The organism is Pseudomonas hunanensis, assembly GCF_013393325.1.
Lineage (GTDB): Bacteria > Pseudomonadota > Gammaproteobacteria > Pseudomonadales > Pseudomonadaceae > Aquipseudomonas > Aquipseudomonas putida_P.
Map to the genome: position 1 here is coordinate 1 of NZ_QJRC01000099.1, position 53,863 is coordinate 53,863.

Annotated in this window: 63 protein-coding genes and 2 pseudogenes (1 of these 65 cut by a window edge); 23 read left to right on the top strand and 42 right to left on the bottom strand. The window is 59.6% G+C overall.

Going from position 1 to position 53,863, the window contains the following annotated elements; all coding sequences use genetic code 11:
* The coding region (locus DM807_RS23965) for a malic enzyme-like NAD(P)-binding protein (RefSeq protein WP_179028006.1) at positions 1–906 on the top strand (906 nt) is incomplete at its 5' end.
* A gap of 266 nt (positions 907–1,172) precedes the next feature.
* On the opposite strand, the pseudogene DM807_RS27825 reads toward DM807_RS23965, so the two are convergent.
* Positions 1,173–1,319 (bottom strand): annotated as a pseudogene (locus DM807_RS27825) (site-specific integrase); the annotation flags it as partial.
* A gap of 442 nt (positions 1,320–1,761) precedes the next feature.
* On the opposite strand from DM807_RS27825, the gene DM807_RS23970 reads away from it, so the two are divergent.
* Positions 1,762–3,690: an acyltransferase family protein gene (locus DM807_RS23970; protein ID WP_179028007.1), complete on the top strand. Its 1,929-nt coding sequence runs from the start codon at positions 1,762–1,764 to the stop codon at positions 3,688–3,690.
* Between the two features lie 2,234 nt (positions 3,691–5,924).
* On the opposite strand, the pseudogene DM807_RS23975 reads toward DM807_RS23970, so the two are convergent.
* A pseudogene (locus DM807_RS23975) lies at positions 5,925–6,368 on the bottom strand (site-specific integrase); the annotation flags it as partial.
* 403 nt (positions 6,369–6,771) lie between these two features.
* Between DM807_RS23975 and DM807_RS23980 the strand changes: the two are divergent.
* The 6 genes from DM807_RS23980 to DM807_RS24005 all read left to right on the top strand — a co-directional run bounded on the left by DM807_RS23980 (position 6,772) and on the right by DM807_RS24005 (position 11,785).
* A complete protein-coding gene (locus tag DM807_RS23980; RefSeq protein WP_179028008.1) occupies positions 6,772–8,055 on the top strand; it encodes an AAA family ATPase in 1,284 nt (427 codons plus the stop codon).
* Between the two features lie 8 nt (positions 8,056–8,063).
* Complete coding sequence (locus DM807_RS23985) at positions 8,064–8,567, top strand: hypothetical protein (RefSeq protein WP_218648039.1); 504 nt, start codon at positions 8,064–8,066, stop codon at positions 8,565–8,567.
* A 70-nt stretch (positions 8,568–8,637) separates the two neighbouring features.
* On the top strand, positions 8,638–9,156 hold the full coding sequence (locus DM807_RS23990; protein WP_179028010.1) for a hypothetical protein: 519 nt from the start codon (positions 8,638–8,640) through the stop codon (positions 9,154–9,156).
* A 394-nt stretch (positions 9,157–9,550) separates the two neighbouring features.
* Complete coding sequence (locus DM807_RS23995) at positions 9,551–10,468, top strand: pPIWI-associating nuclease domain-containing protein (RefSeq protein WP_179028011.1); 918 nt, start codon at positions 9,551–9,553, stop codon at positions 10,466–10,468.
* Entirely contained in the window at positions 10,437–11,360 is a 924-nt protein-coding gene (locus tag DM807_RS24000; RefSeq protein WP_179028012.1) for an endonuclease/exonuclease/phosphatase family protein, read from the top strand. The genes DM807_RS23995 and DM807_RS24000 overlap by 32 nt, the downstream gene beginning before the upstream one ends.
* Positions 11,361–11,362: 2 nt before the next feature.
* Entirely contained in the window at positions 11,363–11,785 is a 423-nt protein-coding gene (locus DM807_RS24005; protein WP_179028013.1) for a hypothetical protein, read from the top strand.
* A 144-nt stretch (positions 11,786–11,929) separates the two neighbouring features.
* Here the strand turns inward: DM807_RS24005 and umuC are convergent, their stop codons facing one another.
* Together umuC and DM807_RS24015 are read right to left on the bottom strand one after the other, a co-directional pair.
* Entirely contained in the window at positions 11,930–13,207 is a 1,278-nt protein-coding gene (gene umuC, locus DM807_RS24010) for a translesion error-prone DNA polymerase V subunit UmuC (protein WP_179028014.1), read from the bottom strand.
* Complete coding sequence (locus DM807_RS24015) at positions 13,197–13,625, bottom strand: LexA family protein (RefSeq protein WP_161750976.1); 429 nt, start codon at positions 13,623–13,625, stop codon at positions 13,197–13,199. Before DM807_RS24015 ends, umuC begins: the two co-directional genes overlap by 11 nt.
* A gap of 102 nt (positions 13,626–13,727) precedes the next feature.
* Between DM807_RS24015 and DM807_RS24020 the strand changes: the two genes are divergently transcribed.
* A complete protein-coding gene (locus tag DM807_RS24020) occupies positions 13,728–14,435 on the top strand; it encodes an SOS response-associated peptidase family protein (RefSeq protein WP_179028015.1) in 708 nt (235 codons plus the stop codon).
* Here DM807_RS24020 and DM807_RS24025 read toward each other — a convergent pair.
* From DM807_RS24025 to DM807_RS24195, 35 genes are all read right to left on the bottom strand, one after another.
* Entirely contained in the window at positions 14,418–15,212 is a 795-nt protein-coding gene (locus tag DM807_RS24025) for a DNA adenine methylase (RefSeq protein ID WP_179028016.1), read from the bottom strand. The two genes, DM807_RS24020 and DM807_RS24025, sit on opposite strands and share 18 nt — an antisense overlap.
* A gap of 151 nt (positions 15,213–15,363) precedes the next feature.
* Entirely contained in the window at positions 15,364–15,924 is a 561-nt protein-coding gene (locus DM807_RS24030) for a lysis system spanin subunit (protein WP_179028017.1), read from the bottom strand.
* A complete protein-coding gene (locus tag DM807_RS24035; protein ID WP_122048359.1) occupies positions 15,921–16,472 on the bottom strand; it encodes a glycoside hydrolase family 19 protein in 552 nt (183 codons plus the stop codon). The genes DM807_RS24030 and DM807_RS24035 overlap by 4 nt, the downstream gene beginning before the upstream one ends.
* A 36-nt stretch (positions 16,473–16,508) precedes the next feature.
* Positions 16,509–17,555, bottom strand: coding sequence for a phage late control D family protein (locus DM807_RS24040; RefSeq protein ID WP_179028018.1), 1,047 nt, complete (start codon positions 17,553–17,555; stop codon positions 16,509–16,511).
* Positions 17,556–17,614: 59 nt separating this feature from the next.
* A complete protein-coding gene (locus DM807_RS24045; protein ID WP_179028019.1) occupies positions 17,615–17,824 on the bottom strand; it encodes a tail protein X in 210 nt (69 codons plus the stop codon).
* Positions 17,799–18,644: a phage tail protein gene (locus DM807_RS24050; protein WP_179028020.1), complete on the bottom strand. Its 846-nt coding sequence runs from the start codon at positions 18,642–18,644 to the stop codon at positions 17,799–17,801. The genes DM807_RS24045 and DM807_RS24050 overlap by 26 nt, the downstream gene beginning before the upstream one ends.
* A 9-nt stretch (positions 18,645–18,653) precedes the next feature.
* Positions 18,654–22,238, bottom strand: coding sequence for a phage tail tape measure protein (locus tag DM807_RS24055; protein WP_179028021.1), 3,585 nt, complete (start codon positions 22,236–22,238; stop codon positions 18,654–18,656).
* A 132-nt stretch (positions 22,239–22,370) separates the two neighbouring features.
* Positions 22,371–22,667 (bottom strand): phage tail assembly protein, encoded by a 297-nt coding sequence (locus DM807_RS24060; protein ID WP_179028022.1) that lies wholly within the window; start codon positions 22,665–22,667, stop codon positions 22,371–22,373.
* A gap of 48 nt (positions 22,668–22,715) precedes the next feature.
* The gene (locus DM807_RS24065; RefSeq protein ID WP_179028023.1) at positions 22,716–23,225 is read right to left on the bottom strand and encodes a phage major tail tube protein; all 510 of its coding nucleotides are present in this window, start codon (positions 23,223–23,225) and stop codon (positions 22,716–22,718) included.
* 12 nt (positions 23,226–23,237) lie between these two features.
* Positions 23,238–24,404, bottom strand: a complete 1,167-nt coding sequence (locus tag DM807_RS24070) for a phage tail sheath subtilisin-like domain-containing protein (RefSeq protein WP_179028024.1) — start codon at positions 24,402–24,404, stop codon at positions 23,238–23,240.
* Between the two features lie 92 nt (positions 24,405–24,496).
* On the bottom strand, positions 24,497–24,952 hold the full coding sequence (locus tag DM807_RS24075) for a hypothetical protein (RefSeq protein ID WP_179028025.1): 456 nt from the start codon (positions 24,950–24,952) through the stop codon (positions 24,497–24,499).
* A gap of 7 nt (positions 24,953–24,959) precedes the next feature.
* Complete coding sequence (locus DM807_RS24080) at positions 24,960–25,691, bottom strand: hypothetical protein (protein ID WP_179028026.1); 732 nt, start codon at positions 25,689–25,691, stop codon at positions 24,960–24,962.
* A 2-nt stretch (positions 25,692–25,693) separates the two neighbouring features.
* Positions 25,694–26,380 (bottom strand): phage tail-collar fiber domain-containing protein, encoded by a 687-nt coding sequence (locus DM807_RS24085; RefSeq protein ID WP_179028027.1) that lies wholly within the window; start codon positions 26,378–26,380, stop codon positions 25,694–25,696.
* Positions 26,377–27,099 carry a phage tail protein I gene (locus DM807_RS24090; RefSeq protein WP_179028028.1) on the bottom strand — a complete coding sequence of 241 codons (723 nt, stop codon included), beginning with the start codon at positions 27,097–27,099 and terminating at the stop codon, positions 26,377–26,379. The genes DM807_RS24085 and DM807_RS24090 overlap by 4 nt, the downstream gene beginning before the upstream one ends.
* Positions 27,096–28,076: a baseplate assembly protein gene (locus DM807_RS24095; RefSeq protein WP_179028029.1), complete on the bottom strand. Its 981-nt coding sequence runs from the start codon at positions 28,074–28,076 to the stop codon at positions 27,096–27,098. Before DM807_RS24095 ends, DM807_RS24090 begins: the two co-directional genes overlap by 4 nt.
* Positions 28,073–28,399, bottom strand: a complete 327-nt coding sequence (locus DM807_RS24100) for a GPW/gp25 family protein (protein ID WP_179028030.1) — start codon at positions 28,397–28,399, stop codon at positions 28,073–28,075. Before DM807_RS24100 ends, DM807_RS24095 begins: the two co-directional genes overlap by 4 nt.
* A gap of 2 nt (positions 28,400–28,401) precedes the next feature.
* Positions 28,402–28,662: a hypothetical protein gene (locus DM807_RS24105; RefSeq protein ID WP_179028031.1), complete on the bottom strand. Its 261-nt coding sequence runs from the start codon at positions 28,660–28,662 to the stop codon at positions 28,402–28,404.
* Positions 28,663–28,704: 42 nt separating this feature from the next.
* Positions 28,705–29,286, bottom strand: coding sequence for a phage baseplate assembly protein V (locus DM807_RS24110; RefSeq protein WP_179028032.1), 582 nt, complete (start codon positions 29,284–29,286; stop codon positions 28,705–28,707).
* Positions 29,283–29,813 carry a hypothetical protein gene (locus DM807_RS24115; protein ID WP_179028033.1) on the bottom strand — a complete coding sequence of 177 codons (531 nt, stop codon included), beginning with the start codon at positions 29,811–29,813 and terminating at the stop codon, positions 29,283–29,285. Before DM807_RS24115 ends, DM807_RS24110 begins: the two co-directional genes overlap by 4 nt.
* Positions 29,806–30,468, bottom strand: coding sequence for a hypothetical protein (locus DM807_RS24120; RefSeq protein WP_179028034.1), 663 nt, complete (start codon positions 30,466–30,468; stop codon positions 29,806–29,808). Before DM807_RS24120 ends, DM807_RS24115 begins: the two co-directional genes overlap by 8 nt.
* Positions 30,465–30,779: a head-tail joining protein gene (locus DM807_RS24125; protein WP_108481763.1), complete on the bottom strand. Its 315-nt coding sequence runs from the start codon at positions 30,777–30,779 to the stop codon at positions 30,465–30,467. Before DM807_RS24125 ends, DM807_RS24120 begins: the two co-directional genes overlap by 4 nt.
* A 2-nt stretch (positions 30,780–30,781) precedes the next feature.
* On the bottom strand, positions 30,782–31,777 hold the full coding sequence (locus tag DM807_RS24130) for a major capsid protein (protein ID WP_179028035.1): 996 nt from the start codon (positions 31,775–31,777) through the stop codon (positions 30,782–30,784).
* A 62-nt stretch (positions 31,778–31,839) separates the two neighbouring features.
* On the bottom strand, positions 31,840–32,187 hold the full coding sequence (locus DM807_RS24135) for a head decoration protein (protein WP_019096806.1): 348 nt from the start codon (positions 32,185–32,187) through the stop codon (positions 31,840–31,842).
* 2 nt (positions 32,188–32,189) lie between these two features.
* Positions 32,190–33,347, bottom strand: a complete 1,158-nt coding sequence (locus tag DM807_RS24140) for a head maturation protease, ClpP-related (protein WP_179028036.1) — start codon at positions 33,345–33,347, stop codon at positions 32,190–32,192.
* Complete coding sequence (locus tag DM807_RS24145) at positions 33,344–34,837, bottom strand: phage portal protein (protein ID WP_179028037.1); 1,494 nt, start codon at positions 34,835–34,837, stop codon at positions 33,344–33,346. The genes DM807_RS24140 and DM807_RS24145 overlap by 4 nt, the downstream gene beginning before the upstream one ends.
* Entirely contained in the window at positions 34,834–35,040 is a 207-nt protein-coding gene (locus DM807_RS24150; protein WP_179028038.1) for a phage head-tail joining protein, read from the bottom strand. The genes DM807_RS24145 and DM807_RS24150 overlap by 4 nt, the downstream gene beginning before the upstream one ends.
* 1 nt (position 35,041) lies before the next feature.
* On the bottom strand, positions 35,042–37,075 hold the full coding sequence (locus DM807_RS24155) for a phage terminase large subunit family protein (protein WP_179028039.1): 2,034 nt from the start codon (positions 37,073–37,075) through the stop codon (positions 35,042–35,044).
* 4 nt (positions 37,076–37,079) lie between these two features.
* The gene (locus tag DM807_RS24160; protein ID WP_179028040.1) at positions 37,080–37,661 is read right to left on the bottom strand and encodes a terminase small subunit; all 582 of its coding nucleotides are present in this window, start codon (positions 37,659–37,661) and stop codon (positions 37,080–37,082) included.
* 160 nt (positions 37,662–37,821) lie between these two features.
* The gene (locus DM807_RS24165; protein ID WP_125854740.1) at positions 37,822–38,169 is read right to left on the bottom strand and encodes a phage holin family protein; all 348 of its coding nucleotides are present in this window, start codon (positions 38,167–38,169) and stop codon (positions 37,822–37,824) included.
* A 206-nt stretch (positions 38,170–38,375) separates the two neighbouring features.
* The gene (locus DM807_RS24170; protein WP_179028041.1) at positions 38,376–38,924 is read right to left on the bottom strand and encodes a hypothetical protein; all 549 of its coding nucleotides are present in this window, start codon (positions 38,922–38,924) and stop codon (positions 38,376–38,378) included.
* Positions 38,921–39,253, bottom strand: coding sequence for a hypothetical protein (locus DM807_RS24175; protein WP_179028042.1), 333 nt, complete (start codon positions 39,251–39,253; stop codon positions 38,921–38,923). Before DM807_RS24175 ends, DM807_RS24170 begins: the two co-directional genes overlap by 4 nt.
* A complete protein-coding gene (locus DM807_RS24180) occupies positions 39,250–42,018 on the bottom strand; it encodes a bifunctional DNA primase/polymerase (protein ID WP_179028043.1) in 2,769 nt (922 codons plus the stop codon). Before DM807_RS24180 ends, DM807_RS24175 begins: the two co-directional genes overlap by 4 nt.
* On the bottom strand, positions 42,015–42,218 hold the full coding sequence (locus tag DM807_RS24185) for a TraR/DksA C4-type zinc finger protein (RefSeq protein WP_019096614.1): 204 nt from the start codon (positions 42,216–42,218) through the stop codon (positions 42,015–42,017). Before DM807_RS24185 ends, DM807_RS24180 begins: the two co-directional genes overlap by 4 nt.
* Complete coding sequence (locus DM807_RS24190; RefSeq protein WP_161751002.1) at positions 42,211–42,699, bottom strand: phage regulatory CII family protein; 489 nt, start codon at positions 42,697–42,699, stop codon at positions 42,211–42,213. The genes DM807_RS24185 and DM807_RS24190 overlap by 8 nt, the downstream gene beginning before the upstream one ends.
* A gap of 206 nt (positions 42,700–42,905) precedes the next feature.
* Positions 42,906–43,139: a transcriptional regulator gene (locus tag DM807_RS24195; RefSeq protein ID WP_082477177.1), complete on the bottom strand. Its 234-nt coding sequence runs from the start codon at positions 43,137–43,139 to the stop codon at positions 42,906–42,908.
* A 97-nt stretch (positions 43,140–43,236) separates the two neighbouring features.
* Here DM807_RS24195 and DM807_RS24200 point away from each other — a divergent pair, with 97 nt between their 5' ends.
* The 11 genes from DM807_RS24200 to DM807_RS24250 all read left to right on the top strand — a co-directional run bounded on the left by DM807_RS24200 (position 43,237) and on the right by DM807_RS24250 (position 47,659).
* Positions 43,237–43,941, top strand: coding sequence for a LexA family transcriptional regulator (locus DM807_RS24200; protein ID WP_056806586.1), 705 nt, complete (start codon positions 43,237–43,239; stop codon positions 43,939–43,941).
* A gap of 139 nt (positions 43,942–44,080) precedes the next feature.
* A complete protein-coding gene (locus tag DM807_RS24205; RefSeq protein ID WP_156676014.1) occupies positions 44,081–44,245 on the top strand; it encodes a hypothetical protein in 165 nt (54 codons plus the stop codon).
* Entirely contained in the window at positions 44,242–44,751 is a 510-nt protein-coding gene (locus tag DM807_RS24210; RefSeq protein WP_070087206.1) for a hypothetical protein, read from the top strand. Before DM807_RS24205 ends, DM807_RS24210 begins: the two co-directional genes overlap by 4 nt.
* Positions 44,748–44,993 (top strand): pyocin activator PrtN family protein, encoded by a 246-nt coding sequence (locus tag DM807_RS24215; RefSeq protein ID WP_019096608.1) that lies wholly within the window; start codon positions 44,748–44,750, stop codon positions 44,991–44,993. Before DM807_RS24210 ends, DM807_RS24215 begins: the two co-directional genes overlap by 4 nt.
* Before the next feature lie 83 nt (positions 44,994–45,076).
* Positions 45,077–45,574, top strand: a complete 498-nt coding sequence (locus DM807_RS24220) for a hypothetical protein (protein ID WP_179028044.1) — start codon at positions 45,077–45,079, stop codon at positions 45,572–45,574.
* Complete coding sequence (locus DM807_RS24225) at positions 45,571–45,825, top strand: AAA family ATPase (protein WP_179028045.1); 255 nt, start codon at positions 45,571–45,573, stop codon at positions 45,823–45,825. The genes DM807_RS24220 and DM807_RS24225 overlap by 4 nt, the downstream gene beginning before the upstream one ends.
* Entirely contained in the window at positions 45,822–46,172 is a 351-nt protein-coding gene (locus DM807_RS24230; RefSeq protein ID WP_179028046.1) for a Lar family restriction alleviation protein, read from the top strand. The genes DM807_RS24225 and DM807_RS24230 overlap by 4 nt, the downstream gene beginning before the upstream one ends.
* The gene (locus DM807_RS24235) at positions 46,165–46,368 is read left to right on the top strand and encodes a hypothetical protein (protein WP_179028047.1); all 204 of its coding nucleotides are present in this window, start codon (positions 46,165–46,167) and stop codon (positions 46,366–46,368) included. Before DM807_RS24230 ends, DM807_RS24235 begins: the two co-directional genes overlap by 8 nt.
* On the top strand, positions 46,365–46,547 hold the full coding sequence (locus DM807_RS24240) for a hypothetical protein (RefSeq protein ID WP_179028005.1): 183 nt from the start codon (positions 46,365–46,367) through the stop codon (positions 46,545–46,547). Before DM807_RS24235 ends, DM807_RS24240 begins: the two co-directional genes overlap by 4 nt.
* Positions 46,547–47,188 carry a hypothetical protein gene (locus DM807_RS27830; RefSeq protein ID WP_179028048.1) on the top strand — a complete coding sequence of 214 codons (642 nt, stop codon included), beginning with the start codon at positions 46,547–46,549 and terminating at the stop codon, positions 47,186–47,188. The genes DM807_RS24240 and DM807_RS27830 overlap by 1 nt, the downstream gene beginning before the upstream one ends.
* A gap of 195 nt (positions 47,189–47,383) precedes the next feature.
* Positions 47,384–47,659: a pyocin activator PrtN family protein gene (locus DM807_RS24250; RefSeq protein ID WP_179028049.1), complete on the top strand. Its 276-nt coding sequence runs from the start codon at positions 47,384–47,386 to the stop codon at positions 47,657–47,659.
* Here DM807_RS24250 and DM807_RS24255 read toward each other — a convergent pair.
* On the bottom strand, positions 47,656–48,780 hold the full coding sequence (locus DM807_RS24255; protein WP_179028069.1) for a tyrosine-type recombinase/integrase: 1,125 nt from the start codon (positions 48,778–48,780) through the stop codon (positions 47,656–47,658). The two genes, DM807_RS24250 and DM807_RS24255, sit on opposite strands and share 4 nt — an antisense overlap.
* A gap of 102 nt (positions 48,781–48,882) precedes the next feature.
* Between DM807_RS24255 and dusA the strand changes: the two genes are divergently transcribed.
* From dusA to DM807_RS24270, 3 genes are all read left to right on the top strand, one after another.
* Positions 48,883–49,893: a tRNA dihydrouridine(20/20a) synthase DusA gene (gene dusA, locus DM807_RS24260; protein WP_179028050.1), complete on the top strand. Its 1,011-nt coding sequence runs from the start codon at positions 48,883–48,885 to the stop codon at positions 49,891–49,893.
* A 169-nt stretch (positions 49,894–50,062) separates the two neighbouring features.
* Positions 50,063–50,989: a transaldolase gene (gene tal, locus DM807_RS24265; RefSeq protein ID WP_012271373.1), complete on the top strand. Its 927-nt coding sequence runs from the start codon at positions 50,063–50,065 to the stop codon at positions 50,987–50,989.
* Positions 50,990–51,086: 97 nt separating this feature from the next.
* Positions 51,087–52,937 carry an alkaline phosphatase D family protein gene (locus tag DM807_RS24270; RefSeq protein WP_179028051.1) on the top strand — a complete coding sequence of 617 codons (1,851 nt, stop codon included), beginning with the start codon at positions 51,087–51,089 and terminating at the stop codon, positions 52,935–52,937.
* A gap of 74 nt (positions 52,938–53,011) precedes the next feature.
* On the opposite strand, the gene rssC is transcribed toward DM807_RS24270, so the two are convergent.
* Together rssC and rssB are read right to left on the bottom strand one after the other, a co-directional pair.
* Complete coding sequence (gene rssC / locus DM807_RS24275) at positions 53,012–53,494, bottom strand: anti-sigma factor antagonist RssC (RefSeq protein WP_009686305.1); 483 nt, start codon at positions 53,492–53,494, stop codon at positions 53,012–53,014.
* A protein-coding gene (rssB, locus tag DM807_RS24280) for a two-component system response regulator RssB (RefSeq protein WP_012271371.1) crosses the window boundary here: on the bottom strand, positions 53,491–53,863 show its end. 809 nt of this gene lie beyond the right edge of the window; 373 of the gene's 1,182 nt are visible here — the last part of the coding sequence; the start codon falls outside the window, past its right edge; the stop codon is at positions 53,491–53,493. The genes rssC and rssB overlap by 4 nt, the downstream gene beginning before the upstream one ends.

A 53,863-nucleotide genomic window follows, 5' to 3' on the forward strand; every position in this document is an offset into this window, starting at 1 on the left:
CGCCGCATTTCGATCACCTTCGGTGGCATCAACCTTGAAGACATCAAGGCCCCTGAGTGCTTCGAAATCGAGCGCACCTTGATCGAGCAGTGCGACATCCCGGTGTTCCACGATGACCAGCACGGTACCGCCATCGTTACCGCGGCCGGCATGATCAACGCCCTGGAAATCGCCGGCAAGAAGCTGGAGGACGCCAAGATCGTCTGCCTGGGGGCTGGCGCTGCAGCCATCTCTTGCATGAAGCTGCTTATAAGCATGGGCGCGGGCGCTAGCAATATCCTCATGGTCGACCGCAGCGGCGTGATCCACGCTGGCCGTGACGACCTGAACCAGTACAAGGCGCAGTTCGCCCACGCTACCGACAAGCGCACCCTGGCTGACGCCCTTGACGGTGCCGACGTGTTCGTAGGCCTGTCCGGCCCGAACCTGCTGAGCCCGGAAGGCCTGAAGTCGATGGCGGCCAACCCGATCGTGTTCGCCTGCTCGAACCCGGACCCGGAAATCTCGCCAGAGCTGGCGCACGCCACTCGCAGCGACGTGATCATGGCTACCGGTCGTTCCGACTACCCGAACCAGGTCAACAACGTACTGGGCTTCCCGTTCATCTTCCGTGGTGCCCTGGACGTTCGCGCCAAGCGCATCAACGAAGAAATGAAGATCGCCGCTGCTATCGCCCTGAAAGACCTGGCCAAGCTGCCAGTGCCTAAGGAAGTGTGCGAAGCCTACGATGTCGAAGGCCTGGAGTTCGGTCGTGAGTACATCATTCCGAAGCCGCTGGACGCTCGTCTGATCAGCGCCGTATCCGATGCGGTGGCACGTGCTGCGATCGAGTCGGGTGTCGCAACGCTCCCGTACCCAACGCACTATCCGCTCTCGTCTGTCTCTGAGGTGTTCGGCGGCAATTAAGCCCCGCCATTCGAGTTGATCCAATGAAAGCGCCTGCGCTATCGCAGACGCTTTATGCCATGCAGACGGATAAGTGCTTAAGAGGGTGTAAGAGGTCGATAGTTAACATAAGCGTTGACGCGTGTGTGGCATCGCGTGTCCAACCTCGGAGCTACCGCGCCCTCTTCATCCGCTGCCCAATCAGGGCTTACTACCTGAAGGCATAGAATGACCGCTTCACGCCCTGAGGAGGTCAGTCACCCTAAATCGAGGGTTTTGAGAAGCGTCTGCCGCTTCGCTCGGGCCTGCGCAGCGTGTTTACAGGCGAACGTCTGGGACTCTTGGTAAACTAGGACATCCTTTTTCTTGAGGCGGAGCTGGACGGTATAGCTGACCGTTCCATCGGCCTTTTCCCTTGCTCTGATCGTTGCCATGGTTTTCGGTGGTACAAGCGTGGCTAGCGGTGGTACGCCGTACCACTGCCACACCAAAAACGCCTCAAAAACCCGAAAAATGGCACAAGTATGCGTAGACCAGAATGGCCCTAGAATTAGCTTCAAACCAACAAACCACGCGCCCTGAGCCGTCACGCCGCTTCAGCGTTGCACCTATGATGGATCGGATCGATTAAACGAAGCGATCCAGTATTTCCGGGGAAATCGGCACGCCGAAGTTTTGCTGTAGCAAAATTTAAGCAAGAAAAGCAAAATCACCACATTGTTGGTCATCTTTATGCATGCGAGTTAGGGCCACTCCGGACCGGCATTGGGGGTTTCTCCATTTCGACAGCCGTCTCTGCCCTCATTCAGGCATCGCCTGTAGAATCCGAAAAATCACCCACTCCTTACCTGGGAATAGCCCTATGAAAGGGATTACATGACTAAAAAAGCACTGGCTTATCGTCCAGACATCGACGGTTTACGCGCAATCGCTGTGATCCTGGTCTTGCTTTTTCACTTCGATCTCGGTGTGCCTGGAGGCTTCGTCGGCGTCGACGTCTTCTTCGTCATTTCCGGATATCTAATCACCGAGGTCATCAAGGCGGCATGCGCTACCGGCAGGTTCTCCTTTGCCGACTTCTATGCCCGTCGTCTGATTCGACTGCACCCAGCCCTTGTCACCACGGTGGCGCTGTGCCTTGGCGCTGGCTACTTGCTTATGGACCCAGCATCGTTTGCATCGCTGGCGTCCTCTGCCGAGTATGCGGTCTTCGCCTCTTCGAATGTATTCTTCTGGCTGAACTCTGGCTACTTCGACGCATCTGCTCATACACAGCCGCTTCTGCATACCTGGTCGCTGGCGGCTGAATGGCAGTTCTATCTGGCGTGGCCGCTTGTGGTATGGGCTTCGCTAAAGGTTTCGGATCGGTTCCTGGCGGCCTTCCTGATCGTTCTCACCATTGCTTCTCTGGTCGCCTCGCAGTACATGCTGACCGTGGATGCCACAGCAGCCTACTTCCTGATGCCGTTCCGAGTTTTCGAGCTGGCCGCCGGCGCCTTGATGGTATACGCCACCAAGGCCAGGGTCGGTGAGGCAATCGAATCGGCGCTGCTCGCCTTGGGCCTTGCGCTCATCTTGGCTTCGGCATTCCTGCTGGACTCCGCTTCGCCCTTCCCGGGTCTGGCTGCTCTTCCACCCTGCATCGGTGCTGTGCTCTGCATTTATTCAGGTCGCTCGAAGCTCGGTGGCATACTGCGCACCAAGCCAATGGTCTGGGTTGGCGTAATTTCCTATTCGGTGTACCTGGTCCATTGGCCAATCGTGGTTTTCTATAAGTACTTCGTGTTCCGTGAAATCACCATCGCGGAAAGCGTCGGCATATTCATCTTCTCTATCCTCGCGGGATGGACTATGTATGCCCTGATTGAATCGCGGTTTATGCCAGGCAAGGTTAAGACAAATACCATTCGCTATCTGGCATCTGCGGCAATGACAGCAGCAGTGTTCGCCCTCTCCTGGCAGATCGTTATCAATGGCGGGTTCAGTCAGCGCATCAACGAAACTTATGCCGCCGCCATCAGTAACCCGGCAGAGTTCAGAACGAAAAATTATGGTGGATATGGGTTTAATTCCGATGGGCTAATTGGCAAAAAGGAAGGACTTGATGCATATCTGGTGGGTGATAGTTTCTCGTTACAGTATGCATCCGGCTTGAATAATGCGCTTGCCCTGGACGGCATAGCGCTCATGAGCCTGACCACTAATGGATGCTTCATCTCCAGCAGTTATACCAGGTTGCAGGACAATCAGCCGCGAACCGACTGCATTACACGCTATGAGATGTCCATGAAGCTGATGGCCAATGACAGCAAGCCTCTGATCTTCGCGCTCCACTGGACTGGATACCGTGAGATCATGGCCAAGACATCGGGCGAGAAGGTATACCTGAAGGACGACAAGGCATTCGCCAAGTTCCTCGCAGAGAACCTACATACGCTACGCAAGGATACCGGCGAACGCTCGCTGATCATCGTGGGAAGCCAGCCATTCCTGTCTGCAAACAAATCAGTTGCCGAATGCCTGCTTCGGCCTGAGTTCATTCATCAGCCATGCAATGACTCGATGCAATACAAGGTCAGCCAAGCGGAGGCGTTCAAGACGAACGAGGCGCTTAAAAAGGCTGTATCGGGAATGGAGAACACATACTTTGTAGACCCATCCGTAACGCTGTGCCCTGATGGCGTTTGCGGGCCGACACTTGAGGGAAGGTTAATCTATTCGGACAACACCCATCTTTCAATCGATGGATCAGCGGTAGCCGGAAGACAGATCGCCAAGTTGCTTGAGTCGATAATAAAGGAGTAAGTCAAATGGCCTGAAACAGGCCATTTTTATTGCTAAGTGTTAAATGGAGTGAACAGGACCCGCAGCGAGACATACCCTGTTTGAGTGCTAGTGCCGGCGTTCCGCACGATCTCGCCTGTTACCGATGTCGCTGTCTCTCCTGTGATCCTGAAGATAAAGTCGGTACTGGCCTGGGAGTTCTCGCGTCCTCCATACGCGGAGAACTGGTACTGCTTGGCACCGTTCGAGAAACACGCCGGGATGGTATAGCTCGAAAAATCAAAGGTGACAGATGTGGTGCTCGGGTTGGCAACCCCAGCAGGTGTGGAAAGCCTGGTAACAATCTCCAGTACATCCGTGCTCCTGATGATCGCCTTGTTTGCCGTGGTGTTATCGATGTAGCGAACCGGGCTATTGACGAAACGGTTACCAGACAGGGCCAAGCGAGGCACAGAGGTTGGTGTGCTCGCGGTGTTGACGACAAACCGAGTTGCGCCGCCCTCAATCACGTTATCCTTAATGATGAAGTTCCCCCCAGCAGAAGTCGTATTACCAAGCTGTATCGCCCCGTTCACTGAGGATACAAAAGTGTTACGAGAAATCTCAATGTTTGGTTGGTTGAAGCCAGGGCTCGCAATGCTGTCAGTTGGGGATACGCAGATATTCTGACTCAGCCCCGAACTGAACCTACAGCCACTAATACGGGCATCAGAGTTATTATTAACGACAATACAAAACTGTCCGTTACCACCATTAAAGGACTCAAGGTTGAACTCGCAATTCTCGATAACTATCCCTTTGGCAGACAGCAGCGCCTTGACTGGTGAGAACCCTGTTGCATTGTTCATCGCCCCGAACACCAAGAACTTGTCGCCTTTAACCGAATTCCTGAACGCCTCCTGACCGAAGTTATAGAAAACAGACACGCCAGATGACACCTGCTCAACCGTATTAAGAGTATGTACGTTGCCACTGCACAAATAATCAGTTGTATACGTCGCAAGGGAAACAGAACGAGTCGAGGGATTGACAAACTTATTATTACTAATAGTTCCTCGCCTAGCGGCAAAAGTCATCACACCATGGCTGATATTCTCGAAATAGCAATTGGTTACGCTAATGTTTTCATGACCGAAATTCCCGGTCCCTGGCGGTAGCGTATAACCGGCCTTGAGTAACCCTGTGCTTGGATCGGTTGGGGACAGATCCACGTTTACGCTCGTCGAATAGCAGAATATCCGGACACCATAGTTTGCGTGACCAGCCTCAGTACGAGAAGAGTAGAATCGGCAGCGATCAACCAGGCAGTCGCGAGACGCGGCACCAAAATCAATTGCGCTGAAGTCAAGATCTGTGAATGAGCAATCACGTACAACACAGCGACGGGAGGTATTGAACTGGAATGGAGTAGCATCGGCCCAGCGATCAATGCCAGGTGTGCCGGACCCGAATGGATTGCCAGACCTGAAGCTAATGCCGAATACATTGACGTTTTCTACCGTGACGGCGAACGACGTAAATCGACCGGTGCCATCTACCGAGCCATCACCAAATACGATCATTGGCAGTGGGCCGCTGTAGTTGACGATCTCGGCCCCGTACCCCACAAGAGTCGTGTTTTTCAGGTTGGGAAAACTGCCGACCTTGGTGCGGCAAGGGAACGAGTAGCCAGCAGGGAAAACCAGCACTCCCCCACCTTCGTTCGTAAAAAGCGTCAATGCCGCAGCAATTGCCGGAGCCCAATCCCATGTGGATGGGTCGAACGTGCTGGGCTTGTTGGTTACATAGGATTCAAATTCGAAGATGTTATACGGCTGAGCATCCAACGCCTCTCGCACTGTGTCGATCGAAGATGATAAGCGGGTGCGCTTATAACCAATCAGAAACGCGCCCGCGCTGGAGTCGGTGGTACTCGACATATCCTGCACAGTGCGAGGAACGCCATTTGGGCCGATGTAGATGACGTTCGATGCCAGGTTTATTGGCCCCTGGCCCGATCCGATCACCGATCCGACATACTGCTGCGCCCAGATCTTTGTGGCCGCGTCCTGATCGTCAGAGGGATCCGCCAAATTCTTGATCTGACGCCCCTCGGCGTCGTAGTAGTTCTTCCCAACCGGACGTAACAAAGCTCTTCTCGTCCAGGCGAAGCCTTGCTGAATCAGCATCGTCAACCGGTCGAACACGTTTTCCTGGGTTTCGGCCAGATAACGACCTTGGTTACGCAAGTCGGTGGGCTGTACCGCATCCATCACACGGGATGCAGTCAAAACCGCGCCGAGGTGCGCCAGGTCGTTGCCGACTGTTTGCGGCTGTATGCCGTCGTTTTCCATGCGGTTCATGGCGTACTCGACCAGGCGCTGGCTGGTAATGTCGCAGTCGTTAACCTCGCCCAAGGTCGATTCCTTGATGGCGGTGAGCGTGGCCCGCTTGGTCTTGCCCAGCGGCTGCAGCTTTTCGTACTCGAGCAGGTAGCGTTCGATCATGTGCTTGATCGTGACGCCCTTCCGGTTGGCCTTCTCGATCGCACCTGGCTCATACAGTTCGGCCTCTCGCTTCCTGATCCAGGCCTGCGCCGTCGCCTTGCGGTCGAACGTCTGGCTTTCCTGATAAACTGCCTTCCCTTCCTTCATGATGCGGATCTGGGCGGTAAAGCCAGACGACCCGTCCTTGCGCTTGCGCTGCGTGATGGTTCCCATGATTTGCTACACGGCTGTTTGGAGTTGCTACATTGTAGCAACCGCAGTAGCAAAACCAGCAAGAACTGGAATAAAGCGGCAACAACCAGAGATTGAGAAATGCCCCAGAAACAAGCAGGAAACCCCGGAACCTCAGGCGATACGGTAGTTAGGCGGTTTTCTGTCGCGCCGATGATGGATTGGGCCTAGTTTACTTCTCGCCCGCTAATTCCAAGGGCTACAACCCAACCGTACAGCTGGTGTACCAATTTTGTACCATCTCGATCTGATACCGCCTCTTCGTTAGTCTCCCAACGCGTTTCGAATTCCTACGTTTCGCCCATGGGATCCGAAGCTTGCTCGCCGCCTCGTGTCAGCTTCAAGTATCATCCTATCACCTCCACCTATTCGGCAGGACGCACCCATGATCACTGAGCTGTCGCTCGAAAACTGGAAAAGTTACGAGAAAGCGACTCTGTTCATCGACCCCCTCTCTGTCCTCGTTGGGACAAACGCTAGCGGAAAATCTAATGCCCTTGACGCTCTCCTTCTACTAAACCGATCAGCTCACGGGATAATGCTCACCGCAGCGCTACAAGGCGACGGCGCGCAAATGGCACTCCGTGGTGGTATCGAATGGGCTGCCAGGCGCCCAGGCTCCACATTCGCACTTTCAGTAGTATGCAAAGCAGACGAACTCACTGATTATGAGTATCGACTAGAAGGTAGCGTAAGAGATAATCGCTGCGAAGTCTTTGCGGAGCAACTTACGCGCATAAAATATCGCCCGGGGAAGGACGGAATAAGAAAATCTACAGCTGGCACAATCAAATTATTCCGCACCGATGTTTGCCCAGAAGATTCCCCAACGATTGTGGCTAGGCTTTATAACGAGAAGCAAGGATCCCCTCGGCAATTGAGTCGAGCTAACACAGTTCTATTCCAGCTCGTTGGACAAAAACTTAGGCAAGAGATAAACGACGGGGTGACCACCGTGATCTCTTCGCTAAGAGAAATATTCATCTTGGACCCTATCCCGTCTCACATGAGGGGATACTCACCATTATCCGAACGACTTGAGTCGGACGCGAAAAATATCGCTGGCGTTTTGGCCGCTCTTCCTCACGAAAAGCAGCTTGAAATTGAAGATGTTCTGACGCGTTATGCGCGCAAGCTTCCAGAGCGGGATATTCGTCGTGTATATGCTGAAACAGTCGGCAGATTTAACTCGGACGCAATGCTCTACTGTGAGGAGCTTTGGCGTGAACAGGATGAAGCTCCAGTAGTTGACGCTCGAGGAATGTCTGATGGAACCTTGAGGTTCCTCGCCATTCTAACCGCCCTTCTAACACGACCGAAATCCAGCCTACTTGTTATCGAGGAAGTAGACAACGGGCTGCACCCTTCTAGGGCTCGCCTGCTTCTTGATATGCTGAGAGAAGTTGGTACTCAGCGTAGCGTAGATATTCTCGTAACAACTCACAATCCAGCGCTGCTCGACGCCATGGGCAATGAGATGCTTCCTTTTATTACGGTAGCCAATCGGGACCCAAATTCTGGGAATAGTGTTTTAACGCTGCTCGAAGATATCGCCCAACTCCCTAAACTCTTAGCTCAAGGGCCAATCGGGCGACTTTCAAGCCAAGGGTTAATTGAAGAAAGCTTAACTACCGAACAGTCTGCCCAAGCAGGAGGAAGTGCAGAATGAGTCGGCGCGTGCTTATTATTGACACATCCGTACTGTGCTGCTGGCTCCGAGTACCAGGAAAAGCTGAAGCTGGCCCTATAGACGACAGATGGGACTTCGACAGAATTAACAATTTGCTCAACGCAGAAATTGCAAAAAACAGCACTCTTGTTCTTCCTTTAGCCACTCTTATTGAAACAGGCAACCACATATCTCAGGCTGGAGGCAATAGATATGAATGCGCAACCGCTTTAGCCAAGCACCTCCGCGAAGCCGCGAACTCTACATCCCCATGGGCAGCATTTACTGATCAAAGCGAGCTCTGGAATCCGAGCAGTCTGAATGCCCTTGCCGACTATTGGCCGCAGCTAGCAGCGCAGAAATTATCAATTGGCGACACCACCATTAAAGATGTGGCAGATTTTTATGCCAAAGGCGGTTTTTCAGTTGAAATACTTACAGGCGATCGAGGGCTAAAGGCGCATGAACCAGCACAACCATTGCTCACCCCTCGTCGCAGAAGGGGCAAATAGGATTTAGCCCTTCCCTGCAACACGCGCTCATTATTATTACTAAGGCTACACCCCTCGCAAGGGCCTGCTCATGAACTCAAAAAGCAAGTTAGAGATTCAAACTGAAAAAATCAAAAAAATTATAATCAGCAAATCAAACAATCCTGAATACATACGAGGCATCGAAAACCTCACGCCTGACCAAATCCGGGACTGGCACTCAATTAATTATGGCTTCGAAGGAATTTCCGAACTCGACTCGATAGTAATTCGTGGCGACATATTGATTGAGAGAGCAATTCGCTCCCTTGCAGGCGCCATTGCAAAAAATCCAATTCCATCGGACATGACCGCCGCTGGAATAAAGAGATTCATTGACCTTATGGAGCCACTTGACCAAGACTACATCAAGGCGATGAAGATCCTTAACAAAGCACGTAATACAATCGCCCACGAGGTCCATGAGGACTATGTTCCTCGCATACACGAAATTTTAAAGATTGTAGGCCTCACGCCTTCTGAAAATCTTGCCTTCGACCTTCAAGCATGCATCATAGTAATTATTGCGACTATATCCAATCGCCGCGAGCACCTGCTTTCAAAAAAATAAGCCACACTGCCAGAAACTATCCCGTACCGGTGCAGGCGCATGGATGACGAAGCCCCGACCGTAGCTGATACCCTTGAGCTGCTACCAGGTCACCATCAGAGCAGCTCTACGGGAGGTCCCGCGATGGATGAACCATCGCTGCTCTGTCTCCATACGATAACGTCATGGCAGGGTCAGCGAGCCTTAGGCATAGGCGATCTCAACCGGGACAGAGCACCAGCGACTTTGCATGTTCCACACGGCTAGCGGCGGCTCACTGGCCCCACTTGGTCAGAGGGAGGATGGGTACTTCGTAGTCCTACTGCATAGCCTCAAACTCATCCGTGAAGGATGCGAGTGACTTCTATACTCAATCTGAGCGATCATCCGGAATGACGCTTACGCGGGGACGAAGATGGACGAAAGAATTTTGCAGCTAATCGGTGATGCTCAGTTCGAGCGCCAACTATACGAAGCCGCGATGGCCAATCTTGAAGACCGCAGGAACAAGCTGCGCTTTCATAATTTCGCCTTCGCTATGCGCGAGCTGGTAGGCCACACGCTAAAGCGCCTAGCTCCTGATGCTGAAGTACAAAAATGCATCTGGTGGCAGCAAAAGGCAGCAGATGTCGTCCCACAAGTAACTCGGATCGAACGATGTATATATGCAACGCAGGGGGGACTTTCCAACCATTACATGCGGACAAAGCTTCGACTAGACTTCGCTCAAGAGTTCGCTGAACTTCGCAATGCGGTAGTCCGTTTGAACGGATACGTCCACATCACACCGGAAGTTTTCCAATTGGAAGACGTCGATATTGAGCGCCTGGCAGCGGAAACAATCGAAGCCGTGGCCGGGCTGATGGGCTGCATCCAGGAAGGCAGAAGCGCTGTTGGGGATCGATTATCAAGAGCGATCAGCGATACAACAGTCCAACAGATTGTAGGTGACAGTTTGGATGCCGTAGATGAGCTAGCTACGCATTATTCTCTCGAAGAAATTTATGTCGACTCACATGAGGTTACCAGTATCACCTCTGATGCCATACACATCAGAGTTAGCGGTAGCCTAGGAGTGACACTACAGTGGGGATCTAACTCCGATCTTAGAAGGGGTGATGGAGTCGAGCTAGATGAATCTTTTGATTTCACCTGCGAACTAACTTGTGAAGCGGCAAATCCAGATCCTGAGGCATTAGATTTCGTCCAAGACTCTCTGATGGTAGACACCGCCGAGTGGCACGACAATGAGGATGAATGGATTCACCTCGCGGCGGACAGTTCCCTAGACGATGGGTCCCTTGACGAAGCTGACATTCGGTCAGATTTCTAAATTCAGTAACCAATATGGACTCATTATGGAATTGAAATGCGCGTGGTGGAATTGCAAGTTAAGCCCCCCAAAGAATGGCGCAACTCGATATCCTATCTCGGATAATTTCTTCAGTATAATTCGTGCCATCCTTCAGAAAGGAGTAGACGTTCTTGGTCTATGCGAGATAGATCGTAACAACATCCAAGAATTGCAACAAACATTGAAGCAAGGTGGCTTCAGCAATTACACCGTCTTAGACCTGTATTCCTCTGGCAGATCCATCAATGACTTTTGTCTTATCTTCAACTCAGCACAACTATCGCTATCCAGCGAAGCTATAGATGCTAATATTCACGACCCTCACACTGATCAATGGTTGAAAGCCGGGATATTTATTGGGTTAACCCCTGCCCTAGGCGAAGAAATCTTTTTTGGGCTATCTCATTGGCAGAGCCGCGGTACTTATCCATACGGAAGCACTGAAAGGCTTCGACTCGGCGACGCGTTACGCACTAAAGCAATGGCAATTTTTGACGAGCATCCAAGCAGCCCAATTGTACTTTTGGGGGACTTCAATGACGAACCGTTTGATATTTCTATTGTCAGAGGTATTGGCGCTAGCCGGGACCTAAATTTTGTCAAAAAATTTAGTAAATATTTTTTCAACCCCTTTTGGTCCCGCTTATCACCACAACCCGAAGGTCCAGCCGGAACCTTCGTGCACCCTCGCATCACCGGGAGTGATGGAGCCATCTTTGACCAGATAATATTTTCATCTCATTTCGTAAGAGACTGGAAATTCAAAGAATATGCCACCATCATATCAGACATTGACCTCATTGAAGTTAGCACCCAGTGGAAAGATATTTCAGACCACTATCCAATATTAAGCCACGTCGAAAGGTTATAATTATGAGCTTCCTAGAATCCATCAAAGCCGGCGTAGAAAAAGCCAACGAAGCTGAAAATAATATCACACAGGTAAACAACCTTCTTAGCAACATAAGCAACGAACTACAAACATTTGCTCGCAAACCTATTCATCTGAACAAAACCATCTCCACGGCTGCCAACATAAAGAAAGCTGCCCGAGCCTTTGACGATCCAGGGACCCCTAGAGAGTTCATGGACTCCGACCAACTTTCGTTGATCATTGACAAGCAAGCCCACCCAGTCGCTAAATGGCGACAAAGCACAGGGGGCTTTCCTTGCATCATAACAATTGACGGCTCTGAATTTATTTGTGACGACATAGACGAACTTGCTTCTGCTATGAAAGTACTTCTTTCCAGCATAAATTTCGGCAAGATCCTAACCAATCTAATGGGCGGCTGATTATCCAGATACGACCTCGCCCCACACCCTAACTAAGTTTTTCTCGAACATTGATCAAAAGCGCACAAGCCACATGCAAATGCTTACTCTGGAAGAGAACAGATAAAAATATACAATGAAGAATTCCAATTAAGCACAAAGCTACTACCGGGCATGAACAGTCCACAACTGGTCAACCCGCGTAGTAAAAGACTGGCTCATCATTTCACGGCGCATTCCCCAATCGGGGGTGCGGGGGACGCTGGCCGAACGCATCGTTCCCCGGCCGTACTTCCCATTTATCTCGTCCAGCACCGACATCAGTCGGTCGCATGCCACCGGCTGCGTGACCGCGAACATGTCATTGGTGAACTCGCCCGGCTGCCGTAGATCCATCAACAGCACCTCGGCTTTGCTGTATCGATACCCTGGCCGGTAGATCTGCTCCACCGCCTCGGTGGCCGCCCTGGTGAGCAGCAGCGTATCGTTGGTGGGGTACGGCAGCTCCACCAGCACGCCCTTGGCGTACTTGGCTTCGTCCGGGTTGAACATGCCCGTGCGGATGCTTACTCGCATACGCTTGCACACAGATCCCTGCGCCCGGAGTTTCTCGGCCGCTCGGCCGGCATAGCTGGCCACCGCCTGTTTGATCGGCGCCAATTCAGTCAGGCGCTTGCCAAACATACGGCTGCAGCAAATCTCTTGCTTAGGCGGGGCAGCCTCCTCGAGCTCAAGGCACGGTGTGCCGGCGAGCTCCCTGGCAGTCTTCTCAACGACCACGCTGAATTTCTGGCGCAGAGTCCATGGGTCCGTCTTGGCCAAGTCCATCGCGGTGCGAATTCCCATAGCCTCAAGGTGCGCCGTCATCCGTCGACCGATACCCCATACTTCCTTGACCTCGGTGTTGCGCAACACCCAGTCCCGCTTGAACGGGTCGGAGATATCGACCACACCTCCGGTCTGCGCCTGCAGGCGCTTCGCGGTATGGTTGGCCAGCTTTGCCAGTGTCTTGGTAGGGGCAATACCTACCCCTACCGGGATGCCGGTGCACTTGAGCACCTTGGCCCGCACCTGGCGGCCGAACTCGGTGAGACTGCCCTGAACCCCAGTCAGATCGGCAAAGCACTCATCGATCGAATACACCTCTGCGGCTGGCACCATCGACTCAATCAGCGACATGACGCGCTCGCTCATGTCGCCGTAAAGCGCATAGTTTGATGAGAAGGCCACAATGCCCTGCCGCTGCAACGTGTCTTTGCACTCGAAATAAGGCTCGCCCATTTTGACGAACGGCTTCGCGTCGTACGACCTGGCGATCACGCAGCCGTCGTTGTTGCTCAGCACCACGATGGGTGTCTTGGCCAGATCCGGCCGGAACACACGCTCACAGCTCGCATAGAACGAGTTGCAGTCGATCAGCGCAAACACCTGGTCACTGCGCATGGTCACGCACGCTGTAGCGGACCACGCCCCAGATCACTAGGTCGTCACCTTCCATGACATACCTCGGTGGATAGGCTGGATTCTCAGACTGCAGGATCACCACACCGTTACGCCGGTATAGCCGCTTACACACCGGCTCCGTGTTGATGGCCGCTATCACGATGTCACCGTGCTCGGCATCACGACTACGGTCTACGATCAACAAATCCCCGGAATAAATACCGGCGCCCTGCATGCTGTCGCCCTCGACCTGCACCAGGTACATATGCGGCGCCCGAAGGTCAAATAGCTCATCCAGGGAAATGTGCCGCTCGAGGTGATCCGCCGCCGGTGAAGGGAAGCCTGCAGGCACGCGGAACGAATACACCGGCAACTGCGTGGGGCCACCAATTGGCGTTCCCAGGAATGTGATGGACATGATGGACGAACTCGGAAAACTGTATAAACATACAGTTAACTGATAGATCGCGCTCCGGTCAATGTCTGAGCGAGAGGATCCCGATAAACGTTAGGGGTGGGTATGTGCGGAAGGTACTCGATCTACGAGGCAATGGATGTTTACCTCAGGCAGCTGGCACTCGATCTGGTGGTGATCAATGGCTATGACCATGAGCGGATCAACCGCTATAACGTCGCGCCATCAACACGGGTCGAGCTGATCCGGCAAAACGCTGCAGGGCTGCGGGTGGATCGAGTCAAATGGGGATGGGCGCCCTTTTGGGCGAAGGGGAAGCGTCCCGACCCGATTAATGCGAGGGCCGAGACAATGATGACGGGGAAATTCTTCAAGGCGCTATGGCCAGTAGGCCGCGCTCTCGCACCGGCTAACGGCTGGTTCGAGTGGATACCCGACCCAGCCGATCCGAAGCGGAAACAGCCCTATTACATAACGGCTGCAGACGATGAGCCGCTGTTCTTCGCAGCACTGGCTGAAGTGCATGAAGGGATCGAGCCCGACGACCGCGACGGGTTTGTGATTATCACCGCCGCAGCCGACCAAGGCATGGTCGATATCCATGACCGCAAGCCACTTGTCCTAAGGCCCGAGCTGGCCAGGGAATGGATAGATCCAGCCACGACAGCAGCGCGTGCCGAAGAGATCGCACGGCTGGACTGCCGACCAGCCGACGACTTCAAGTGGCATCCAGTGAGCAAGCTGGTTGGCAATGTGCGCAATCAGGGAGCAGAGCTCATCGCGCCTGTGCAGGTATCAGAACAGTTGCCCTAGAGGGGCTGGGTCCCAATTCATGATAACCAGTTCTCCCGTCACATCGGCTTTGCCCTGACGCTGGTTCGTATTGCTGTAGCGGATATCCAGACACTCGAAGTGGAAGCCTTCAAATGCACGCCGAATGTCTGGATGGTCGTTGATGCTGACCATCACCCTGCCCTTGCAGCGCCGCATGAATTCCGCCATGCACTCGTACTCCTCGAAGGGGAAATCCACGCCGTAGCCGGCGGTCTGCCAATAAGGCGGATCCATGTAAAAGAACGTGTGTGCTCGATCATAGCGCTCGGCGCAGGCGAGCCAGGATAGGTTCTCGACGTAGGTGCCGGCGAGTCGCTGCCACGCGGCGGATAGGTTCTCCTCGATACGCAACAGATTGATGGCCGGCCCGGTGGTAGCGGTACCGAACGTCTGCCCGGTGACTTTGCCACCGAAAGCGTGCTGCTGCAGGTAGAAGAACCGGGCAGCACGTTGGATGTCCGTCAGCGTTTCCGGACGGGTCATCTTCTGCCACTCGAAGATCTGCCGGGAACTGAGCGCCCACTTGAACTGGCGCACGAACTCCTCCAGGTGGTTCTGCACAACACGGTAAAGGGTGACCAGGTCACCATTGAGATCATTCAGCACCTCCACCGGGGCGGGCTGGGGACGCATGAAGTACAACGCGGCTCCGCCGGCGAAGACTTCGACATAGCATTCATGAGGGGGGAAAAGAGGGATCAAGCGGTCGGCCAGGCGGCGTTTGCCACCCATCCAGGGGATGATTGGAGAGGTCATAGGTATGCAAGTCTTTACTGTATAGATAAACAGGTGTTAGGCTCGCCGCGCTTTGTGCACAAGGCAGAGGCCACGGCTGGACTTGCAGGAAGGGTCTGCGGGTTCGGCGGGCCGGGCTGGATGTTGGCGCATCCACCCGGCTCGCCTCTTTTCACTTGGTGACTTCGCGGACGTAGGCCTGGCAGGCCTGCAGCGCAATCAGTCCACGGTCGCCTTCATCGGTGATGGCGACAATTCGTTGAGCATGCGTTCGGTCAAGTTGGGCGCGTATGGCGCCATGTACCACGCCTCCGGTGCTGGTGGCTTCTCGCATCCCACTGTCACAACCCTGGGCGGCAAGGGCTCCGGTGTCGACAAGGACTGACAACCGCAGATCAGCAGTAGCAAGCCGGTCACGCAGACGAGCATGAGCTTGTTGAGCATCGTTCATTTCCTTCCAGTGCGCGTTGTTCTGATCCTGCAGGCGAGCCTCCAGCACGCGGCGCGCATCCTGCTGCTCTGCCAGTTGGTTGAGCGCAGCCGCAGCGGCCTCCTCGCGTTCCCGGCCGTGCAGGCGATCGTTCTCCGCCAGCTGTTTGCGGTGGTCGTCAGCCTGCTCGGCGAGCTGTCTTCCATAGGCGTTCGCCTGCCATACCCAGGCTGCCCGGGCGCCGATGGCACAAGCGAGCGCCAAGGCCGCCACGGCGATCAGCCGACTACCCCAGGCGTTCACTGCAGCACCTCAAGGGCTCGCTTGTAGATGGCCATGCGATCATCCAGCCCGTTTGTACCGCCGTTGATCCGCTTCGTGATGGCCAGCATGTCGCCCTTGTCGGCCAGGCTGTTCAGTCCCTCCTTCTGCCAAAACCAGCCGGCCGACATCGATGCATAGACTGGATGCTCGAGCAGCTCCGGTGTATTGAGTAGACGGCTGTCGCCGAACAGGGCCTCACTGCAGGCTTCGTAGTTGAACCGGCCTGTTACCTGGATGAGGCCACGCCCTCGGAAAAGCTGGCCATCACCATCTGCGTCAGGCGTATTGCCCAGACGCTGGGCCAGACGCCCGGTGTCGTACTTCGACAGGTACCTGTCATTGCCGAGCTCACGCACGTACTGCAGCTGGCCCGACTCATGCCCTATCTGGGCAAGGAAGGCAGCCATACGCAGGCGTGTGATGATGGCGAACTTACCCATGGTGGCGTTGAGGCCGGGAACAAAAACGCCGGCTTTCGGGCCGGCGTTCGGGTAGATCTTTTGTAGCTGTTGTACTGAGATAGCCATTCATTTCTCCAATTGCTGCCGCGTGCGGCGTTGGGATTACAGCTGCTCAACCCTGAGCGGCTTGTTGTCGTCTTTCCTCTTTTTGCCCGAGGCCTTGGCCTTGCCCTTCTTGCCGCCGTTGCACTCCACGGTGGTAGTCCAGCCGCTGGCGGTGAATACCTGCTCGACGCTGTCCACCAGGTACTCGCCATCCAGACCGACCTTGAAGCCCTGGGCGTTGATCGTGCGTTCGGCAAACAGGTCAGTACGCCCGGCCATTTCCAGGCGCACTCCGGCAGTGCTGCGGTTGAACGCCGCCAGGCGCGCCTTGGCGGCCTGCTCGGCGGCGGTCTTGTCGGGATAGATATGGCGGTCGGTATGCACCGGAGGCAGGCCGTTGGGGGCCTCGTCGTTGTCCAGCTGGACCACCTGCAAGGCGCCGGTTTTCTTGTCCTGGTGCTGGGTACGCACAGCCTTTTGCGCGCCGCGATCCCCGAGGCGGAACTGGTAACGCTCGACGTCTGTTTTGTTGAGGGTTACGACCTGTAGGGCCTTGCCGCTGATGCTTTTTCCGCCCTGCCGGGGCATGACCAGCAGCTTGCCCTCGGCCACTTTGGCGGTACTGTCGTACTGCTTGGCCAGCCGCGTGACAAAGTTAAAGTCCGACTCGTTGCGCTGGTCGACGCGCTCGATCTTGGTGCTCACCGGGCACACCGGCTCCCAGCCGTTGCGCTTGGCCACCTCGGTGACGATCTGTGACAGCGGCACGTTTTCCCAGCTGCCGCTGCGCACGGTCTTGCCGCTGCCGCGCATGTCGCTGGCCTTGCCGCGAATGGTCATGGTGTCCGGCGGACCGGACAACTGCACCTCGTCGACGGTAAAGGCACCCATGCGCTTGAGGGGCTGGCCCTCATAGCCCAGCAGCACCTCCACCCGGCCGCCGCGCCCAGGAAGCGCAACAGCCTGATCGCGGTCGTCAATGCGCAGCTCGAACTCGTCCGACTCCATGCCGGGCTTGTCCGATACCCGCAGCAGCAACAGGCGGTCATTGATCAGCGCGGTAATGTCCTTGCCATCCGCGACGATACGGTACGTCGGTTTCATGCTTGCTCCAGAGATGAAAAAACCCGCACAGGGCGGGGCTCGTTAAGCGTAACGCGGGGTTATCGGTCGAACAGCTGCAGCAGCTCCACCGCCGGCGCCGACAGGTCGGGCAACTGGATCAGCAGGCCAGCGCGGTACGGCTGCACCTCCCTGGCCAAGTCCGGGTTGGCCTCCAGCACCGCCTCGACGGTGCCATTGAGGTGCCCGTAATGGTACTGGCAGATCACATCCAACAAATCCCCGCTAGACGTTCTGCAGATCGTTGCCATAGCTCACAAACTCCAGGGTGAACCCTTGTTTCCGGGGGATGCCACCTGCCAGCAGGTGGCCCTGTTCTTCCTCCACGCTCACCAGGCACCAGTCGCCCAGTACCTCGCCGTAGCCCGTGACCAGCTTCAGCGCCTGCAGGTTGCGGCCGATGCTGCGCAGCACGGTCAGCTGCTTAATGCCGCCCTTGTGGTGCGGGAAGATAGCGCCCTTGAGCGTTATTTTTTCCTCACCCAGGCCAACGGCCTGCTGCGCCACACTGCGGCGCAAGCGTTCCTGGCCGGCCCAACGGAACGACGCCTGCCGGCGCAGCTCGTCAAAGGGCGCGGTGTCCAGGTTGAAGTAATACGGCTGCTTTTTCGGGTCATGCGGCTGGATGATGAGCAGGTGGGGGAACGGCGCGACCGCCTCGGGCAGCGGCGTGGACGAACCCAGCAGCCCGCCCGTGGGCAGGATGTTGGCCAGTGACGGGCTCACCAGCCCCGCCACCCGCCCGGCCTCGGCCGTGACCTTGGCCGCCATCGTCTTGAACGTGCCGAGGCGTTCCTGCACCTGGGCGGCGCCGGTGACGGCTCGGCTATACATCGACGCCACTTGCCCCACCTGGGACTGTGCCACGTTGATACTGCGCACGATCCGGCCCAGCTTGGCCCCGGCCTCACCGCCCACGAACGGAATGTTTTCCAGCTCCGACGCGGCGCCGGTGATGCTGCCAATGGCGCCATTGAGCGGGGACAGCATGCCGTCCACGCCCTTGCGCCCCGCCTCCCCAGCTGCAACCAGCCCGGATAGGGATGATTCCAGCTGCTCCATGTAGGGCATAACCCCTCCTTAAACGTGTGGTTGGTCGTACAGCTGCACCGATGCCATGCGGGCCTGCACTTCACGCGTCCATTCATCGAACTTACGACGCAATGGCGCTTCAATCTCGCGCACCACCTGATCGGGTTCCTTGACTTCACCATGCACCGTGATGGGCATATGCGGCGCGAAGGTAAACGTCATATCCACCTTCGGCGGCGGCGGCTTGACCGTGACCGCCTTGGCCGGCTTTTCCGGCTCGGGCAATAGGGGTGCCGGCGGTTTCGCCTTGGCCACCATGTCGCGCACCACATCGCCCAGCCCGTCCGGCCGGGGTGCCGGCTGGGGGGCTGCTTGAGCGGGTACGCTCTGGGCGACCTTGGGTGCCGGTACGACCAGCACCAGGGGCATCACCGTCGCCGCCTGGGCCATCGGCGCACGCGCCGCCGGCATGACCACTGGCTTGACCAGCAGCGGCGCAGGGGCCGGCATGCTGGGCTTGGGCTGGTTGCGCACGGCATCACCCAGGGCAGGCGCTGCCGGTGCTGGCAGTGGCGCGGCGACCGGCTCGCGGCGGTCGACCACCACAGGCGCGGTCGGCGTTGCCTCGGGCGCGGTAACCCGTACTGCAGGCGCTGCTGCAGGTGGTACCACCACCGGCGCGGCCGCCGGCGGAACAGGCTTGGACTGGGCACGCACGGCATCGCCCAGGGCGGGCGCCGCCGGTGCTGGCAGTGGCGCGGCGACCGGCTCTCGGCGGTCGACCACCACAGGTGCAGTCGGCGCTGCCTTGGGCGCGGTAACCCGTACTGCAGGCGCCGCTGCAGGTGGTACCACCACCGGCGCGGCCGCCGGCGGAACAGGCTTGGACTCGGCACGCACGGCATCGCCTAGGGCGGGCGCCGCCGGCGCCGGCAATGGCGCGGCGACCGACTCCCGGTTGTCGACCACCAGAGGCGCGGTCGGCGTTGCCTCGGGCGCGGTCACCCGTACTGCAGGCGCTGCTGCAGGCGGTACCACCACCGGCGCGGCAGCTGGCGGAACAGGCTTGGCCTGGGCACGCACGACATCGCCCAAGGTCGGCGCCGCCGGTGCCGGCGATGGCGCGACGACCGGATCCCGGCTGCCAACCACCACAGGCGCGGCCGGCGTTGCCTTGGGCGCTGTCACGTGTGCTACAGGAGCTGCTGCAGGCGGCACCACAACCGGTGCGGTCGCCGGCGGAAGAGGCTTAACCTGATCACGCTCCGCAGCATCCGCCCCGGGGGCAACCTCCCTGTCCTCCCTTTCGCCTTGCTCATCACCAAACCAACGCTTGCCGAGCCAGCCGCCGAACGACTCGCCACCCATGCCGCCCAACACAGCACCAACAGCGCCGCCAACAGCCGTCCCGATAACGGGTACCACCGAACCGATGGCAGCGCCTGCAGCTGCTCCTGCAAGTGTGCCTGCCAGGCTACCAGCGGCTCCACCGTAGCCTTCGGCCTTTTCGTCCTTAGTCGTTGCGTTGAGTGCCACATCGATCGCCGCGGCGCCCGCATCCACGACATTGCCGCCGGGTAAACGCCTTGCGAGGCGTGCAACTCCTCGAACCGAGCGAGCGACTTTTCCCAGCTCGTTGCTTTCAGCCAACACGGTCGCGGCCACCGGCAGCCTCGATGATTTAGCGGCAGGTACCGGAGGCGGGTCGGCCTTTACAGCCGGCCGAGCTGGCTCGCCTTTCTTCGCTCGACGGCGTTCGCGACGACGACTTCTGCGACTCCCCCTGGCAGGCGCGGCAGGGCCGCTATTGGCGACAGCGCCACCGATCTTGCCGAAGGCATCGGCATTAACCACAAACACGCGCTGCGGGTCGTTACCGCCCACTACTGGATCATTGGCCGGTTCGGCACCTGTCGAGCGAGATGCAAACACCTTACCCAATACACCCAGACCAGCGTCGACCACCTTGCTGCCAGTTTTAGGCAAGTCTGTGATCGCATTGTCTTGATGAGCGGCACGCCCCAGCCGGCGGCCGCGCGCGATATTGAGCACACCCCGCCCGATCTTGAACGCACTGGACGCTGTCTTGAACGCCAGAATGGCGGCCACAATGCCGCCAATACCCATCACAACCGCCGGGAACCCGTCCGACAGCCTGGTGATGCCTTGAGCTACTGCAGTAAGCCCTTTGGCCGCCATGTCAGTGGCCGGGCGGATGGCATCGCCAATGCTGCGCATTGCATCGTCAGCCGCCTGTACCGTCTCTGCCCATTGCTGGGCCGAGGTTTCGCGGCGCTCGGCCAAGTTCTTGTCGAGGATGCCGCCGACCTTCTGCGCGTTGGCAGAGTTGGCCTTCAGCTCGTCATACAGTCCCCGATTTTGCCCGTAGGCGGTCAGCGCCGCCTTGACCTGCATGTCGGCAAAGATATCGCCGGTACGCAGTGTCTTCTCCAAGGCGTCCAGTGCTGCCCTAGCCTTCTCCGGGTCGACCTCCTTGTCGATCTGCGCCTTGGCCGCCTCGATCTTCTTGGCCTTGTCCGGGTCGGTCTTTTCAACGTACTTCATGGCCAGGGCCATGGACGCCTCAATGACGTTCATACCCTTCTGCAGGCCGGTATTCAGCGAAGCCTGATAATCAATACCGGCGTCTTTGTAGGCCTTAACCACCTCGCCGGAACCGATTTTCTCCATCCAGTTCTTGAGGTTGTTGGCAGCCTCGTCAGAACTGCCGGCAGTCTTCATCTGCACCTGCAGCATGGAGCCCAGCGATGTCACCGCGTCCAGCCCGGTGATCCCGTTTTTCTCCATGTTGGCCAGCAACTGCGGAAACCATCGGGCCATGTCGCTGGCCTCGAAGCTGCCCGCCTGGCCCTGGTAGGCGATGGCCTCCAGCGCCTGCTGCATGACTTTCGGGTCGCTGATCTTGGCGTTTTGCTCCAGCGCCTGAATCATGGACGCCGTATCAACACCCGACGCGCCTTGACCGATGGCAAACTTTGCTGCCACCGGGGCATAGGCCAGCGCCTTGTCCAGCTCCATGCCGGCGCCGACCAGCTGGTTGACCAGGTCGGCAACGCCGTTACGGGCCATGCCGGTATCGGCCGCCGTGTCGATCACCGTCCGGGTTAGCTGCTGCTCCTGGGGCTTGTTGGCAATGTCAGCCTTGATCGCAATGTCGCGGATGATCGCCTGGTAATTCGCGCTGATCATCGTCGGCGCAGCGACAGCGGCCGTGGCGGCCACTGCCTTCCCTACGTTCGACTTGAGCGATTCCTTGCCCGCTTGCAACTGCTGGTGGCCCTTCATCTGCAGACCGGCGGCACGAGCTTCGCGGCCAAGGCGCTCATACTCACGCTTAAGGCGCCCGACTTCGACGCCCTGGTTGCGCAGCGCCTCAAGGTTGCCGTTCAGCTTGCGCAACAGCTTGTCGGCGCCGGCGGCCCCACTGTCGTGGGCGCGCTTCCACTCCTCCCGAAGCTTGATGGTTTCGCCAATCGTGCTTTTCAGCACCTTGGCCCTGTTGCCCTTGGCCTCCAACCTCTGGATGCCGTTTTCAACCGTTTTGAATGCGGCGCCTACCGATGAGGCGACCGTGCCGCCGATCACCAGCGCTAACGCTAGTTTGTTCGCCACCGGAGCCCCCTATGCAAAGCTCAATCTGTAAGCCACCAGACCACGTCGGCATAGGACATGGTCATGATTTCCTCGGCCGAGAAATTCAGCTCGGCCGCCAGTCGCTTGGCGGCGGCCCTCATGCTTTCGGGATTACAGTTCGTCCTCTCGCACCAGAAAGGTGTAACCGGTCGAGATACGGTTGTAATCCTTGTAGGTCAGGCCCTCCAGGTCCTTGATACTGACCTCGGCCAGGGAGGCGAACAGGTTCAATTCGCGTTGCTCGTCGTCGCCATCCGAGGTTTGGCTGGACATGCGCATATCGCGCACGGTCGGCGCGCGCAGGGTGATCGTGTCCACCTTGATACCATTCATCTCGGTTGGCTTGGTCAGGGTGACGATGACATTTTCAGCGGTCAGCTTGAGGTACTTCGGTGCTGGCTTGCTCATGACTCGGTGTCCTTGAATCGGAAAGGAATACGGAAGGGTTGCAGGGGATTACAGGCCGAGGTCGCGGCGCTGGCTGGCCAACTGGTCGACACCGTTGATGACGCGCTTCATTGCCACTGGATCGATCTCATAGATGACCTCACCACCGACCTCGAGCTTGTAATAGGTCAACGCCACGGAGTGCTTGAACTCAGCCTTGTCGCCCGGCTTCCAGTCCCCCATATCCAGCTCTTTCAGGGTGCCGCGCTGAGTGACGATCACCGCTTTGGTCTCGCCCCGCTGGCCCTTGAACGAACCTCGGAACGTCCCGTTGAACGCGTTGCCGTCAGCCAGGCCGAAGAATTTCAGGGACTCTTTGCGCACGCCAGTGGTGGTGAAGTTGGACTCCATCTTGTCCATGCCCACATCCATCTCAATCGGCATATCCATGCCACCGGGCCGGTGCTCCTCCATTTTCAGCGTGAGCTTGGGCAGGGTCAGGCTGGGAACATCGCCTTGGAAGCTGACGCCATCCACGAACAGGTTCATGTTGGCCAGAGTTTCGGGAATCATTGCCATGGGATGCGCTCCTTACGCGACTTGGTCGAGGACTTCGGTCAGCCATTGATTGGTGACTTCGATACGGAAATTCGGGTTTTCGGCCGGCGGAACGTCGGTGAAACGGATGTTCCAGTACACCTTGCCCTGCTCCAGCTGGCTCGCCGTGTTGAGCACCGGGTCGGCGTAGACCTCGAAGTTGATGATGGCGCCCTGGGCTTTCAGGTCGCGCATGAATGCCTGCAAGCCTTCGGTTACGTCGCGGATATAGGTCGAGGTAATGCCCCGGTCCACCGCCCACTTGTGGCCGTACAGGATCGCGTCCATGACCATGTCCATGGTTCGCACGCGGGTGACGAACGCCCACTTCGGATCGCTCGACAGCGTGCGGTTACCCCACAGGCGGAATCCGTCATCACGAATGATGGTCGCGATATTGGCGTTGTTGAGCAGGTTGGCCCGGCACGTCTCGTCGCCGTCCAGATACTCGATGGCGCGGGTGGTGCCGGTGATGCCGACGAACTCTTTGTTCGATGGCGAGGACCAGAAGCCATACTCACTGTCGGTCCAGGCGAACACGCCTGCAGCCCACGCCGAGGCCGGCGCGTCGATGGTCGCGTTGGTAGCGGTGTCCCACACCTGCACGCCCGGATCGACCATGTAAATGCGCTTGGAGCCGAACGACTTGGCGTAGGCGGTCGCCGCTTCGTCAGTAGTGTTGGGGCCGTCGATGATCGCCACTGCGCGCAGCTTGGCCGCAATGGAGTCCATGGCGGTGGCCACCGCCAGGGTCGCGCTGTGCTTGGGCGCGACGATCAGGCGCGGTTGGGCATTGAAACGGCTCTTGCCGTCCAGCAGCGCCTGCAGGCCGGTACGCTTGCCGCTGGCCTGTACCCCGCCAATGATCGCGGAAGTCTGCGCGGCCGCGTCGGCAACCTTGGTCACCCCCGAAGCAACGATAACGGCCTTGGAACGCGCATAGATCGCCCGGCAGGCCTTGGTGATGGCAGCGTCGGCACCGAACGCGGCGACGGCCTCGCGCTCGTTGGTAATCAGTAACAGGTCGCCGACCTTGGCCGAGACGTTCGCGCCCTCGGTAAAGGTGTCGACCAGGCCGATGATCGAGGAAGACGGCAGCGCGACGTTGCGCGCGCCAGTGTCGACGTTCGTTACGGTAACGCCGTGAAAAAATCCAGCCATGGGATAGCTCCAAAAGAATGGGCCGCACGCGGCGGCCCAACAGAAACGAAAACGCCCCGAAAACGGGGCGCTCAAGGGAATGCGGCGAGGGGTCAGACGGCGCCCGGCACGCTCGCACGGATGGCGTTGATCGCCTCGTCGGCGTAGGTTTCAGCCTGCGCATGGGTAGTCGCCTTGAGCACCTCGACACTGCCTTTGAGGCGGGCTGCACGGATTGCGCATACAGCCGTGTGCCACGCCTGCGCCTCCTGCAGGATCGACTCGGCCGCGTCCATGGGCTCGACGCCCTGGGCATCGACCACGGCCTGTACGGTCAATGGCACCTCACCGTCGTAACCCGCCAGCTTGAAGGCCTTCGCCTCGCTCTCGGCCAGCTGGTTCTCGATGGCGCGCAGCGGATCGCCCAGCACCGCTGCCAGCGCCTGGTCGGCCGCCTTCTCGATCTGCTGCTGGGCCACCAGCAGCGCCGCGCCAATGGGAAGCGCCTCGAAGTCGAAGCCGTTGTAGTTGGTCTCGCCGTAAACGACGTTCAAAAAGGTTTTTTGCATGATCGACTCACAGGCTCGACAGGTTGGTGATGATGTGGCCCAAATCCTTGGACAGAGTGCCCGCTGCGATACCCACGAACAGCGAGCCATTGAGGGCCGAAGGCACCGCCGTACCGGTCATCGACAACGCAATAAGTGCCGAGCCCGGCCCGATCAGCCTGCCCCGGAAAGTGCCGCGCAGCTCCAGTGTGCAGTTGTACATGCGCACCTGCATAAGGATCGGGGCCGACGAGCCGCTGGCAAAAGCGAGCGCGTAATAGGCACTCAGATCACCGGCGCTCGAGGCCGGGAGACTGACCGTCACGTTAAGCAACTGCAGGGTCGAGCCGTTCGACATCCAGAACGACCCCATGCGAGTCAGCTGGTCGCTGCCCTCCGGCAGAAACTCATTGCAAATCAGCTTTCGCCCCGACCCAGCCACACCTGCAACGATCAACTGACGACCTGCAGTGGTGACGCTCTTATCGAGTACATAGTCCCTGGCCAGCCACGCCGTAACCCGCCCGCCGTCAGGGGTTGCATCGACCGCCCGCTGCAGGGTCTTGAACGGGCTGGCCTCGGTGCCGACCGCGTTGTCGTCGCCCAGCTGCGAGTCCACCCAGTAGGCACGAACAATCGACGGTGCTGCCGCTACCGCTGCCGACACGGCAGCGTCAATCGCAGCCTTTTTGCCGCCGAAATAGTCGATCAGCTTGTTGTTTGCCGCGACCAGCGCAGCGATTTCAGTTTCAAGGCTCATGGTTATGATCCGTACAAGTGTTGGACAACGGTATATTGAAGGGCCATCAGGCCGGTGGCATTGGCTACCGTCGCGCTCAGCAAGCTGTCGCGCGTTTCGGTGGCGGTTTTCTCAGCAGCAGCCATACGGGCCAGCAGACCGCTGATTTGCTCCTCAGATATCGCCTGCAGGCGCTCCTGGGCAACCAGGCGGTCGTTCTGCTGCAGGGTGCGCAGCTGCTCGGCAATGAGCGCCGTGGCCTGCACGGCCAAGGGTTCGGCCAGCGTCAGGTTGAGGCCGGCGGCCGTGCTGGTGATGGTCACGCTGTCCGCTGGCAGCGCCGCCAGTGACAGGTCGTAGGCCAGCAACAGGTCGATGTTGGCGGCCTTGTAGGCCAGCGCTTCGGTCAGGTGCGACCAGACCGCCAGCAGGGTGCCGTCCTTAAGGAAAATGCCGACCTCGCGCACCCAGTACGCTGTCGCGCCATCGGCGACAGCGGTCAGGTGCAACAGCGTGCTACTCAGCTTCTCGCCGCTGGAAATCGGGAAGCGCGCCACCTCGTTGCGCAGGGTCTTCTGCTCGGCGCTCGGGGTGTAGGCCTGGCTGCCCAAGGCGATATGGCTAATCTCAGCCGAGAGGCCGGTTTTCGTTGCCGTCAGGATCGCCGCCAGGCCGGCCTTGGTGATGACAGGTTGCAAGCCTGTACTCATAGAACAGCCTCCATGTAGCCCCGCACGACCGTGCGCACATGCGCGGAGTTGGCCACCAACGGGGCACCTTCTGCTTGAATGGGTACGCCCTGCGCCTCGGCAAATCGCCGGGATACGCTGGACGCGTTGAGCGCATTGGCAAACAGCACCGTCTGCGCCATGGGGTCGAAGGGCACCGCCTGGGCATCCATGGAGCGGTGCTGCACGGCCCGCGCCTGAAAGGCGTTGCCGAGCACCAGGCCGCCATCGAAGCGCGCTCCCAGCCGAAACTCGTAATGGCTGCGCTCGTTCTTCGCCGCGTCGACCAGGGCACGCAAACGCGCGCCCAGCTCGGGCGAGATAATCGAACCCTCGCCCTCCCGGTTGTCATTGGCCCAGGCCGTGACCTGGAATGTGTACGGGGCGGCATTCGGTATCTGGTGCCACTCCTTAAACTCCGCATTGACCCGCACCGCCTTGAGCACCCGCCGGATTGCGCCGACGGTACCCTTGGTCTTGTGAACAGGGATCGCCTCGCTGCTCAGCGCGCGGCGCTGGTCATCGGTGTAAGCGGCCTCCCAGCCGTCGACCTTGAGCGCCCAGCCCAGCCAGGGCAGGAAGTTGGGCGGGCAGCGTGCCGAGTCGGCCACACCCCGGATAATGTCCGGGTCAACGCCGAACTCGCCGGCGCGCTCCAGCGCGCGCTCCAGCAGCGTGGCGTTGTGCGGTAACAGGCTCATGTGACCACCTTGGTGGTCAAGGCAATGGACGTGGCGCGCGGATAATGCCGCTTGTCACACACCACCCCTTCCACCGGCTTGACCAGGTCGACACGGCTGATTCCCGTTACGTGTAACGCTGCGTAGGCAGCCGATACGGGCAGCTGCCCCTCCAGCCGACGCGCGGCCGCAATGGCCTTGTCCAGGCTGGCCCTGGCTGCAGCAAGGACAACGTCAGGGTCTGGCCCGTCCTCGACCCACAGCACCGCCTCCACCTGGAAGTCGCTAGGGATGCCGCCCTGCACGCGCGGCCGATCCGTCACCGGGCGCACATCCTCGGCCGACAGCGCTTTGAGGACGGTGGCCACCAGTTGCGCCTCAGGCACGGTGCTTGCCGGTCGGGCCAGTACCGCCAGCGACACATCGCCAGGTAGCGGATTGGCCAAGCCGGCGTCGTAGTCACAGACCACGACAATGGCCCCGGCCGGCAGCTGCGCCTTAACCGCAGCTGGCACCGCCACCCCGGAAAACCGGGGCGAATCGACCGAAACGTGCACCAGCTCGGCCGATGAACTCAGCGCGTGATACTCGTATGCCCCGCTGCTGCCGGCAACAGACAGCGCCTCTAGCGACAGGCGCGTGCGGTAGCGCAGCGCCTCGTCGTCTTCCATCACTGCTTCCACCGGCGGCACCGCGTCGGGATCAGCCGCGCGAATCGTCAAGCGCTGCACACCGTAGTCGGCCGCGCGGTTGTCCAGGTCGGCGCGCTTGGCGTAGGCCAGCAAGCTAGCCTTGGCCGCCGCGTTGACACGGGCACGCATGACTAGCTCACGGTAGGCCATGACCTCCATCAGCTTGACCACCGGGTCGGACTCGAGCAGCGCCGTCCACTGGTCGTCCATATGGGCGCGGAAGATGCCAAGCACCTCCTGATACAGCGTCTCAAACTCTAGGGTTTCCACCACATCGGGCGGGGGCAGTAAAGACAGGTCAATCATGCGCTCACCTCCACAACGGCCGAGCTACCCAGGTACTGGCCCGTCAACAACAGGCCGATCTGGCCATTGAGCACCGAAACGACCTTGACCCGCTCCAGCTGCAGGCGCGGCTCCCAGCGGCCCAGGGCGCGGGCGACCTCGGCCTGCACAGCGCTTTTCCATCCCTCGTTAACCGGCAGGTCGACAAAGCGGCGCAGGTTGCAGCCGTATTCCGGCCGCATGCGACGGCTGCCCAGAGGCGTGGTCAGGATGTCCTCAATCGACTGTTTCAGATGATCGAGGCCGGTGGATTGCTGGCCGGTCCTGCGGTCCAGGCCAATCATGCTTAGCCGTCCAGCTGCTGCAGGTCGGCATGGTCACGCAGGAACGCCAGCGCCTCGGCGTCGTCGGCCTGGACGGTCACGCGGCCAGCCTTCACCTTGAACTCGCGCAGGTCGTCACCGGCCTGCAGGAACAGCGAGCGCGAGGTGAAAGCGCGGTCGGTGAAGGTCACGCCGGCCGGCTCGGCGCCGTTGGCACCAGGTACAACTGCGGATTCGTCCGCATCCGTTGCCGCGTCAGTCGCGGCGAGTTTCTTGACTGCCATAAGTGATGCTCCAGAAAAGACAAAGCCCGCGAATGCGGGCTGTCAGTGCTTGTGATTCGCCGTGTTGCCGGCGGTGTCGATGATTTTCCCGAGGCCGAGGATGTCGCCCGTTACGCGTAGCGGCCCGACAATCTCCACGCTGCCTTCCAGGGTGATGACTGGCGCCTTGGCCTTGATCGCGGCCGACTCGGCATTGATCGCGGTGCCGGTGATAACCGCCTTGCTGCTGCCGACCTCGATGTTGACCGTGCCACTGGGCAGCTTGATGGTGTAGCTATTGGCCGCCCAGTCGTAGACCAGGGAGCCGCCATCGTCGAACCGCCACACCTCGACATGATCGCGATTGTCCGGCGGCGGGCCGGCGTTGCCGTACAATCCTGTAACGAACGTCCCTTGTGCGGGCTCGCCGCTCGGGCTTACTAGCACGCCTTGCTCGCCCAGGCTCGGCGCTCGCCAGTGGCGGGCCTTGCCGGCGGCTTGGGCATGCCAGCGAACCCAGGCACTGGTCCAGGCGCCGCCGTCGGTTACCCGCACCCTGGCGGCGGTGAGGTCGACCGCTACGACATAACAGGGGACCACCAAGCCGGCCAGCATGCGATCCATTTGCGCTGCCGCGTAACTCATGCCAGCGCCTCCGGTTCTCGATACTGGTCCTCGTTGCCGGGGCCACTGTCAGGGTCGAAGGCGAACTTCACTGGGCCAGGCTCTCGGGGCCATGGCCACTCTTCTTCGCCCAGGTAGATGATCTGCGTCCATTCGACGACCCAAACCGCGAAGCTATCCAGCTCAGGACGGCTCCAGTCCCTCTCCGCCCGCACAAACTCAGCAAACTCAACCAGAAGGCCCCAGGACTGCATGCGCAAAAGCACCGCCAACTGCGCCGCAACGAATGCTGCGACATGCAAGCAGTTGGGCTCCTCCTGCCCGACGATGACCCGCGCCTCGAAACGAGCCTCGACTGCGACCTCGCCGGTGCCTGGGTCCTTGTCGGCGTCCCCAAACCCAACCAGCTCAAGCACCACCGCTGGTGGGGTGACCACTTGGATACCCTCCGGCATGGTCCCGACATAGGCCAGGCCGGGGATCGCCTTCTTGATGTGTTCCTCAATAGCGGTGTACACCGCACCGAGCGGAATCGGCCCGTCATCCATTGCCTGTCCTCCGTAGGTATTTCTGCAGCTCGAAGTTCAGCTCCTGCTCCATCACCACCAGCAGCCGTTCATGCGCTCGATTGGTCCAGGCCTCAAAATGCGGCCGGACCTCCTCCAGCGAGATCTTGGCCTTGGCCAAGGGGAAGCGACTGTCGTTCTCGGCAACCCACCCCGTCCGGCGCCCTCCCCGACCTGAAACCTCACTGTCCGGGTAGTCCTTCGCATCGAAGTGCTTGCTGGCCGTGCGGATCCAGATATCCGGGCTACCGCCATATACCCGCTTGAAGAACGCCCCCTGATAGCGGCGACCAGCAACCGACACGCCCGAGCGGGACTGCCGGGGCCGGCCTGCTCGGCTGGCTTCAATGGGGTTGATGCCAAACCACAGCCGCCCCTGGCCATTGCTGGACACTGGGAAAGCCTTGAGGCGCTGCCTCACCGCAGCGATGGCGATCCGCTCCTGCCGGCCCACATCGCGAGCTATATGCGTGCGCAGCCAGCGAAGCACCTTGCTCACGGCCCTTCGCTGCGCCGCCGCCACCGCCTTGGGTACCAGCTTCGCGAAGTCCTTGAAGCCCTTCACGTCCTGCGGGTTGGCCTGCAACGAGATCAACCCGCTGCTGGCCGACTGCTTGTGGTAACTGCCAACACTCATAACGACTTCCTCAGAATGAGCGTCACCAAGCCGTCGCCACCCGGCTCGATGCTGGTGATGAGGTAATTGCCGCCGCCATCCTCCGGGGGCACGCCGAAGAAGACCTTGTGCTTCACTTCGATGCCGATGTTGTCCTGTACGCGGATGACCAGATGAGGCTCACGCAAAGCGGTTCTTATCTGGCCGACCTTGGGCTGCAGCCAAGGGGCTGAGAACATACCCAGCACCTCACGCCCCTCGATCAGCACCGTATCGCCCAGGATCTCGAACACCGTGGCGTCGACGTCGGTTATCAGGTCCCGGAAAGCCATGGTCAGAGCTTCAAGCGGAGAATGGCGCGAGGACGGGTCACCAGGTGCAGCGGGTTCGACTGGGCCTCACCGGCCACACCTTTCTTGAACGGCATCATTTCCAACTGGCTGTAGTACGGCAGGCCCTCGGTGTTGACCGTGTCCATGTAGTCAGCCGGCGCGAAGCGAGTGATGCAAAGGCCGGGTACACCTTCTGGAACCAGACGCGCCTCGTCGTCCGCGACAAAGGCGATTCCGCCAACCTTGCCCCGGTAGCGCTCCCAAGTGATGCCGCCGAATTCGAAGGTTTCGCGACCGTCAGCCCGCAACGCCGCAGCGTACTGGGTGCCCTCGTAGGTTTTCGCAACGCTCTTGTGTCCGATCAGCGCTCGCCAGAAGTTCTTACCGCAGAAGGCCCGGGCGCCACTGGTGGTAGCGGCGCCCAAGGCTTCCTCCTGGGCATCCAGCGCATCCACGCATTTCACCCGGACATTGGTGTCCGGGTTGGTCAGCTCCATCGGGATCTCGATGGGATCAAGATCGAAGCGGGCATAGATATTGAGCAACACTGTCTTGCCGTCCGCATCCAGCACGTGGCCGTTGAGCGCGCCCATGCGATGGAATTCATGCGTGGCATCCAGTTGCCGCCGGGCCTTCGCCAGACGCTTGTTGACCACGTCCTGGACCGCCTGCAGCTCAGTTTGCTCACCGAAGGCGCGGATGCCCTGGATCTCGTCCGCCTTGATGGCGAAGCGCTCGGGCAGGTGAACGGTATTGAATGGCAGCAGGATTCGCTTGCTACCGTTGACCACCAGCCCTGAAGTACCCCGCTCGCCCGCTGGCACCAAGGCCAGAGTGTCGCCGTCCTTCTCGACCTGGACGGTCACCGTGGTCACGCCCTCTTCCTCGAACAGTCCCAGTTCAGCCAGGCGCCCTGGCACGAATGGCTGCTCGTTGATCGCCGCAGTGAGCGCGGGAACCGAGAAAGCGTTGTCTTCAAAGATATCGATGTCAGCCATGAAGGCCCTCCAGAAATGCAAAACCCCGCACTTGGCGGGGCTGAAAATGGGTTGGCTCGCTATCAGCGAACGATGATGAATTGCGCCGCCAGGGCTTTCTCGGCATCAAGGTCGAGGCCCGTCAGCAGCCCCTCGCTCACCTCGGCCAAACGCACTACCGCACGCCCGCGCCGGGCTACGTCCGATTCACCAACGGACGCAAACAAGATGCACTTGGCCGTCTCGCTGCCGTCAGCGGCCTCTGGGTTGTACGGAGCGAATTGGCCGGAGGCAGTGAGCTGCCCAAGAAGCTGGCCGGCTACCAAGGCAGCACCAGGCGCCAGCTCAATGACTTCGCGGGAGATCTTTCCTGCGCCCTCGGACAGCAGGAATTCACCGGCATGCACCGGTTCCACATAGGTTTTGCTCATGCTTAGGCTCCTTTGCCGGTGCGTTGTTGAGCGGCCTGCCGTCGCGCAGACCAAATGTTGCTGGGGTTTGGAAGCTTCGCCTGGACTGTCTCAGGCTCATCGGCAGCTGGTGGAAGGGTGTTGTCGATCTCGAAGCCCTTGCCCGAGCCGACCAGCTTGTCGAACAGCCGCGCCCGAACCACGGTCGCGTCCAGGCCAGCGCCGACATATTCGACCGCCATCTCGGGCAAGCGCGCCGCTACGCAGAGCTCTCGCACGGCTTTGGCACGAGTCAACGCTGCCTGGACCGTGGCTTCGTCGGCCAGCTTGGTCGATGCGATCAGCGGTTCGACCAGGTTGCTGATGCCCGCTTTCGCACAAGCCTGGGTGATCATCAATGCCAACGCCGTTGAGTTAGCCGTGCTGGGAGCTGGGGGCTCATCGACCGGAGCGGGCTCGCTCGGGGATTCTGGATCGGCCTGGCTGGCCTGGAGCTGATCCAACAACGCCTGCGGGGTATTTCGGTACCGCGCCAGAGTGGCCCCCTGCCCCAAGCAAGCCTGGACCTTGATGCCGTTGCCGATCTCGTCGGCCAGTCCCAGGTCCAGTGCCTCCTGGGCGGTGAGCCAGGTTTCCGCATCGACCAGACGCCGCAGTTCAGCGTCATCGACATTCGGCGCCTTAGCCTTGTAAGCAGCGATCATGGCCTCGAGCGCCTGGTCGAGAACATCCGCCACGCGCCGAAGGTCCTCGGCATCGCCGCCTACCCAGGTGTAGGGGTTGTGGATCATCAGCATGGCATTCGATGCCATCACCACGCGGTGCGCACCACATACCGCCACGCTGCCAGCACTGGCCGCCAGGGCATCGACCCGGCCGGTGCAGCGCTCACCCAGCCGGCTCAGTGCATTGTGAATCGCGAGGCCTTCGAACAGATCACCCCCGTTGGTATTGAAGGCCACCACCACTTCCGAAACGCCATCGTCCACCGCCTTGAGGTCTTGAATGAACTGGTTCGCGGTGATGCCCCATGCGCCAATCTCGCCGTAGACATAGACTTCGATCACCTTGGCCCCGGCCTCGCCCTCGGCGGCTGCAGCGATCTTGTACCAGTGCCCATCCTCGACCTGCGGCATGGGCTTGGCCTTGTTGAAGATGCGGAACGGCATCAACGGTTTCATGTTTTCCCCTTCTCATCGGGCTCATCCGGCTCATCCTTGATGGCCGACAAGCTGCTGTAGTTGAGGCCCAGGTCCTTGGCCCGGGCGATATCTGCGGCGTTCTCTTCGTCCACGATTTCCGCGTCTGTGCCTGAGCGAAGGCACATCTCGGTGCGCGAGGCGAAACCCGCCCCCACCTCGAGCATCCGCGACTGAACGTCTTGAACGGGATGGATGTAGGCCCAGCCCTGTGGCACCCACCGCGTGCGCAGGTATTCGCGCCGCCGCAACACGTAGTCGTCCAGTTCCAACGCCCCGGCCAGCACAGCCATGTCCATCCATGCGGCTCGCACAGGACGACACAACTGGTGGACGTACACTTGGAACTGCAACTGCTCCAGCCGGCGTCGAAACTCAGTGAGCACCACGCGAATCGCTCGATCGTTCACATCGCGCATGTCACCGGTCATCAGCTCGTAAGGCAGACCTGCGCCGGCTGCTGCAGCCATCAGCTGCTGCCGCATGAAGTCGGGGTAGTTGTTGCCCCCATCGGGCGGATCGGAGAACTCCACCTGTTCCCCCGGCCCGAGTTCCTGCATGGTGCCGGGCTCCAACGCCACCATCGGCGTGAACGCGTCACGGTCATGGACAACCGGTGCGCCGGTCAGCATGTCCATCGGCGGATGCCCTGGCCCTTCCGGGGCGGGCTTACGAACGAAGCCCGCGAACAGGTTCGCCACTTCCTGGCGAAACAGCACCGCGTCGTCGTAGTTATCCAGGCTGCGCAGACGCTTCAGGATCGGCGCGAGCCGAGGCACACCGCGCAACTGGCCGGGCTCCAAGGGCTCGAAGATGTGCAACATCTGCTCGGCCGGGACGCGCACCAGCGGGTTGTAGCCGGCATTGAGCGAGGCCTTGTCGCTTGGGTGATTGCGGTAGCACCAGTAAGCAACGCGTCGTCCAATGCTGTTGAACTCGATCCCGGCGCGGATGACGTTGCCGGACCGCGTCACTTCGAACTTGTCGTGCGGGACGAATTCAGGTGCAAGGCACTGCACCTGCAACGGGACCGCCAGTCCATCCTCCAGCCGGCGTGGCCGCAAGCGGACGAAACACTCACCGGATTGCTCGACCGTCCGTGCTACCAGCGCCTGCTGACCGTAGAAGTCGGTGCGCTCATCCGCATCCGATTCGTCCACCCAATCCTCCCATAGCACCTGCATCGCCTTGCGCAGCGCCTTGTCGAGCAAGCGCGGTTGAGGCGTGATGCCGGTACCGATCAGGTTGCTGACCCGTTTGTCGATGATGTTGCCCGCATACGGGTCGTTGCGCACCGCTGCCCGCGAGCGCGAACGCAGGTTGCGCAGGGCGGGCATGATCAGGCTGTTTGGCCCCGTATCAGGGGCATCCCAATTAGAGGAACGCCGCCCTTCGGCGGCGCCCTCGTAGCTGGCCTTGATGCGCTCCGGTACCAACAGGCCAGAGCGCGTGGAGATATAGCGGCCGCTCACAACCCCTTACCTCCGTGGTAGAGCCGAACCACGCGAGAACGTCGGCCAGTTGCCTGGGCCAGCTCGGTGCGGATTAGATCTCGGGCTTTGATCAGTTCGTCCACGGTCCGATACTCGACGGTGCGGTCGCTGTAGCGAACGATGCGTTCGCCACGGGCAATCGCACCTTCGACAGCCGCGAGGTGTGCCTGGGTGTATGCCATGTCAGCGTCTCTTCAGATAGCCGCTGCTCGAGCTGCGGCGTTGCATTGGTTGAGGTGCCGGGCGGGGCGCCGTTGGCGCGGCCGTAGGAGCGGGCCGGGCTGATGGCTGAGCCGATGATTGCGACTCGCCTTCGGTATCGGCTTCGTCGTCCTCTTGCTCAGTAGCCGGCGGTTTCGCAGGTGTCGGCTCCTCGAACAGGTTCGCCTGGGCCAAGGCTTGGCGCAGCTTCTCCCAATCCTGCTCGCCGTAACGATGCAGGCCGAGGTAGTACGCCATGGCCAGGTTGTACACCTGAAGGTCCAGCGCTTCGTTGCGGTCGGCCTTGCCCTTGACCCATTCGATTCGCTTGTACCCTTTCACGTAGCGGGCAATCTTGCGTTCGGCCACGCACTGCTGGAAGAACTCGTCCGGCAGGTCCTTGGCGAAGTGCACAGCACCAGGCCCCGACTCGAAGCTGTAACGGTTGTAAATCCAGTCCTTGGCCGTGTCGGTACCGACCATCCACAACTCGGCGCCGTTGCGCTCGGTCTGCCCTCGCCAAGTGACATCCACAAGGGAGGGTCGCTGAGCGATGACGGGGCGCCCAGGCTTGCTTGCGCCTTTCAACGCAAAGACGTTGCGCCAACGGCGCACGCGGCAGAACTGATACACCTCATGGGTGTGATGACCGCCGGAGTCGATACCCGTAGCCAGGATGCCCAGGGCGACGCCGCAAGGATGGCGGTATCGCACCTTCAATAGGTCATCCAGAAGCTCCCAGGTACGCTGATCTGCGGGATCACCAGGGATGACCTTGAAGTCAACGATCCAGCGCTCCATCCCAGCGCCCCAGCCGATGATCATCACCTCCAAACGGTTGGCCTGCACGTCGACGGAACAGGTCAGTACCAGCACGCCAACGGTCACGGTCCCGAGCACATAGTTCTCCTGCAACGCTCGGGCCTGCAGGACTTCGGCCTTGGTCTGCTCTACCGCGCTATCCCACACCTTTGCTAAACGGGTGTTATAGAACACCTGCATGGGCTCGAGGTCACCTCGGTCTTGGGCGCGCTTGGCCTTCTCGAATTGCTTGGCCAGGTCAGCCCATGAGGTCCAACCGAGCGGGGCGTACAGCGCGTTGAGGTGGAAACCCACAGTTTCGCCATCGCCCTGGGCGTGCGAGCGCCATTCCCCCTGGGCAAGCATCTCACCCTTGTGGTGCTCCTCGATCAGCACATCGCAGTCGGGTGAGGAGCATTTGTAGTGGACGGTCTGGAAATCAGCGGAGTACAGCAGACGCTCCCACTCTAGCACCTGCATGTGACCGCAGGTTGGACAGGGCACGTAGTAATAACGCTGGTCGCTGGTCTCGAACAGATCGGCGATGCGTGAGGCACCCTTGATAGTCGGCGAGCTGGAGAAGTAGAACTTGGCATTGCGTCCAAAGGTACTGCCCCGCGTCTCGGCAAGATCGACGGGGTCACCCTCCTCATCGACGTCCACGTCCCAGCGGTCAATCTCATCGCCGTAGATGTATCGCGCAGCAAGCTCGGCCAGGTTGGAGGCCGAACCAGCGGTGGTCGCATACAGCGTACCGCCCTCGAACTCTTTGGTATCCATGGTGTTGCGAGCATCTCGCGACCGGGAGGCAGCCACACGCGCTTTCAGTTCAGGAGTGGCGGCAATGGTCTTCCCGATCCGCGCCGACACCCGCTTGGCCAAGGCCAGACTGGGCAGCAACGTCAGGATGTTGGACGGAGCCATGTGGATCAGCGCCCCGATCCAGTTCAGGGCGATCTGCGTTTTCATCAGCTGCGAGGCGACCATGGTAATGACGCGCTTGCAGGGGTGCGCTGGCGACAGGCAGCGCATGGGTTCACGTGCATACGGCGTCCGTGCTGTGCGGTATTTGCCGGGCTCGGCTGCACCGGTATCACGCGGGATCCGCATGTACTCGTCAGCCCATTCGTCAACCCACAATTCAGGGTCGGGCGTTAGCCCCCGGCCATACGCTTCGCGGTACACCTTCGCACCGTCCGCGTATCCGGTGGGCATAGGTTCAGCTCTGTGTCATGGCTTGGTTGAGATCGGCGCCGCTCATCTTGGCCGCGTCTTCGAAGACTTGGCGGAAGGCGCCCGTCAGGCGTTTTTCGATTTCCCAGGAATCGCTCATGCCCGCCAGCTCGGCAGCGAGCTGCGGAGCAAGACCGAACATCAGGTCTCGGAGCGTACGGCCAGCTGCGAAAGCGGCGTCTTCCACCGCCTTGCGCTCAACCAGGTTGCCCTGAACTTTGTTGAACTCCGCCTCGGCTAGCTGGGCAAGGTAGAACTCGCGATGCGCCCTTGCTTTCTGGAAGTCCAGGCCCTTGCCTGGCTGCTGGACCAGTGGCTGCACCGCAGGTGTGTCGCCGCCTGGTTGTAGGTGGCTGCGCACATCCCGCTCCACCCGGTTTTCTTCATGCCGGGCCGCGACGGCTGCCTTGCTGGGATCGGCTGACTCGGCCAGTAGCGCCTCAGTGGCCACAACATCGACCTTGCCGTCGTCCGCGAGTACCAAGCGTTCCTGACTGGCCAGTTTGGAAACGTAGGATTTCGACCATCCGCGTCGGGCGGCGAACTCCGATTTGGTCAGGTAGATCATGCTCAAAAGTCCAGTTTACCCAATAGATTCAAGGGGTTAACCAGTTCACCGCAGTTCACTAAGCTGGTGAACCTCCCGCTAACGAAGAGCCGCGGGTTTCCCGTCCCGTACCCCGGCCATACCGCCAGGGTCCCCTGCCCCGCCGGGGCTGCCGGCCGGGTCACTGCCCCGGCTCGCCGGCCTGGGGCGGCGCCTGCTCCAGCCCCAGACGCTTCGCGGCCCAGCGCATATAGAGGTTGATAGCGACATCGGCGCCAGCCATCGCAGCCAAGCAACCAACCGCTGCTGCCGCCCATACCGAAACACCAAGTGCGTACAGCAGCATGTTGGTCGAAAGACCGCAGGTCACGCAGGCACCAGAGCGCAACGCCAACCGGCGAATCAGCCCCCAACCGCGAGCACCCGCCATGTCCGCCCGCCACATTTCTCCCGAAACACCGCCGACCAGGGACAGCACGATCACCATCCAGATCGGCAGTTCGGCTAACGTTTGTTGCTCGCTGTTCATGTAAGCCTCATTGGCAAAGCACGGCGCCGGAAAAAGAAAACCCCGCCAGATGGCAGGGTTCTCGATGCACCGACAGGTCGGAGCGGCTGCACAGCACAGTGCTTGTGGGGGAAGCGCCTAAGCGCACTTTTGATATCGTGGCGCCTTTTTACATGCCACCGGAAAAACCGAAAAGGGCCTATTTTCGGTTAGTCGCCATGTGGTGGCTATGTCGCATCAATGTTGCACGCAAGTCGCATAGTGACCCGACGAACGGTCTGCTGGCGGACGCGACCTGCGCGGGCGGCCAGGATGGCAAACACCTGCAGGTGAAGGGCCTTGACCCAGTTCCGGTAGGTCCGGTCTGCGTCCTCAGCCAGCCCAACCTCGCGCATCTGTTCGCGCACCGTTGCTCCATGCAGGTAGCGCAGTTGGGCCAGCTTGGCCAGCGTAGCCCCGCGCGGATCACGCCGCTCCAGTTGGACTACTGCCGCGTCAACCTCTGCTGCCGCGTGATCAAGGCCTGCACCGCCGACCAGAATTCGCGAACCGGACGAGCCGCCGCGCGGTGCAGCTCCCTTCCATTCCATGATGCTGCCCATTTGACTGCCCAAGCTGGCATCCAGCCCAAGCTGCCCACGCCGCTCTCCCCAATGCTTCATCAGCTCGGCAACCAGGCGCAGGCGTTCGGACTGGTCGATAAGTGCCGCCATATCGATGCGGTGCAGCGCGCGATCCACCTGCCCCTGTAGGCGCAATCCTTGGTCCTTCGTCATCGCCAGCCCTCCCCGACCAGTACCCAACACGCATTTGGCAAACCCAACACAAACCCAACACACTCAGAACCCAATGAATTCAATGGATTGGAAGTAACTGTGTTGAGTGTGTTGGGTGTGTTGGGTTTTTCAGGGTTCGCATAGAGATTTCTTCCCCCTTCGATTTCAGCGATTAAAAAAAGTCCCGCGCGCGCGCGTGCGCTCAAACCCAACACACCCAACACACATACCCCCAAAGCCACAGATTCCGGGGCCTGAATGTGTGTTGGCTTACCAAAACCAACCCAACACAAACCCAACACACCCAACACACTTAATGGCAGAGTCATGCAGCAAGCCTCTTGATGTGGTCCCAACTGTCCACGCTCCAGCCCGCCAGCTTTGCTCGGGCACGCCACTCGACAACGGTCTTGCCCAGCTCGGCCGACTTCATGGATGGGGGCAGGGAAGGATCACCCTCGCTGGGCACAAAGAACGCCGCAAATCGGCGAGAACTGCCATCAGTCCAGGGGATAGGGCGTGTCTTCTCCACCTTCGCGCTTAACATCAGCGAGAACTTCGTGTGGCTCATGGAGTTCTCTTTGTTGTGGGAGCACCACTCAAGGAACATGGCGTACACATCGGAAGTCAGGCAGCAGCCCCATAGACCGTGCCCCAATTCGCCGTTTCGCCAGAGGTAGAAGAAGGTCTGCCAAGCAGTGCGACTCAGCTCAACAAGCCTCTGGCGGGCTTCAGTTTTTGGCGGGCGCGTGCGCTGGTTGAAATCCCCAAGGTCGACATCGAGCAGCCACCCGTACAAGGCTGCCACCCCATCGTTGGCCAACTCTCGGGCGATAGCCTTCTGCCTTTCGGCGGGTAGGGTCTCCATTGGCCACATCACTAGCATCCGGCGGTCGTCTTCACTGATCGGCCACGGCATGATCTCGTTGCTCAAGAACGCCGAGTTCATGTGGTTGGATTCTTCCCAGCCGTTGATGAACTTTGATTCCATGCGCACCGTCTTGCCGGTGATCATGTGCTTGATCTTGCCTACCTGGTTGTAGCGCTGGTCACGGCTCACAACCTCTTCAAACACGGCCCAAAGCTTGCCGCTTTGCCAGGCGTTGAAGTTGCCCTCCAACTGCGCCTGACCAACAGTGGCACCGTAACGCCCGTACAGCTCGCCCATGACGTCCGCGAACAGCAGGCTCTTACCCGAGCCCTCCATGGTTGAGTGGAACAGAATCGCGGTGTCCATCTTTGCACCCATGTGCTGCAGCGGGTAGGCCAGCCACTTGACCAGCCAATCCAACGCTTCGGCGTCATTGTTGCAAAGGAATGAGATCAGCCACCGCAGGTTCTCGCACGCTGCATCGTCACGGACCGGCTCAAGCGGCAAGCCCTCAAAAGTGTTGATGTAGATCGCCGGGTCCTTGGTCATCGTTGGGTCGAACACGATGTGATCGACGTCCACCACCCGCCGCTCCGGGCTGTTCAGCCAGAGCTGATAGGCATCCCCCAAGGCCATCTTGACGCTGCCCTCGGGCAACCGACGCTTCTTCTCGCGATCCCAGGCCTCTTTTGTCCCATCGATGTAGATGTACCGGTCGAGCGGTTCAAGCTTCAGCGCTCCACCCTTCTTGCTGGACATCTTCCGGGCCTGCTCAAGCTCTTGCACCTGCTCGGAGGCGATGAGCTTCTTGTCGGTCCGCTCCATCCACGCTTTCGAGAGTGGCTTGCCGACCAAGGCCTCGAAGCCTGTCCGCTTCATCGACCGTCCCTTGTCCAAGTCCCATACGTTCGTGGAACCTTCGACCAGGGCAAATCGGCGCATCGCAGCATCAATATCCAGGGCATCTCCCCCCACCCCCCCGGTGGCCGAGGAGTCGGCCGGGCTGATGGCCTCGACGTCCGATGGGGTGCGGGGAAGATGCTCGACATTGCTATCGACGACCGGAGGCAGCTCGGCCGGCTCGACCACCGATGGGGCACGGGGAAGTTCGCCCAATGGCGGCGGTGCCGGTGGACGGGACTTCGCGTCAATACCCAGGATCCGAGCTGCCGCCCTAGTCGCAGCCCTCTGGTCGCCGTCGTGCATCAGGATGCAGAACACATCGAACGCATCGTTCTTGTGTCCGTTCGCTAGCGGGTCCGAGGTGTGATGCGAGTAGAGCTTGCCCTCCGTGATTGTCACACCGGGCAGGCCTGAGCTGCTGTGCGGGCTCAACCACTTCCCATCGATGCGCTTGTAACCGTGCGCCTCAATCATCGTTGCGATGTCATGGATGCGATTGAATTCAGGGATAACCTCGGGGAGCCGATCACCAGATCGTGCTGCAGCTGTTGATGGCTTGGCCATGGGACGAGCTGCAGGCGCAGGCGTTGCCGCCTTCGGTTTCCACGGGCAAACGCCCTCCCCCTTCGGCTTGAACTCATCCCAATCCTGCCAGATGGCCAACAAGTCGGCAGGCAGCTCTGGCAAGCCTTCAGATGCCGGAGGGGTACGCCATATGTAAGGTTTGCGAGTGCCTGGGTGAATGGAAGGTGGCAATACGTCCTGCACCAGGCCACCTCGCAACTCGAAGACCGTCACTTTCTTGAAAGGCTCAGCCGCCATGCGGAAGGCGGCCTCGCGGTCTGCATCACCCTCGTCCATGGCAGCCTTCACTTGCGCCATGAGCCCTTTGTAGATGGTGCCATCCGGGTCGTTTTTGTTTGGCCAAACCAGGGCATGGCGACTCAGCTCCACCCCCTCAGGGACGCGGAACATCACGCGGAATCGTTCAGGGTTGCCCACGGAGGTAGGGTATGCGTCAGCGAGTGCATCGACATCGAGTCCAAGCGTCTGCTGCAGCACCTGTCGGGTCAGCTCGACATCATCAACATCGAGCGAGCAGACACCACTCGGCCCGAGCACAACACCGAGGTTGTGATTCGGGCTCGTGGTCCAGAACGCTTCCGCCTTCGAGGCATTCGTGAAATAGCCACCAGGCTTGTTCCATCCGGCCCCCTTCGGCCCCTTTTCACCCGGTTCGATAGGAACCAGAGCCAGACCGAAGGTTTCAATGTAACGCCGCGCCCAATCAGCTGTGGTAGGAGTTGGGCGGTCGCTCATCTCCGGCGCTCCCGCAACTCTTGGCAATCGATGCAGGTTTCGCAACCGGAGACTGACAATTGACGGGCCAGCGGGATGGGCTCATCGCAGTCTTCGCAGATTTGCGCGCTTGGCTTGACCGGGAGCCGCGCAAGACGCTGCAGCGACAACTGGAGGAAATACTCAGCGCGGTCATTGGCAAAATCGACGGCATCAGCCATGGCTTGCGTCCTCCATGGCTTCGCGCGCGCCCGCCATGATGGCAAGAACTTGGCGGATAACTTCCATGCCACGCTGCTCCAGATTCAACACCTCCGACAAGGTCCAAACGTTGTCCGAGGCCCCATCATGCAGGCTACCCACGAACTGACCGGACTCGGCCAGAAGCTTCGCAACCGCCTGCAAGGCATCGTTGGTAGCAGGCACAGGCTTGGGGCGATACCAGACCGCACCGGCAGGACGAACCAGTGCATCGAGCAGCCGCGGATCAGCGGTCCACTGCACGATCTCTTCCAGTTCGTCGGGGGTTGGCCAGCGGCGGTCGTCGGCATGGTGCAACTTCTTCTGCAGGGCATCCACCTCGAGCCCCATGTCAAAGGCCAGCCTGGTGATACCGCCGTGATAATCACGACCCGCGCGATAGAGCGCTTGTCGCAAAGTGAGAACCGGACCTGCGCCCGGCAAAAGATCAATCCTGCTCATAACCGTAAATCCTCGGTTTACGGCCTAGTCATAGGATCATGTAAGACCTATCCTACGACCACGACCTGTGTGCTGTGCCTTGCGTGCTGTGCGGGCATGGCATTTGGTAATAGTCGTCCGGCTGAACTTGTGAGAGAGGCCACCGGCCGACGAGAGTGATGGTGCTTCGTACTGTCATAGCTGGGCTGGGAGGTGAGAGTCCTGGCTCAGCGTTCTAACCCCTTTCCTTGCCTTAAGTATCCCCAGTCAATGTCCGGTCGCAGCGACTCACAAGTAACCTCCCCTCCCGTTTCTCGATCCAAATTGACAGCCAACCCCGCACCTGCACGGCGGTTTCCATAAGCCACTTGCTTCAGTTGGCCGACCGATGTTCCGCAGTGCCGTGCGAGGGCGTCGACCCCTTCCTTGTCTATCGTTTTCAAATATTCGCTAAGCGTCATAGACACCTCCAATGCCCAGCAGATTAGCAATTGCTAATTATGAAGGCAATAGCAACTCGTAATTTACTGTTTGCTAACGGAAAGCAATCATCTGCAGATGGACATTAACGAAAGGCGCATCGCCTCCCTCCGTACGATCATGGGGAACCTGAGCCAGAAGGAATTCGCCGAGGCTCACGACCTAGACGCGTCGTACCTGTCGCAACTGCTCAACGGCCACCGCAAGCTGGGGGAAAAGGCTGCGCTTAATCTCGAGCTCAAGATTGGGCTTGTAGCAGGGACGCTGACATCTCCTCCAATGGAGGAACCCTCCATCGCAGCCCCAACCAACGTGGTTCGCCTGCCCACCAGGGCAGCAAAGGACAAGAACTACGTTCTGATTCCGCATCTCGATGTCGCGGCTTCTATGGGGCATGGCAAGGCAGCCCCGGAAATGCACATTGAAGTCATCCGCGACATGACGGTTCACCTAGACTGGCTCAGGATGCAGGGCCTTAGTTTTTCCAACATCGATAACCTGGCGATCATCACTGGCGATGGCGACAGCATGTCTGGCACATTCGCTGACGGCGATGCCCTGCTTGTGGATCGCGGGATCACCGAGGTGAAGACAGACGCAATTTATGTCTTCACCCTCGACGGCGATCTCTACATCAAACGCCTGCAGCGTCTGACTGGAGGCCAGCTCCGAATGATCTCCGATAATCCTGTCTACCCGCCGATTACCATCGACGAGTCGATGATCGAGCGGATGCATATCCAGGCCCGTGTCCTACTGGCCTGGAACGCGAAAAAGCTCTAACGCCTCCTCGGGTTGTGTCCTACCGGCCATCCGCCGGGGCGCGACCACGCCCATACAATTTAGCATATGCTATTGAACAATTATTTAGCTTTTGCTAATTTCAGCTTCGTGCCCCTCTCTCACATCAAGGACACGAAGAATGAAATCAGCACAGCACAACGGATCAGTGGCAATCCTGATCCATCCAACCGCCTGCAGCAGCGTGGCGAAAATACAGGCATTCCAGCGCAGCACCGGCTTGCAGCTGGTCGTCACGCTCGAAGGTAAAGCCCATGCTGTACCTGCCAATGGGGGTGCTGCATGAGCGAATTCAGGATCTCCCTTCGCCAGATCATGCTGCTGCAACGCACCTTGGATAACGGCGGCACTGCGACCTGCAAATTGCAGCGCCCTGAAGCCTCGGTCGATGCACAGATCGAGATCGAAAATGACAGCACCCATCACAGCATCAAGGTGACCCTTGGTCCGCTTTGCAGCAGTCTGAAACTTCCGCGCGCCCTCTCCACCAAGTGCCAGTCCTTAAGAGATTTTGTGCAGGACATCGCGAATGGCCGAGCTGACTCCGCAGCCCAGACGGAAGAAGCGCTTGCTCTCATGGAGGCGCAAGTCAGCGTTGAAGAGGTCCTGCAGACAGGTCAGACAGCCTACGTTATCGCCACCGTCAACCGACAGCTTCCCCTTGGCGCTGTCGTGACTGACGACCAGGGCAATGTCTGCGCTGCAGTTACGGGAGCCAGTAAAGAGCAGCTCGCAGCAGCAGTCCGCGCGAAGCTTCGGCCCAGCCCTGACAGTATCGGGAAATGCGCATGAGTACGCTGGAACAGCTCCGCAGCGAGTGGACCACCCCCTGCCCAACGCTCACTGCTGTCAGAGAGCGATATTTCCCCCACATCGGGTCAGACAGGCGGTTCAAAGAGCTGATCAACAAAGGCCGTATTGACCTTCAGCTGAGCAAGATCGACAGCTCGAAGAAAGCCCAGCACGTGATCTACCTGCACAACCTTGCCGCATATCTCGACCGGCAGGCCGAACGCTCGACCCAATCTGCTTGACCAGGCGGCCCCGGCCATCAGGGGCTTATAGCCCCCGCCGACTCTCACACCAACGGCGGAGGGCTACTTTTGGAGCACAGCACATGCAACCGCATCAACAAGTTCTTTCCTTGGGCATCATCTTCCTAGTCACCCTGGCCATCCTGCCTTTCCTGTTCGCGAAAGCTCGGCATCGTGCCTTCAACAGGGGCTTGGAAATCGGGAAACAGCGTCTGCAAGCCGATCTGAAATTGCAGATACAAAGCCTGCAAGTGGACCTGGACGAAGCCCGAGTTCAAGCCGAGGCGAGCCAGCGCAAGCACCACATGGCTGTAGCACATCTCAAAGGCAACGTCCGCGAGCTCGAAGCCAGGATCATGTCGTATACCGGACTGGCAGTGACCAGGGCGGATTACGAGCTGCTCATCAGCGCCTTGGAAACCCTGAGCCTCACCGAGCGGACGTTAACCGCAATGAAGGCAACTCAGCAGGCATCACGCGCCAGGCTACAAGCCGTTGGACTGGACGGTCTGGCTAAACGCATTCACACCCAACTGCGCGAAACCCCTGCCAGTGCCGCAAGCGCGGAGGTGGCAGCATGACGAACCAAAACCCACGCAGCTGCCTTGTTCACGGCCCATCTGGCTGCGGGAAGACAACCTATGCCCAGGCCATCGCCAAAGCTCTCGGCCTGCGCGACGTGCTCGATAACTGGGCACCAGGTAAGCCAGCGCCCCTGCTCAACACGCTGCTACTGAGCTGTGAGTGCGACCCTAACTGGCACTTTAAAGGCCGTGCAATGACCTTCGACCAGGCGATGCAGATCGCACGCCAGCAGGGGACAGTCGTATGAGCAACGACCAGATTCTTGCCCCCTGCCCGTTCTGCGGCAGCCCTGCGAATCGGTTCACGATAGAAGACGACCGCGACCCGAACCACGGCGGCGATGTGATCGCCTGCAGCAGGTGCGACGCCTGCACTCGTGTCGTGTTTGGTGAGAAGGCAGGCCTCGCCGACCTGTGGAATAGCCGAGCAGCCAGCCTCGTCGCTTGGCTCGGCCAGGCCGGACTGTATCGCACGCGGCTTGATGCCGTGCGCAACTTCGAGCAGTCCGTCACGCCGGTTTCCCCCGACGAATTGTTCGAGTTGGCCAGCAAGCAGGTGCTCAGCCAGCTCAATGAGGGCCGCCGACATGCCTAACCCGACACGCACCTGGAAGCTGATCAGCCTTGCGCTCGCCGTGGCGCTGATCGTCGCACTGGCCGAGTTGCACCGCAGCAGCACTGCCAGCCACCCAGCGACAGGCACGTTAGCGACCGCAAACAACGCCACGAACCTTGAGCGTCTGGCCTTGAGCCCCAACGCTCGCCGAGTCCATGAGAGGTATTCGCTGTGATCACCACACGGACCTACATCCCGACTACCCGGACGCCGAAGGGCATGCAACCCCTGCTGCGCCCCGCCATGTCGTTCATCTGCGACATCTGCGGCAAGGCTCGCGTAAAGGGCAATCATGACCAGTGCTCCAAGGCCCGCCAGGCAGCTGGCTTCATCATCATGCGAGGTCGCAAGTAATGAGCATCGATCCACGAGACCTGTTCGTTAGCCTCAACCCCCTCGGCCTGTCCCAGCGCGAGCTGGAAAAGGACAGCTCCGGCTTCGCCGACGACCGCACCCACAACGACTATCTGGTGTTCCTGGCTGGCTACAAAGCAGGCACGGTGGATGGTGAAAAACGCGAGTGCCAGCGCCACCACCCGATAAACGCCGAGGGCTGCAAGCCCGAGAGCCTCAATCCGCATCCCGGCATGCCCTGCGCCGGCGCGGCGGGTAAACACAACCTAAACCAAGTGGAGGGCTGCAAGCCCGACCTCAACATTACTCTTTCACAGGGTGGACGCGGGACCGACCTCGTGGCCCGGGAGGTCCTGACCGAGCGGGTTCGTCAGATCATGGTTGAGGGCTATACAGCGGAACAAGATGACCAGTACACAACAGGACAGCTTGCAGACGCTGCCAGCGCCTACGCCACCTGGGCCCACTTTGGGAGCCTACCGTATGCCGAACGTACGGATGCCCCTGCACTTTGGCCATGGGCTGCAGAAATGTGGAAGCCCAAATCTCAGCGGCAAATGCTCATCAAAGCGGGAGCATTGATCCTGGCTGAATTGGAGCGCCTTGATCGACAGCAGGCCCAGGAGGTGGCGCATGGCTAACCAAACTCCCCCACGCATCCGCCCACCAATGGCCTCGCACAGCCTCGACCTGCCCGCCATCTGCGATGTCTGCGGCAAAGGTAGGTCGACCAGACGACACTCGAAATGCAGTCGGATCCGCCAACTGCGCGAGGGCGATAAATGGGCAGCCTACATGGCCAACGTGGCAGCAAAGCGAGCACTGGGGAGACGCGCATGAACACCGCTTTCGTGCTGATGGCGCAATACAACGGAAAAGCCATCATTTCCATTGAACAGCTATGCGCCGACTACTTCACGCACCTCACACCCGACATGTTCCAGCGCAAAGTACTAGCTGGCCAGATCCAGCTCCCTATAACCAGGCTTGAAGGCAGCCAGAAAAGCGCCAGGGGCGTTCACATCGCGGATCTCGCGTCTTACCTTGACCAACAACGAGACGCTGCGCGCAAAGAATGCGCGCAGCTGAACAGATCCTATAGAGACCGTTAACTTTCAACCCGGGCGCCGAGCTTAACCGGCGCCTGGATAATTTGATCCAACCACTTCCAGCCTTCGTACCGATCCCCTCGCCCACGCAAATGGGTATAGCGCCGCATCGAGTTCCAGTCACGATGCCCCGAAACACTTGAAACTCTCGGTATATCCCAGTCCATTTCAAACAACCGACTCACCCCTTCGTGACGTAAGTCATGAAAGTGCAGATCCTCAATACCGGTCATCTTGCACGCCTTAGACCATGCCGTACCAATGGAGTCAGTGTTATATGGAAATATCTCGGGGCACTCACGCGGCATGCTTTGCACGATAATCCAAGCCTCATCCGGTAAGTAGCACCACACGTCATTGCCGATCTTCTGACCGGGGTTTTTCATGTCGCGCACTTTCACAGCTTGCCTGTGCTCGTCCAGGTCTTCCCAAAGGATGCGGGCGATCTCGTCCATTCGGCGCGTTGAGAAGATAGCGAACGCCATGACCTTGGGCATGTGAATCACGCTGGGGCGCCGCTGCAGCATCTCAAAGAAATGCTTCAGCACCTTATCCAGTTCATCCAAGGTTGGCCGTCGATCTCGCTCCCGACTTTTCATGTTGTAGCCGTACTTCTTGAGCACCAGGCGCGCATCAGTCATTGCTAGCGGATTGATCTCGTAGCCCCAAGCTGCCCTGGCCAGCGACAACACCGAGCCCAAGTGCGCCAGATCATTGCCGGCCGTCTGCGGCTTGACCTCCCCGCCTTCTGGACTCATGCGCCAGAGGGCATAGTCCACCAGCACCTGCTGGCTGATGTCGGAGTCGACCTTTTCCCCCAGGTAGCTGTTCTTGATGGCGTTCAGCGTGCGTCGCTTCGTCTCGCCCAACGGCCGGGCTTTCTCTGCCTCCACCAGGTAACGGTCGATCATCTGCTTGACCGTATGCCCTTCCCGGGTGGCTCGCTCGATAGCACCAGGTTCAGCTAGCTCGGTTTCCCGTCGCTTCGCCCAGGCCACCGCAGCCTGTTTGCGGGCGAACGTTTGACTCTCTTGGTAGACTGTCACCTTGTCGCGATTAATCCGGATCTGGACGAGGTAGCTGGTGCTGCCATCGGCCTTTTTACGCGTTCTGATCGTTGCCATCTGAGATTGGTACACGTCGTCTGTCGATTGGTACATTGTACCAAGCGCTTGGTAAAAACGCCCCAAAACCCCCGAAAATTGGTACAAAACACGTTGAACGAAATGACCGCAAAATCAGGCTCCAAGCCAGTAACCACGCGCCCTGAGCCGTCACGCCGCTTCAGCGTTGCTCCCATGATGGACTGGACAGACCGCCACTGCCGGTTCTTCCTGCGCCTGCTCTCCAAGCAAACCCTGCTCTACACCGAAATGGTCACCACCGGCGCCCTGTTGCACAACGATGCCCAGCGCTTCCTGCGTCACGATGCCTCCGAGCACCCGCTGGCCCTGCAACTGGGCGGCAGTGTGCCGGCCGACCTGGCCGCTTGCGCGCGCCTGGCCGAAGACGCTGGCTACGACGAGGTCAACCTGAACGTCGGCTGCCCGAGCGACCGGGTGCAGAACAACATGATCGGCGCCTGCCTGATGGCTCACCCTGCGTTGGTGGCCGACTGCGTGAAAGCCATGCGTGATGCGGTGTCGACCCCGGTGACGGTGAAGCACCGCATTGGCATCAATGGCCGCGACAGCTACGCCGAGCTGTGCGATTTTGTCGGCCAGGTGCGCGAGGCCGGCTGCCGGAGCTTCACCGTGCATGCGCGTATCGCAATTCTGGAGGGGCTGTCGCCGAAGGAAAACCGCGAAATTCCACCCCTGCGCTATGACGTGGCCGCGCAGTTGAAGGCGGACTTCCCGGACCTGGAGATCGTGCTCAACGGCGGGATCAAGACCCTGGACGAATGCCAGAAGCACCTTGAAACCTTCGATGGCGTAATGCTGGGGCGTGAGGCGTATCACAACCCTTATCTGCTGGCCGAAGTGGACCAGCAGCTGTTTGCCAGCGATGCGCCGGTGGTCAGCCGTAGCGAGGCGTTGGCGCAGTTGCGGCCTTATATCGTGGCGCACATGAAAAGCGGTGGCGCGATGCACCACGTTACCCGGCATATTCTGGGGCTGGCCCAAGGGTTCAAAGGCGCGCGGCGTTTCCGCCAACTGCTGTCGGCGGACATCCACAAGGCGGCAGAGCCGCTGGCGGTGTTTGATCAGGCGGTGGAGTTGTTGCAGGGGCGGTGACCCCGAGGATGAGGGAACCTCAGGCTTGCTTGCGACTCGAAACTTCACCCTTCGTACAGCCCTTCGCGGGCAAGCCCGCTCCCGCAGCTGGCCCGCAGGGCTCCGAGGCCCTTGAGCGGCTGTCGGGGCTCGGGTAATGTCGAGTAAATGCACAGGACAGAGCACGCCCATGACCTCCAAGCTGGAACAACTCAAGCAGTTCACCACCGTGGTCGCCGACACCGGGGACCTGGACGCCATCACCCGCCTGAAGCCGGTCGATGCCACCACCAACCCGTCCTTGCTGCTCAAGGCCGCTGCCATCCCAGGCTACGCCGACCTGCTCAAGCAAGTGAAGGCCGACGCCAAGGGTGATGTCGACCTGGCCTGCGACAAGTTTGCCGTGGCCGTGGGCTCAGGCATTCTCAAGGTCATCCCAGGGCGTATCTCCACCGAGGTTGATGCACGCCTGTCGTTCGATGAGCCGGCCCTGCTGAACAAGGCGCGCCAGTTGATCGCCCTGTACGAGGCGGCCGGTGTGCCAAAAGACCGAGTGCTGATCAAGCTGGCCTCCACCTGGGAAGGCATTCGCGCCGCCGAGAAGCTGGAGAAGGAAGGCATCCAGACCAACCTCACCCTGCTGTTCTCCTTCGCCCAGGCCCAGGCCTGCGCCGATGCCGGGGTGTTTCTGATTTCGCCGTTCGTGGGCCGTATCTACGACTGGTACAAGAAAAGCACCGGCAAGGATTACGTCGGCGCCGAGGACCCGGGCGTGCAGTCGGTCACGCGTATCTACAACTACTACAAGGCCAATGGCTACAACACCGTGGTCATGGGCGCCAGCTTCCGTAATATCGGCCAAATCGAGCAACTGGCCGGCTGTGACCGCCTGACCATCAGCCCGGAGCTGCTGCAGCAGCTTAGCGATGACCAGGGCGAACTGCCGCAGGTGCTGAAGCCAGGCAATGCCGGTGAAGCCAAGCAGCCGTTGAACGAAAGCCAGTTCCGCTGGGCAATGAATGAAGATGCCATGGGCACCGAGAAGCTGGCCGAGGGTATTCGCCAGTTTGCGCGGGACCAGGAGAAGCTGGAGAAGTTGATGGCTGAAAAGGCCTGATACAGTTCTGGTTTGCCCGACGGGCGGGAAGTGTTCAGCATTTTCCGCCCGTTTTGTTTTGCCTGGCCTTAGTTGTGTATAGCCACCCGAGCTGTCGATGACCTCCTCTACCTCCTTGCCCCTCGTACTCGCCGGCCCGGTACTGCGCCGCCTGGAACCGCAGCGCCTGGCCATTTGGCTGGTCGCTACCCAACCGCTGCAACCCGAATTCATCTGCCCGACCAGCGAAGCCCAGGTCGATTGCCAAGTGGTCGTGGCCGGCCAGCATGCATTCATTCATCTGCTGGACATCCACTTCGCCCGCCCCCTGCCCTGCAACCAACTGCTGGACTACGACCTGATCATCAACGGCCAGGGCATCGCGGGCTGGGCACCGCACCTGCTCTACCCCGGCACCCAGCGTCCAAACCTGGTACTGCGCGAGCGCCTCGACCACTTGCTGCACGGTTCCTGCCGCAAGCCGCATCACCCCGCGGCCGACGGCCTGCTTTGCGCCGACCGCCTGCTACAGGGCTGCGCAAGGCCCGAAGACCGCCCCGCCGTGCTGCTGATGAGCGGCGACCAGGTGTATGCCGACGATGTCGCCGGCCCCATGCTGCGCGCTATCCATAGCCTGATCACGTGCCTGGGCCTGTTCGAAGAGCAGCTGGAGGGCGCAGTGGTGGCCGACAGCCAGGCGCTTTACCAGCACCCGGCCAGCTACTACCACCGCGCCGACCTGCTACCGGCGCAAGCACTGAACGACACCCTGCGCGAACGCTTTTTTGGCGGCAAGCGCAAGCCGATCTTCTCGTCCAGCAACGCCGACAACCATCTGGTGACCTTCGCCGAAGTCATGGCCATGTACCTGCTGGTATGGTCGCCAGTACCCTGGCAGCTGGTGAACATGGGCATGCCCAGCGGGCTCAGCGACGAGCATCAAGCCCGTTACCAACAGGAGCTGCCGCTGGTCCAGGGATTTGCCGACAACCTCGGCCAGGTGGCGCGGGTGATGGCGCACCTGCCCTGCCTGATGATCTTTGACGACCATGACATCACCGACGACTGGAACCTCTCGGCGCAATGGGAAGAAACCGCCTACGGCCACCCGTTCTCGCGAAGAATCATCGGCAATGCCCTGCTCGGCTACCTGCTCTGCCAGGCCTGGGGTAACAACCCGGACGGGTGCAACCCGCTGATCGAGCAATGCCAGGCATTGACCCGCCAGAACCAGGATGAGCTGATCGGCGAGCTGCTGCGCTTTCAGGGCTGGCAGTACAGCCTGCCCACAGAGCCACCACTGCTGGTGCTGGACACCCGCACCCGTCGCTGGCGTAGCGAGAGCAACCTGGCAAAGCCATCCGGCCTGCTCGATTGGGAGGCGCTGAGCGAACTGCAGCAAGCGCTGCTTGACCACCCGTCAGCAATCATCGTGTCGCCTGCGCCAATTTTCGGTGTAAAGCTGATAGAAACGGTGCAGAAGGTGTTCAGCTGGCTGGGCTACCCGCTGCTGGTGGATGCCGAAAACTGGATGGCCCACCGCGGTGCGGCGCAGGTCATCCTGAACATCTTCCGCCACTCGCGCACACCGGGGCACTACGTGGTGCTGTCTGGAGATGTGCATTACTCGTTCGTCTATGAAGTACTGATCCGCCATCGCCATCGCAGCCCGCATTTGTGGCAGGTGACCAGCAGCGGGATCAAGAACGAGTTCCCCCGGCGCTTGCTGGACGTGCTCGATCGGCTCAACCGCTGGCTGTATGCGCCACGCTCGCCGCTCAACTGGTTTACCAAGCGTCGCGAGATGGAAGTGGTGCCGCGTACGCCCAGCCACAGCAAGGCTGGGGAGCGGTTATGGAACGGCGCAGGGTTGGGGCAAGTGTTCTTCGATGAACAGGGGCGGCCTGCGCGGGTGTTTCAGCTGGATGCAGGCGGGGGAAAGGCGACCGAGTTTGTCGGCCGAGAGTAGTCCAGAGAAGGCCCTAAAGCCTGTACCGGCCCTTTTGTGCGTATACCCGCTAAAGGGCTAGGACAGGCTACAGATCAGCTGCGCTCCAGCGCATTGACCAGGTCATGGAAGGCTTCACGGTTGGAGTCGTTCAGGCCCATGAGAATCTTGTGCGCCTCCAGCACCTTGGAACGCACCACATCTTCGTTCTGGTCCTGCGACGGCAGGTCAGTCAGGCATTCGGGGCACGGTATCGGTCGATCGACGATGTTGAACACCTGATCGAAGCCCATTGACTGCAGCAGCCGGGAAATGTCCGGGTTGGTGGTGACCACGGTCGGCAGCAGGCCCACTTTTTGCCGCGACAGAATCGACAGCTTGGCCAGCAGGCCCAGGGTGGTGCTGTCGATACTTTCGGTTTCGGTCAGGTCGATGACAATCGCCGAGAAGTTCAGCGCGGTGAAAATCTTCTCGATCGTCGCATCCAGCGCCGAACACAGGGTCAGGCGCACTTCACCGACGAATTTCAGTACGAAGGTACCGCTCTGCTCGGCGAACTGGATTCTACCGGTACTCATTGAAGGTTCCTGCTCAACACCAATAGGGCGATATCATCCGGCATCTCCCCAAGCGTAGCCAATCCAAATCGTTGACGCAGCCCATCCAGGCTGCCACCTGCTGCCTTGACGATTTCCGGCAAGGCGGCTTCTTTATCTTTGAGCGTATCACCCGGCAAAAGGTCCAGAATGCCATCGGACATCAGGCTGAGGCTGAACTGCGGGGGCAGCTCCACGACCAAGTCCTGGTAGGTGGCCTCATCGAACAGCCCCACCGGCAGGCCACGGCCTTCCAGGTAGCGAGTGTGCTCGGGGGTATGCAGCACGGGCAGCGGCAAGTGGCCGCCGACGGCGTAGGTCAACAGACCAGACTCTTCGTCGATCACCCCA

What these genes read in the sequence shown, in the direction of transcription:
- DM807_RS27830 (WP_179028048.1), top strand. Translation starts at nt 46,547, where the DNA reads ATGAGCATCGATCCACGAGACCTGTTCGTTAGCCTCAACCCCCTCGGC.
- DM807_RS24015 (WP_161750976.1), bottom strand. Translation starts at nt 13,625, where the DNA reads ATGTCCATCACATTCCTGGGAACGCCAATTGGTGGCCCCACGCAGTTG.
- DM807_RS24175 (WP_179028042.1), bottom strand. Translation starts at nt 39,253, where the DNA reads ATGACTCTGCCATTAAGTGTGTTGGGTGTGTTGGGTTTGTGTTGGGTT.
- DM807_RS24040 (WP_179028018.1), bottom strand. Translation starts at nt 17,555, where the DNA reads ATGAAACCGACGTACCGTATCGTCGCGGATGGCAAGGACATTACCGCG.
- DM807_RS24045 (WP_179028019.1), bottom strand. Translation starts at nt 17,824, where the DNA reads ATGGCAACGATCTGCAGAACGTCTAGCGGGGATTTGTTGGATGTGATC.
- DM807_RS24215 (WP_019096608.1), top strand. Translation starts at nt 44,748, where the DNA reads ATGAGTACGCTGGAACAGCTCCGCAGCGAGTGGACCACCCCCTGCCCA.
- DM807_RS24105 (WP_179028031.1), bottom strand. Translation starts at nt 28,662, where the DNA reads ATGGCAGTCAAGAAACTCGCCGCGACTGACGCGGCAACGGATGCGGAC.
- DM807_RS24230 (WP_179028046.1), top strand. Translation starts at nt 45,822, where the DNA reads ATGAGCAACGACCAGATTCTTGCCCCCTGCCCGTTCTGCGGCAGCCCT.
- DM807_RS24160 (WP_179028040.1), bottom strand. Translation starts at nt 37,661, where the DNA reads ATGATCTACCTGACCAAATCGGAGTTCGCCGCCCGACGCGGATGGTCG.
- DM807_RS24075 (WP_179028025.1), bottom strand. Translation starts at nt 24,952, where the DNA reads ATGCAAAAAACCTTTTTGAACGTCGTTTACGGCGAGACCAACTACAAC.
- DM807_RS24255 (WP_179028069.1), bottom strand. Translation starts at nt 48,780, where the DNA reads ATGGCAACGATCAGAACGCGTAAAAAGGCCGATGGCAGCACCAGCTAC.
- DM807_RS24220 (WP_179028044.1), top strand. Translation starts at nt 45,077, where the DNA reads ATGCAACCGCATCAACAAGTTCTTTCCTTGGGCATCATCTTCCTAGTC.
- DM807_RS24155 (WP_179028039.1), bottom strand. Translation starts at nt 37,075, where the DNA reads ATGCCCACCGGATACGCGGACGGTGCGAAGGTGTACCGCGAAGCGTAT.
- rssC (WP_009686305.1), bottom strand. Translation starts at nt 53,494, where the DNA reads ATGAGTACCGGTAGAATCCAGTTCGCCGAGCAGAGCGGTACCTTCGTA.
- DM807_RS24190 (WP_161751002.1), bottom strand. Translation starts at nt 42,699, where the DNA reads ATGAGCAGGATTGATCTTTTGCCGGGCGCAGGTCCGGTTCTCACTTTG.
- DM807_RS24200 (WP_056806586.1), top strand. Translation starts at nt 43,237, where the DNA reads ATGGACATTAACGAAAGGCGCATCGCCTCCCTCCGTACGATCATGGGG.
- DM807_RS24180 (WP_179028043.1), bottom strand. Translation starts at nt 42,018, where the DNA reads ATGAGCGACCGCCCAACTCCTACCACAGCTGATTGGGCGCGGCGTTAC.
- DM807_RS24130 (WP_179028035.1), bottom strand. Translation starts at nt 31,777, where the DNA reads ATGGCTGACATCGATATCTTTGAAGACAACGCTTTCTCGGTTCCCGCG.
- DM807_RS24115 (WP_179028033.1), bottom strand. Translation starts at nt 29,813, where the DNA reads ATGGATGACGGGCCGATTCCGCTCGGTGCGGTGTACACCGCTATTGAG.
- DM807_RS24140 (WP_179028036.1), bottom strand. Translation starts at nt 33,347, where the DNA reads ATGAAACCGTTGATGCCGTTCCGCATCTTCAACAAGGCCAAGCCCATG.
- DM807_RS24205 (WP_156676014.1), top strand. Translation starts at nt 44,081, where the DNA reads ATGAAATCAGCACAGCACAACGGATCAGTGGCAATCCTGATCCATCCA.
- DM807_RS24120 (WP_179028034.1), bottom strand. Translation starts at nt 30,468, where the DNA reads ATGAGTGTTGGCAGTTACCACAAGCAGTCGGCCAGCAGCGGGTTGATC.
- DM807_RS23995 (WP_179028011.1), top strand. Translation starts at nt 9,551, where the DNA reads ATGGACGAAAGAATTTTGCAGCTAATCGGTGATGCTCAGTTCGAGCGC.
- DM807_RS24020 (WP_179028015.1), top strand. Translation starts at nt 13,728, where the DNA reads ATGTGCGGAAGGTACTCGATCTACGAGGCAATGGATGTTTACCTCAGG.
- umuC (WP_179028014.1), bottom strand. Translation starts at nt 13,207, where the DNA reads ATGCGCAGTGACCAGGTGTTTGCGCTGATCGACTGCAACTCGTTCTAT.
- DM807_RS24025 (WP_179028016.1), bottom strand. Translation starts at nt 15,212, where the DNA reads ATGACCTCTCCAATCATCCCCTGGATGGGTGGCAAACGCCGCCTGGCC.
- DM807_RS24035 (WP_122048359.1), bottom strand. Translation starts at nt 16,472, where the DNA reads ATGGCTATCTCAGTACAACAGCTACAAAAGATCTACCCGAACGCCGGC.
- DM807_RS23980 (WP_179028008.1), top strand. Translation starts at nt 6,772, where the DNA reads ATGATCACTGAGCTGTCGCTCGAAAACTGGAAAAGTTACGAGAAAGCG.
- DM807_RS24065 (WP_179028023.1), bottom strand. Translation starts at nt 23,225, where the DNA reads ATGGCAATGATTCCCGAAACTCTGGCCAACATGAACCTGTTCGTGGAT.
- DM807_RS24210 (WP_070087206.1), top strand. Translation starts at nt 44,242, where the DNA reads ATGAGCGAATTCAGGATCTCCCTTCGCCAGATCATGCTGCTGCAACGC.
- DM807_RS24070 (WP_179028024.1), bottom strand. Translation starts at nt 24,404, where the DNA reads ATGGCTGGATTTTTTCACGGCGTTACCGTAACGAACGTCGACACTGGC.
- DM807_RS24050 (WP_179028020.1), bottom strand. Translation starts at nt 18,644, where the DNA reads ATGCCCTACATGGAGCAGCTGGAATCATCCCTATCCGGGCTGGTTGCA.
- DM807_RS24110 (WP_179028032.1), bottom strand. Translation starts at nt 29,286, where the DNA reads ATGAGTTACGCGGCAGCGCAAATGGATCGCATGCTGGCCGGCTTGGTG.
- DM807_RS24170 (WP_179028041.1), bottom strand. Translation starts at nt 38,924, where the DNA reads ATGACGAAGGACCAAGGATTGCGCCTACAGGGGCAGGTGGATCGCGCG.
- DM807_RS24060 (WP_179028022.1), bottom strand. Translation starts at nt 22,667, where the DNA reads ATGAGCAAGCCAGCACCGAAGTACCTCAAGCTGACCGCTGAAAATGTC.
- DM807_RS24085 (WP_179028027.1), bottom strand. Translation starts at nt 26,380, where the DNA reads ATGAGTACAGGCTTGCAACCTGTCATCACCAAGGCCGGCCTGGCGGCG.
- DM807_RS23990 (WP_179028010.1), top strand. Translation starts at nt 8,638, where the DNA reads ATGAACTCAAAAAGCAAGTTAGAGATTCAAACTGAAAAAATCAAAAAA.
- DM807_RS24150 (WP_179028038.1), bottom strand. Translation starts at nt 35,040, where the DNA reads ATGGCATACACCCAGGCACACCTCGCGGCTGTCGAAGGTGCGATTGCC.
- DM807_RS24250 (WP_179028049.1), top strand. Translation starts at nt 47,384, where the DNA reads ATGAACACCGCTTTCGTGCTGATGGCGCAATACAACGGAAAAGCCATC.
- DM807_RS24135 (WP_019096806.1), bottom strand. Translation starts at nt 32,187, where the DNA reads ATGAGCAAAACCTATGTGGAACCGGTGCATGCCGGTGAATTCCTGCTG.
- DM807_RS24125 (WP_108481763.1), bottom strand. Translation starts at nt 30,779, where the DNA reads ATGGCTTTCCGGGACCTGATAACCGACGTCGACGCCACGGTGTTCGAG.
- DM807_RS24195 (WP_082477177.1), bottom strand. Translation starts at nt 43,139, where the DNA reads ATGACGCTTAGCGAATATTTGAAAACGATAGACAAGGAAGGGGTCGAC.
- DM807_RS24235 (WP_179028047.1), top strand. Translation starts at nt 46,165, where the DNA reads ATGCCTAACCCGACACGCACCTGGAAGCTGATCAGCCTTGCGCTCGCC.
- DM807_RS24080 (WP_179028026.1), bottom strand. Translation starts at nt 25,691, where the DNA reads ATGAGCCTTGAAACTGAAATCGCTGCGCTGGTCGCGGCAAACAACAAG.
- DM807_RS24090 (WP_179028028.1), bottom strand. Translation starts at nt 27,099, where the DNA reads ATGAGCCTGTTACCGCACAACGCCACGCTGCTGGAGCGCGCGCTGGAG.
- DM807_RS24095 (WP_179028029.1), bottom strand. Translation starts at nt 28,076, where the DNA reads ATGATTGACCTGTCTTTACTGCCCCCGCCCGATGTGGTGGAAACCCTA.
- dusA (WP_179028050.1), top strand. Translation starts at nt 48,883, where the DNA reads ATGACCGCAAAATCAGGCTCCAAGCCAGTAACCACGCGCCCTGAGCCG.
- DM807_RS24005 (WP_179028013.1), top strand. Translation starts at nt 11,363, where the DNA reads ATGAGCTTCCTAGAATCCATCAAAGCCGGCGTAGAAAAAGCCAACGAA.
- DM807_RS24270 (WP_179028051.1), top strand. Translation starts at nt 51,087, where the DNA reads ATGACCTCCTCTACCTCCTTGCCCCTCGTACTCGCCGGCCCGGTACTG.
- DM807_RS24185 (WP_019096614.1), bottom strand. Translation starts at nt 42,218, where the DNA reads ATGGCTGATGCCGTCGATTTTGCCAATGACCGCGCTGAGTATTTCCTC.
- DM807_RS24100 (WP_179028030.1), bottom strand. Translation starts at nt 28,399, where the DNA reads ATGATTGGCCTGGACCGCAGGACCGGCCAGCAATCCACCGGCCTCGAT.
- DM807_RS24225 (WP_179028045.1), top strand. Translation starts at nt 45,571, where the DNA reads ATGACGAACCAAAACCCACGCAGCTGCCTTGTTCACGGCCCATCTGGC.
- tal (WP_012271373.1), top strand. Translation starts at nt 50,063, where the DNA reads ATGACCTCCAAGCTGGAACAACTCAAGCAGTTCACCACCGTGGTCGCC.
- DM807_RS23970 (WP_179028007.1), top strand. Translation starts at nt 1,762, where the DNA reads ATGACTAAAAAAGCACTGGCTTATCGTCCAGACATCGACGGTTTACGC.
- DM807_RS24165 (WP_125854740.1), bottom strand. Translation starts at nt 38,169, where the DNA reads ATGAACAGCGAGCAACAAACGTTAGCCGAACTGCCGATCTGGATGGTG.